The organism is Rhizobium sp. NFACC06-2, assembly GCF_900101425.1.
Classification (GTDB): domain Bacteria; phylum Pseudomonadota; class Alphaproteobacteria; order Rhizobiales; family Rhizobiaceae; genus Agrobacterium; species Agrobacterium leguminum.
Genome location: NZ_FMVA01000010.1, coordinates 57,076 through 114,746, shown reverse-complemented (window position 1 = coordinate 114,746; position 57,671 = coordinate 57,076). Strand labels below are relative to the sequence as shown.

The following is a 57,671-nucleotide window of genomic DNA, read 5'->3' as shown; positions in this document are numbered from 1 at the left end:
CGACCGCCGCGACGCCGAACTCGGTAAACTCGGCTTCCTGCCGCTCTGCCACTACAAGAACACGGATTATGCGGTGTTCTTCGGCGCCCAGACCGCGCACAAGCCGAAGCTTTACGACAAGCCGGAAGCCACAGCCAACGCCGCCGTTTCAGCCCGCCTGCCCTATATCATGGCCACGTCGCGCTTCGCGCATTACCTCAAAGTGATGGGCCGCGACAAAATCGGCTCCTTCATGGAAGCGTCCGACTGCGAAGTCTGGCTCAACCGCTGGATCGCCAACTACGTCAACGCCAATGACGAAGCGGGCGAAGAAAGCCGGGCGAAATATCCGCTGCGCGACGCCAAGGTGACCGTGCAGGAAGTGCCGGGCAAACCCGGCGCCTACAATGCGGTCGCATGGATGCGGCCCTGGTTGCAGATGGAAGAACTGACGACCTCGCTGCGCATGGTCGCCCGTATTCCGTCCAAGAACTGAGCCCGGACCGGGGTGGTCCGCCACCCCGGCCCCGTTCGTCACCCGGAGCCCGCTCATGGCGCATCAGTCCTTTCCGGACGCCCGCATTTTCGCCGACCAGCTCATCGCCCTCATCGACGATGCGCTGATCGGCCAGGTGAACGCCATTCTGCACCACCCTGATTTTCAGGCGATGGAAGCGAGATGGCGCGGGCTTGCCATGGTCGTTCGCGAGGCTGGCCGCGGCGCAGACGTCAAGGTGAAGCTGCTGAACGCCAGCTGGCGCGATCTTGCCCGCAACACCGAACGCGCCACCGACTTCGACCAGAGCCATCTTTTCGAGGTCGTCTATAATCGCGAATTCGGCATGCCGGGCGGCGAGCCGGTCGGCCTGTTGATCGGCGACTATGCGTTTTCCCCCGATGATCTTCAGGGCGCCGATTCCATCACCACGCTGTCGCAGATCGGCATGGTGGCTGCGGCCGCCTTCTGCCCCTTCGTCGCGGCGGCAGCTCCTTCCGCCGTCGGCCTGCAGGATTTTGCCGAACTCAGCCGGGTTCACGACTTTTCCTCGCTGAAGCAGGATAAATCGCGGCTGCGCTGGAATGCGCTGCGCGCACGCGACGATTCCCGCTTTGTCGGCCTTGTCGCGCCGCGCGTTTTGCTGCGCTCGCCCTACAGGCCCTATGCGCGCGGACGCGATGACGGATTTCCATTCCGCGAGCATGTGGCGGAAAGCGGCGAGACCCTGCTGTGGGGCAATGCCGCCTTCGCCTTTGCCACGGTGGTGGTACGCAATTTCGTCGATTCCGGCTGGTTTGCGGATCTGCGCGGTGTGACGCAGGATGCCGTGGATGGCGGCATGCTCTCTTCCCGGCAATTGCCGCCGCTCGATCTCGGCATCGAAAGCAACGGCCTTTCCGCGCAGCCGCCCGTCGAAGTGCAGCTGACGACCGGACAGGAGCAGCAATTTTCCGATCTCGGCATTGTGCCCGTCTCCACCACCTACCTGTCAGGCATGGCGATCTTCAACGCCAACCAGTCCCTGCATGCACCCGGCCATTATTCCAGCGAAGCAGCAAGGCAGAACGCCCGCCTCGCGGCCATGCTGCAATATGTGCTGTGCGCCTCCCGGTTCTCACATTACCTCAAGGTCATCATGCGCGACGATATCGGCCAGCTGAGCGATGCCTCAACGATAGAGCGCAAGCTGGAAGGCTGGCTTTCCTCCTACACGCTCGGCAATGACGATGCGGAAGCTGCGCTGCGCACGCGCTACCCGTTGCGGTCTGCCGGGATCAATGTCTTCGAGGTTCCCGGCAAGCCCGGAACATTCTCCTGCACCGTGCGCCTCCAGCCGCATTTCCAGCTCGATGACGTCTCCACGAGCTTCCACCTCATTGCCGAAACCATGATGCCGCCCGCCGCCGCATCCCGGTCTCCAGCCGAGCCGCAAAGGATACCCGCATGACGCTGCGCGACGATATTTCCCGCCTTCTCGACGATGACCGGTTGCAGGACGCAATCGGTCTTACGCGCGACCACGTCAAAGCAAAGCCCACCGACAAGGATGGCCGCCATTTCTATATCGATCTGCTGGTCCTTGCCGGCGACTATGAGAAGGCCGATGCGCAATGCAATCTGGCCGCAACATTCTCGCCTCAGGAAAGCGTCGGCTTTTCTCTCTTTCGCCATCAGCTGCGCGCCATGGCCGCACGCAATGCGTGGTTCGAAACCGGCGCGGTGCCGGATTTCCCCGGCGGTCCGTCCGAACTCGATCAATTGGCCATCCGGGCGAATATCGCCGCACGCAGCGGCGATGCGGATGCCGCCAGAACCGCACTGGCTGAACTCGATGAAAAACGTGGCAATGTACCAATCGGCCGCAACGGCAAGAGCGCCGGCGATATTCGCGATCTGGACGACCGAATTCCGCATGCGCTGGAGGTGCTGACCAATGGCGGCCGCTACCTCTGGATCGATTACGGTCGCATAGAAAGCCTCGCCATCGACCCGATGAGCCGCCCGCGCGACCTCGCTTTTCGCGGGGCTGAGTTGACATTGCGCGACGGCGCGGTCGCATCCGTGCTGCTTCCGGCCATCTATCACGGCGCGAAGGACGATGTCGGCCTCCTCCTCGGGCGGGAAACCCGATGGAGCGAGGAAGACCAGCCTCTGGCAACCGGGCGAGGCCAGCGCTGCCTGCTGATTGGCGACGATGTGGTGCCGTTCCACGAGATCGGTTCCCTTTCCGCCGCCTCCGACGATGAAAGGCAGATCGCCCGTGGTTGATCCGCTCGAGCAATATCGCGCGCGGCAGAGAACGCTGTCGCGCTCCGTTCTGGACCGGCTGCTCGATGACGCGCCGGATGCGGAAACGGATATGCTCGTGAGCCTGAAGGATCAGGCACGCGAGATGCGCGAGGTGATCCGCCGCGATCTCGAGGCATTGCTCAATACCCGCCGTAACCCCGCCGGCCCGCCGGCGGCGCTGAAGGAACTGTCCGATGCGCTGGTGAGCTATGGCGTGGACGGCATTCTTTCGGCCAATCTGGTGACGGATGCCTCCAAGGCGCGGCTCGCACGCAGCATCGAGCGGCGTATTTCCCTGTTCGAAACCCGCCTTGCGGACGTGCATGTGACGATCCTCAAAAACCGCACGGATGGCGACCGGGCGCTTCGCATGCGTATACAGGCAAGTTTCCGCCTTCAGGAAGGCATGCCGCCGATCAGCTTCGAATCCCGGATCGACCCGTCAACGCAGCGTTTCCTGGTGGAGGCGACGAATGGCTGACGGCTTTCTCGAAAAATACAATGACGAACTCTTCGCGCTCCGAAAACGCGCATCGCGTTTCGCGGCGGCGTTTCCGAAGATTGCCGGCAGGCTGCGCATGACGGGCGATGTCGCCGACGATCCGCATGTCGAGCGGCTGATCCAGAGTTTCGCCTATTCCGCTGCCCGTGTGCGCCAGAAGCTGGACGACGAATTTCCCGAACTGTCGGACAGCCTCTTGGAAACGCTCTACCCGCATTATCTTGCGCCGATCCCGTCCATGAGCGTGGTTCAGTTCACCCCAAGCACGGCGCTCGCAACCGTGCAGACACTTCCCCGGCACAGCGAAATCCTTGCCGAGCCTGTGGGTGGCGAAAGCTGCCGTTTTCGCACCACGCAGGCGGTGGAGATCGCGCCGCTGCAAATCGCAGCCGCAACGCTGTCCGGCCAGCCGATCGACGCGCCTTTTTCGGCCTCGTTTGCCGGCGCCGCTAGCTGCCTGCGGCTTTCGCTGCGCAGCACGGCGCCGCGCGGCGGCACCTTCCCGGAAATGGGCCTGACGAAGCTTCAGATTTTTCTGTCCGCCGCCTGGCAACAGGCCACGGCGCTTTACGAGCTTTTGACCAATCATTGCGTGGGCATGGCGCTTGCGCGGCACGCCGAGGACAAGGAAGCCGTTTTCCTGCCCGCCGGCAATCTCACGCCATCCGGTTACACGCGCGATCAGGCCATGCTGCCCTATCCGGCCAACAGCTTTAACGGATACCGGCTTCTCACCGAATTCTTCGCGCTGCCGCAGAAATTTCTCTTTCTCGATATCGACGGGCTGCACAAATGGAGCGGCGGCGACTGCGAACTTTACATCTATCTGGATGCGGCGGACACGCAGCTTGAGCGCATGGTATCGGTCCGGGATTTCGTGCTGAACGCCTCGCCGGTTATCAACCTGTTCAAGCAAAGCTGCGAACCGCTCAGCCTCGATGGCACGCGCACGGAATACCGCCTGCTGCCGGATGCGCGGCGGCAGCGGACCCGCGAAATCTATGCCGTCGAAAACGTCCAGCTGACCAGCCGTTCCGGGCAGACCGAAAAGACCTCCCCGTTCTTCGGCCGCACCCAGCGCAACAACGGTGCAAACGTTTTCTGGCAGATACAGCGCCGTTTCGATGACGACGGTTCTTCCGATACGGACATCGCTTTCGTGGATCAGAAGCGCGGACCGCTTGGACCGCTCGACATGGTGGCGAGCATCGATACGCTGTGCATCAATCGCGAGTTGCCAAGCCAGCTCCCCTTTGGCGGCGGTCACCCCTTCCTGCAGCTTTCGTCCGGCAACGAGGCTATAAAATCCATCCATGCGCTGATGCCGCCGACGGCGGCGATCCGCGTCAACGAGCGCTCGGCGCGTGAATGGCGGCTGATCTCGCATCTCCTCCTCAACCATCTCTCCCTCACCGACAGCGGCGGCGCGCCGCTGAAGGACATTCTTTCGCTCTATTCCTTCAGGGACAGCCCGGAGACCCGGCAGCTGGTGGAGGCGATCAGCAATGTCGAGGCACAGAATTCCCATGCCCGGATCGGCTCGGCCATGGTGCCGGGAACGGACATCACCGTGGAGTTCGATCCCGCGCTGATCGCGCGGCCCGCCGCATTTGTTTTCGCCAATGTCCTCAATCATTTCTTCGGGCTCTACACCTCGATCAACAGTTTCACGCGGCTGACGGCAACGATGCGCGGCCATTCCAAACCGATTGCCCGCTGGCCGGCCCGCGCGGCCGACCGGCCGCTGCTCTAGGAGACCGGGATGGAACAGCAGACGCCAACCATGAAAGACCGGCAGGCGGCGCTTCTCAGCGACGATCCCGGCCGTTTTGAGCCCGCCACCGCGTTTCGCGTCGCCCAGTTGGTTTCGGCGGATGACGGGATTGTCGTTGGCGCTCATGGCGGAACACAGCCGACCCCGCTGGCGATCAGCGGCTTCAACCACAAACGCGGCCAGGCGGAACTGAAATCCGCCTTCGCGCCCATTGTCGGGCCGCTCGGTTCGCTGCCGCCGGCCTATGGCGAGTTGTTGCAGCGGGAAGAACGCAATCGCTCCGGCGCGCTGGCGAGCTTCTTCAATCTGTTCGCCGCAAGGTTCAGCGAACTGTTCGTATCCGCGACGGAAAAATACCGCCTTGCAAGGGGATTGCGCTGGTCGGCCGAGCAGAGGGAGAACGGTTTTCGCAAAACCCTGCTTGCACTCACCGGGTTCCGCACGGCCGGTCTGGTGGAAAAGGCAGGCGTGAGCGAAGATGCGCTCCTGCGGTTCAGCGGTCTTCTGGCCGGCCGCAACCGCAATGTTTCGGCCCTGACCTCCATGCTTTGTGAATTCACGGGACTTCCGGTGCATGTCGAACAGTTTCGCCGGCGATGGGTGGCTTTGCCGCTTCACGAACAAAGCCAGCTCGGACAGGCATCCGGGCTGAGGCTCGGACAGAACACGACGGCGGGAAGCGCTGTCGAAGATATGAGCGGCGGCTTCCGGATCGTGATCGGTCCCGTCGCTTATGCGGATTATCTCGCCCTGACGCCCGGATCGAAACGGCTTGCGGAGATATTTTCGCTGACACGCCTGTTCGTCGGAAGCGCATTGCATTTCGATGTGCAGGTGATCCTGAAAAAGGAGGACATTCCCTTTTGCCGCCTCGGCCAGTCCGATGCCCCCGCCCGCCTCGGCTGGAATAGCTGGGCTCGCGTGGCGCCCGCAGAAAAAGACAGCGCCGATGCTGTGGTGACCGAGCGGGAAGGCTCGGCGATTTCCGCGTGAGGGCATGGATATGAAGCTTGCACTCAAGGACACACGAAATATCGGAGCCGCAAGAGCCAGTCAGTGGAGCTTCGAGCGCGGCCGCCGCGTCATCGGCCGGTCTCGCGATTGCGACTGGCAGATCGACGACAATGAGCGGCGCGTTTCCAAGCTGCACTGCACGCTCAGCCGCGATGGTGAAGGTTTTACGATCCTTGACCAGAGCGCGAACGGCACGCTGGTCGATGGCCGCCTGCTGCTGGAAGGCGAAAGCGCGCGTCTCCGCGACGGTTCGCAAATCAACATTGGCGGGCAGGTTTTTCAGGTCGCCATCAGCGACGATGCCGAGCTGGATTTTTCCGATCCCGATGCTTCCCTGCGCATGAGTGACGAGCCGCTGACCATTTCCGCGATCCTTGCCGATATCGCCCCGAATGGCCGTTCGGCCGGCGGCGTGATGGGCAACACCGCCTCCGCCGACGACTGGTCCGAAACATGGCGCGAGGGCGCGAACCGGAAGGCAAAATCCATTTCGCGAAATGTCGAGATCGGCTGGAGCGAACCGCCCGCAGCGCGCGGAATTGGCGCGGTTCTGCCTGATAACTGGGACGAGGAGCCGGTTGCGAGCAGCGAGCACGAACATACCGACGCACTGAACATGCCGGTGATGATCTCTCGTCCGGTTTCGGCCTCAGGTAACGAGGATTTCGACAGCGTTTTCCCGGAAGCAGACGAAGAGCTGACCCCAGAGGGCGCCTCGGCTGCGGGCTCTTCGACCGCGCAGGAGATCGGCGATCTTCTGACCGCACTGGAGCAGGAAAGCGCCGATTGTCTGGCCATTCTCGACATTGAAGGCGAGCGCGCCGGCCACGGTTCTTCAGCCTCCCTGAGCGAGCGGATGGAAACGCTCATCCGCCAGCAGCGGCGGCTCGCTGTCTCGCTTGAGACCCTGATCCACGGCTGCACGCAAAAACTCGAGCCGAGGCTGCTCGAAGCCTCCGTCGATGCCGGTAACGATCTTCGTGCCAAAATCGAGCGCCGCGACTGGCAGGGGCTGATCATGAAGACCGATTACTGGTCCACTTACAAAAAGCAATTTGAGGAAAACGGCCGTCCATTGCCGGTCAGGCAGTTCCTGCAGCGGGCAGCGCGCGGTGAAGCCGCGCCCACGCAGGAACCTGACGCGATAACGGCCGATGCAAAGGGGGTAAACAACCACGATGAGACATGAGAACCGCGTTGCCTGGAGCGAGGGCATGTTTCTTCGCGTCCAGCATTTTCAGCAATCCGACCGCTGGACCGAACGGCTGGTGCGCAACACCACGCGCAACCTCTCGCCTTACCCGTGGGGCATCGCCGAAATCGGCGTGGACCGCAGCGCGCTGTCGATAGGGCAATTCGCCCTGTCGAACCTGCGCGGCGTTCTTCCCGATGGAACGCCTTTCGAAGCGCCGGAGGATTCCGACCTGCCGCCGCCGCTCGATCTCGACGAAAGCGTCAAGAACGCCGTTATCTATCTCGCCCTGCCGGCCCGGCAGCCGGGCAAGGCCGACATGTCCGCCAGCGGCCGCAACGATGCGAACAATGTGCGCTTCACCGCTTCCAGCTATGAGGTCTCCGACACGAATATCGAGACGGATTTCGTGGCCCCCATCGATGTCGGCCGTCTCAGCCTGAAATTCCTGAAAACCGGCGACGATCTTTCCGGTTACGATCTCATCGGTCTTGCAAGGGTCATCGAGGTCCGCTCCGACCGTGCGGTCATTCTGGACCCGGATTTCATTCCTCCGAGCCTCAGCTGCGCGGCGGCGCCCCGCCTCAACGAATTGCTGACGGAGCTTCTGGGGATCGTGCGCCACCGCGCCCAGGCGATTGCCGAACGCATCGGCGACCCGACGATCAGGGGAACGGCGGAAGTGGGCGATTATTTCCTGCTGCAAATCCTCAACCGGGCCGATCCGCTGCTGGCGCATCGCTGCGCCAACGCCACGCGTTTTCACCCCATCCGTTTTTACGAAGACTGCATCCAGCTTGCCGGCGAGCTTGCAACCTTCACCACGGACAAAAAGCGGGCGACGGATTTCCCGCCCTATCGGCACGAGGACTTGAAAGCCACCTTCGGGGCGGTTTTCGACGATCTGCGCACATCGCTGTCAGCGGTTCTGGAACAGGCAGCCGTTGCGATCGAGCTGGTGGAGCGCCGCCACGGCGTCCGCGTCGGCACCATCCACGACCGCACGCTGCTGCGCGATGCCGGCTTCGTGCTTGCCGTGCGCGCGGATATGGCCGCCGAAGACATTCGCCGCCGCCTGCCGGCACAGATCAAGGTTGGGCCGGTGGAGCGGATTTCCGAACTGGTCAACGTGGCGCTGCCCGGCATTCCCGTGCGCTCCCTGCCGGTCCTGCCGCGGCAATTGCCCTATCGGTCCGGCACCGTCTATTTCGAGATCGACACGCAATCACCCCTCTGGAAGCAGCTTGAGACCTCTGGCGCGATTGCCCTGCATCTGGCGGGCGAGTTCCCCGGGCTTGAGATGGAAATGTGGGCGTTACGCGAATGAGCAAGGAAAACCCCTCTTCCTGGCAGGATTTGCCAACGGTGGTCGAAATCACCGAGGAAAGCCGCAGACGCAACCAGAACGCCCGCAACATGGCGGCGATCCTCGAAGACATTGTCGAGACCGACGGGCCGGCCGGGCGACCGAAGGCAAGCACGGCCGCCATGCCGGTCGATCAGCTGCTCTCCGGTTTCCATTTCGGCGGCGGCGATGTGCCGACGCTCGTGCAATCGGCCGCTCCCCTCCTCAACCTCGCGCATCTCCTGCGCTTCAGCGATGCGGAGCCGGATCCCGATCAGCTTCGCCGCGCCTGCATTGAGGCGATCACCCGCTACGAGCGCGACCTCGCTTCCGCCCGCATCAGCCCCGAGCGGGCAAGAGCGGCGCATTATGTCGTCTGCGCCACGGTGGATGATGTCGTTCTGAGCAAACCCTGGGGCGTGCGGGCAGGCTGGGCGCGCTCCGGCCTTGTCTCCACCTTCCACAACGATGTCACCGGCGGCGACCGGGTTTTCGACATTCTCGACCATTTCCATCAGTCGCCCGGCGCCAGCAAGGATCTGCTGCTGCTGATCTATCTGTGCCTGTCGCTGGCTTTCGAAGGGCGCACCCGCGTTTCGCCAAAGGGTGCGCTGGAGCTTTCGCGCATCCGCGACAGCCTCTACAAGACGCTGATAGGCCAATACGGCACCTTCGAACGGGAGCTTTCGCCGCACTGGAAAGGCGTGGAAGCCCGTCATACGCCATTGCGCACGATGGCCGCGCTGTGGACCCTGCTGTCCCTGATGGCGCTTGCCTTTGCGCTTGGTTATCTTTTCTTCACGCTGTCGCTCAACAACGCATCCGATGTCACTTTCGAGAGGCTCGCCCATCTGCCGCCGAACGAGACGCCGAGCGTGCTGATCGCAAGCCCGCCTCAGCCACCGGCGCAGGTCGAAACGCCCAAGGTCGTGGAACCGCCGAAGACGGTGGAGCCACGGCAACCCTCCCGGCTTGAAAAGCTGATGGCCTTCCTTCAGCCGGAAGTCGAAAAGAAGCTGGTCACGCTGGCGGATGTAAACGGGCGGCTGCGCATTCGCATTAACAATTCGGGCCTGTTCTCCACCGGCAGCGCCGATGTCAGCCCGCAGTTCCGCGATCTCATCCAGCGTATCGGCGGCGCGCTTGCGGCCGAGAAATTCCGCGCCGTCGTCATCGGCTATACCGATACCGTGCCGATCAAGACGGTGGAGTTTCCGTCCAACTGGCACCTTTCCGAAGCCCGCGCCAAGGCGGTCGGGGACATTCTTTCACAATTCACCGGCCCGGAAGCGATCCTGACGGAAGGCCGTGCCGACAGCGACCCGATCGCCGACAACAAAACGGAGGAAGGCCGCCAGATCAACCGCAGAACGGAAATCATGGTCCTGACTAATCCCGATGAAAAACTGAGCGACGCCGGCATTCTCTCGCCGACCATCCAGAACAGTTCGGGACAGCAGCCGCAAGAGGCACAGCCATGAATCCATTGAGCTATTTTTATACGATCCGATCCTATGTCGAGAGCTATGCCGCTCTCGTCGGCCGTCGTTTCCTGTCGCTGTTATGGGTAGTCGCGCTCTGCATCGTCATCTGGTTTTACGGCTATCTGGTCGCGCTGGGCGATTTTAAGCCCTTGGGAACGACGCAGGCCCGGCTCATCGCCATCGGCATCATTGTGGCGATATGGCTGGTCTATATCGCCGTCACGATTTATCGCGGGCGCAAGCAGGACAAGGAACTTGTCGACAGTATCGAGCGGGAAGCCCTGGCCAACCGCCAGGCCGAAGTCGGCGAAATCCAGATGCGTCTCAAGGAAGCGCTGGCGCTGCTGCGGCGGGTCACGAAAAAGCGTTTCGGTTATATTTACGACCTTCCCTGGTACGTGATCTTTGGCGCACCCGGCTCCGGCAAGACAACGGCGCTCACCAATTCCGGCCTGCAATTTCCGCTCGGCGATGCGCTTGGCGAAAACGCGGTGAAGGGCATTGGCGGCACGCGCAACTGCAACTGGTGGTTCGCCGATGAGGCGATATTGATCGACACCGCCGGCCGTTACACCACGCAGGACGATCTCGATGGATCATCCAAAGCCGGCTGGGAAGGTTTCCTCGGTCTCCTGAGACGCTATCGCCGGTCGCAGCCGATCAATGGCGCATTGGTGACATTGTCCATCCCCGATCTTCTCACCCGCGATCCCGAGGAACAACGGCAGGAACTGCGCTCCATCCGCCAGCGGCTTTCGGAACTGGACGAATATCTGCATGCACGCGTTCCGGTGTATATCGTGCTGACCAAGGCCGATCTGCTGCATGGTTTCGTCGAATTCTTCGACGGTTTCAACAAGACCGATCGCCAGCAGGTATGGGGCACGACCTTCAAGCTGGATGAGAGCTATACCGCCGAGAACCTGCCGCAACGCCTGACAGAAGAGTTCGAACTGCTGCAACAGCGGGTCGATGCGATGCTGATCGAGCGCCTGCAGCAGGAGCAGAATGCCGAGACGCGCGGCCGCATCTTCCGTTTCCCCGCCGAACTCGCGCGGCTGAAAGACCGGCTCCATGAGGCCCTGACCGAACTTTGCGCACGGTCTCCGCTGATCGAAGCCCCGCTTTTGCGGGGCGTTTATCTCGCTTCGGGAACGCAGCCGGAAACGGAAAGGTCTCCCGCAGCGGCCAGAACTCGCCGAAGCTACTTCCTGTCACGGCTGTTCAAGGATGTCATCTTCCCCGAAGCCGCGCTGGTGATGCGCGACAAGCGCCTTTCCGGCCGGCAATTGCTGGTGCGGCGCATCGCCTATGGTGTTTCGGCCGCCGCGGTCGCCATCGTCTTCACCGGCTGGATTTTCACCTATTTCGCCAATACGCAGGCGCTTGCCGAAGCGGATCGCAAACTTGGCGCCTATGAACAACTCGTTCAGGGCATTCCCGTGCGCGATGTTTCCGACGCCGATTTTCTCCGCATCCTTCCGGCGCTCGACAATCTGCGCGACGTCAATTCCGGCTTTGCCCGCGAGAGAGTGTGGAACGTCAGCTTCGGGCTCGATCAGGAAGACAAGATCGCGGGACGGCAGCGTGAAGCCTACCAGCGCGCGCTCAATGCCCTGCTCCTGCCGCGCATGATCGTGCAGCTCCAGAAACAGCTCAAGGATGAAAAGGATGTTACGCGCACCTTCAATTCGCTGAAGCTCTACGGAATGCTTGGCGGCATGGGTACGCTGGACCCCGATTTCCTGACCGTGCAGACGCACCAGATGTTCGCATCCCTCTATCCCGGCGATGGAAGGGCGGCGGCGAGACAAGCGCTCGACCAGCATGCGAAAGCGCTGGCGGACGGCGTGCTCGCCCCGATTGAGCTTGATGCACGGCTCATCGCCACTGCCCGTGAAACCATCCGCGACCAGGCCGCCGGCACGCGCGCCTATGATATTCTCGCCGGTCTTCCGCAGGCGCGGGAACTGATGGAATGGACACCAGCCACGGCCTTCGGCCCGCTGGGAGAGCGCGCCTTCGAGCGGCGCAGCAAAGCGCCGATGGCGGAAGGCATCGAAGGTCTTTTCACGGCGGAGGGATATCGCAGCGTCGTCATTCCGCAGGTCGCCCATGCGGCGCGTATCGCGCTTTCCGAAGGGTGGGTGCGCGGTTCCGATGATGCCATAAGGGGTGCCACGGTCGAGCAGGTGGCGCAGGCCGCACTGCAAATCTATTTCGACCGTTTCGAGAAAAAATGGGCCGATACGCTGGCCGACCTTCGGGTCAAGCCGTCCCAAACCCTTGGCGACGCGGTGGAAACAACCCGCGCGCTTGCCAATGAACGCAATATCGTGGCGGAGGCTGCCAGATCGATCGCGGAGGCAACCGATCTGCGCCCCGGAGCAAACCCCGCCGCCCTCGCCTCCGCCGCTGAAGGCGACGCGACCGCGGCCGTTCTGGCCGCCACGGTGAACGCGGCCGACCCCTATGCGAGACTGCGCGACATGCTGGTGGCGAAAGGCGCGGCCACAACGGCCGAGCAGGCCAATGGCGGCAAGGCCGGAGGCTCGCCATCGGAACAGTTGCTCGCGCATTTCAAGATGCTGAACGAGCAGCTTGCCCGCTCGGCAACCACCTCCGACGAAGTCGCCAAGGTGTTCGACGTGGACAGCCAGCTCACCAAGGCCAATCAGGATCTGTTGCAGCAGGCCCGTGAATTGCCGGCGCCCCTCGATGTGTGGGTGGCGGGCGTGGCGGCGGATGTCGGCTCGCTTGCGGTCAAATCCGCCCGCAGCCGCATTGCCGAACTCTGGGCGGCCGATGCGGCATCGCTCTGCTCTTCCATCGTGACCGGGCGTTATCCTTTCGACAGGTCGTCTTCCCGCGATGTCGCCATCGCGGATTTTACCCGTCTCTTCGGGCCAACCGGGGTTTTCCAGTCCTTCTTCAAACAGCGTATGGAAGCCTTTGTCGACAAGACCACCAACCCCTGGAGCTGGAAAGGCACTTTCGGCGCCGCCGGCATTCCAAGCAGCGCCGTCGCCCAGTTTGAAAATGCCGACAAGATTTCGCGTGCCTTTTTCCCGAATGGCAGCGAGACGCCGGCGGTGTCGATCAATGTCAAACCCGTTTCGCTCACCAATGCCTCCAGCGCGGTGATGCTGGAAATCGAAGGCGAGCGGGTGGTTTATTATCACGGCCCCATTCAGGCGAAATCGATCACCTGGCCCTCGCGTGAAAACACGGCGAGCCTCTCGCGCATCGCCTTCCAGCCGGGCGGCTGGCAGCAGGCGAAAACCGAAAACGGCGACTGGTCGCCATTCCGGCTGTTCGACGGCGCCGACATCGAAAACCAGTCTGGTGACCTGCTGCGGGTGCGATTTGCGAATGGCGCTCAGGCTGCCGAATTCGATATTCAGTTCGGCTCGGTTCTCAACCCGTTCAAGCTGGACGCCATCGCCGGCTTTGCCTGCCCCGCACAATTTTAGCGGCGGGGCGGCGCACCGTTTTTTCAAGGAGGGGATCTATGATGAAAGCAAAGACGAAAAGCACCGCGGTCAATAACGACTGATGGCCAATCAGGCATCGAGGCCCGCGGAGACCGCAGCGGAAAGTGATCGCATCGGTTTCTTCGGCAAGGTCCCCAGCCATGGCGACTTCATTTCCGACGGGCTTGAACGGGAGCTGATCGGGACATTTGACGACTGGATGCGATCCGGCCTGCACGCCTGCGCGGACCTGTTTTCAGGCCGATGGCCCGAAATATTCACGTCATCGCCGCCCATACGCTTCATCATCGAAAGCGGCATATGGGGAAACTGTGCCTATGCCGGTGTGCTGGTGCCCAGTGCAGACCGGGTGGGACGCAAATATCCGCTTGCCATCATTGCCCAGCTCAATAGCTTCCGGAAACATCCGAGAACGCTTTATCTCGACGACACCTGGTTCATGGCCGCCGAGGCGCTGGCCGAGACATCCATGACGGGCGATTTCGACATGTCCCGGTTTAACACCTCCGTTAAAAAACTGCGCCTGCCAAAACCACGGGAAGAGGATGACGCCCCGGAAATGGTGCGCGGCCGCGCACCGAGCAGCCTCTGGTGGCGCATCGATCCCGTCAGCCGCCGCGCCCGCGGCCTCAAATTCGACGGCAAACCGAAAGCTTCCGATTTCCTGCGCCTCTTCAGTGACATGGCGGGCAAGGGCGAAGAGGACGGCTCGACACCCGTACAGACGCGGGAAAGTGCGAGACAAAAAACTCCGCCCGTAATGACGCCTGCGCCCGCACCGCCAACGGAACAGCCGTCGTCGCTCATCTACAGCTATGCCACGCACCCGGGAACACGGTTTTCCCTGAATGCGGATTCGCTCTTCGTTTCCCAGAGCCCTGCCCTCTTTGCCATAGCAGATGGACAGGGAGACACGCACAGCGCCGTGGAAGCAGCGCGTCTGGCCACAAATATTCTTGCCGAGACCCCCGATGCCGAAAGCCCCGAGGTGATGGCGCAGCAGATCAGGGGAAAGCTCGGCACCGTCAACAGCCTGCTTCTTTCCCGGCAAACCATGGGCGCTGACGGCAGGCCGATGGCAAGCGTCATCATTGCCTCCATTATCGGCCGCAGGGTGAGTGTCCTGTGGTCCGGCGACGCGCGCGCCTATCTCCTGAAAAACGGAACCATGCACCAGCTTTCGCGCGATCACGTCGTTGTCGGCATGAAAAGGCAGCTCTCGCAATGTGTCGGCCTTTCCCAGCAGTTCCGCCCGGACATCGTCGGGGAAGACTGGGGTTCGCAGGACAGGCTGCTCCTGTGCAGCTATCCGCTGGTACAAATCCTGAAGGAGCGGGCCATTGCCGAGATTGTCGGCGACACCCCGATCAAGGATTGCGCCAGCGCCCTGATCCAGGAAGCATTGATCGAGGACGCACGCGAGAATGTCAGCGCCATCGTGATTGGAAACCGGCTTGAGCAAGGGTAAACAACCGGGCGACGGGTCAGTCTATCCGCAGGTTGCCGAGCGCTTCTCCGATCTGTGGCAAACCATCCGCCATGACGGCACGCGGGAAAGGCCAGCCGAAGAACAGAAAGACCTGATCGATCAGGTCAGAAATGCGCTGGACCGGAAAATCTCGCATTTTTCCGGTGCGAAACCCGGCTGGATCGCCGACAGTTTTGCCCTCGACCGGATTGCCTACGAAAGCGAAAACACGCTGCTGTTGCAGGTGCGGCACCGCGATCTCGGCTCTCTTCACGCCCTGAAAACCACGCCGCCGGCGTTGAGAAACGATGCGGCGCTGCTGCAAAGATTACGCGAGGAGGCGCAGCTCGGCCTGACATTGCGCCATCCTTGCCTGGTGGAAACATCGGCCCTGCTGAGACTGGCCGATGGCCGACCGGGCCTGTTGCAGCCATGGTTTCCGCAATCATTGGCGTCGCTTGCATCGCAGCGGCCGGTTAGCGCGCCACAGGCGATCACAATCCTTCGCCGCCTGCTGGAAGGACTGAGCGCCATACATGCACGGGGATATGTCCACTGCGATGTCACGCCAGCCAATATTCTCCTGGAGGACGGCGATTTTGAAACGGGCAGGCTTGGCGATTTCGGCATTGCGCTGGAGATCGGCCAAAAACACGCAGATCGGGGCATGAGCTTTGCCGCCTCGCGCGAATTTGCAGCGCCGGAACGGATGCGGGACGCAACCGCGAAGCCGGATCAGGATATATTCTCCGTGGGGCGGCTTGCCCGGCGGCTTATCGCTACGGATGAGATGCGAACAACGCAAAGGCTGGCGGATTTTGCGGACGCCTGTTGCCACGACGAACCCGCGTCGCGGCCGCAATCGGCGATGGAAGCGCTACAGCTTCTGTAGCGCTTCACTCGTCAGTTGCCGCTGCCGGGAAGCGGTGCTGCCGCCGTCGGCACGCTCTTCTGGAACACGGTCAGGAGCTTGGCCGAATCCACCAGCGGCGCGTTGCTGGCATAGAGCACATCGCCCTTCTGCATCTGGAAGAGCTGCATGAGGGCAATGCTGGAAGCATCGCGCATATTGACGTGATAAATCACCGGCCGCATGGTCGTGGCCGTCGCGACCGGGCCTTTCGCGCCCGATACGGTTGCCGACGGCACCTGAATGATCTCGTTGCGGAAGACATAGACATTGCGCGCGTCCGCACGGTCATCCAGCAATCCGCCGGCGCGGCCGACAGCCTGAGCGAGGGTCAGTTTTCCGGCTTCGAACTGGAATTCGCCGGCGCTCTTGAAAGCACCGAGCGCGGTGTAGCTCGCCGCATCGCCATCGATCATGATCTGATCGTCCGGCGACAGGCGGATATTCTGGCGGTCCTCCCGCATGACGCGGTCAAGCGGCGCGCTCGCCCTGTGCGAGCCGCGAACAACGGTAACCGTGGCAGCGCCCGGAGCGACGGTCGGGCCACCAGCCTGATTGAGCGCATCGAGCACCCGCTCCTGACGGGCGGTGAGCGTTATTTTTCCGGGATTTTTCACCGCACCGCTCAGCATGACGGCGCTTGTCGGCTTGTCGACGACGGTGACGACGGCCTGCGGGTTCACGGCCGATCCCTTGAGCCCGGCAACGACCTGCGATTGCAGCCCCTCGGGCGTCGAATCCACCACCCTCTGCTTGCCGACGAAGGGGATATTCACCGATCCGCTCTGGTCCACCGTAAAGCGTCCAAGATTGAGCGTCTTGCTTTGCGTCGGGGAGAAAAGCCCGTCTTCGCCGGTATCGAGCACGGTGATGTCGATCACGTCGCCGCGACGCAATCTCTGGGCGTTGTAACCGGTGTTGCGAAGTGCTGTGAGGCCGGGGCCGGAGGCATTCTGCAGGCTTCCGGCGGATACCGTCGCCGCCGGTGCATTCGCCAGCTCGATGACGGGGATTTTTTCGTTGGTTCGAGGGAAAGTCGCAGATCGGATATTGCCTGCGGTCGGTCCGTCAGATGGCTTTGCACATGCGCTCAAAAGAGCCACCAGCAAAACCGCCCCCAACTTTTTCATCCCTCATCCCCTTGATGATTCAACCTGACGCAGAGATAACATCCAGACACGTCATCGCAACAACTTTAGCGGTTGCAATTTAGCGAAAACTTGTCTTCCGGAGAAAAGGTGTGACCATTCCGCAACCTTTTCGGAACCGCCTGCCGCAAACCCCAACAATGTACCGATGAGAAATGACCGGTCCTCACCGACTGGCACCGGCCAGCGACATTCGATGGAACGGTTTTGCAGTCGGGGAGTTTGTTTTCTGCAAACCAAGACAGGAGCAAGAACAATGGATCACACCAATCACGTACGCCTGGTTGAAACCGAACTGACGCCGTCCGTTCTTGAAGGCGCCACCGTTTATGGTGCAGACGATCACAAGGTCGGCAAGGTGGATCATGTCCACGGCGTCGGGGCCGGCAGCACCGCCATCATCGATGTCGGCGGCTTTCTTGGTATCGGCGCAAAGCCGGTCGCAGTGCCGCTCAGCGATCTTGATTTCATGCGGGATGAGGACGGCGATGTCCACGCGGTCACTTCATGGACCAAGGACCAGCTGAAAGAAATGCCCGAGCATCGTCATTAACAGCATTGTCATTCATTAGGAGGAGCGCCCGGCTTTTTGCCGGGCGCTCTTTATTTTCGGGCAGGTGTTTGCGCATCAGCTCCCCGCAAATGTCAAACGGCGAGGAAACCGCCATCGACCGGCAATACTGCGCCGGAAATCATGCGGCTGTCATCCGAAAGGAGCAGCGCGATGCTCTGAGCCACCTCTTCCGCTTCGGCAAACCGGTTGAGCGGATGGCGAACCATCATCGGCTGGCTTTTCGCCGGATCGTTCCATGCTTCCGCGGCCAGTTCGGTGAGGGTGATGGTGGGCGCAACCGCGTTGACGCGGATGCCGTGCGGGCCAAGCTCCTTGGCAAGAACGCGGGTTGCCCCTTCCAGCCCGGCCTTGGACGCCGCGTAGCAGAGGTGATCCTGAAAGCCGCGGTGACCGGCGATGGAAGTGATGTTGACGATGGCGCCGCCGCCGCCCTTCGCAACGCGGGCGCGGGCAAATTCCTGACATGCGACCAAGGCCGCGCGCAGGTTGATACCGAGGACGGCTTCATAACCCGCATCGCTCATATCCAGCACGCTTTCGAGCACGTTGATGCCGGCGCTGTTGATCAGGAAATCGCAAGGGCCGGCTTCCTTCATGGCGGCGCGGGTGGCCGCGACATCGGCAAGATCGACGCGGATCGAACGGCCGCCGATTTCACTTTTCAGGCTGTCGAGATCGGACTGGGTGCGGCTGATCGCCACCACTTCCGCACCGCGCGCGGCCATCAGGCGAGCGCAGGCGCGGCCGATGCCTTTGCCTGCGCCAGTGATGATGACGGATTTTCCGGAAAACTGCATGGAATCCTCTTTATTTTGCGGCCATGACGGCCGGATGATCTAAACTTTTGACAGCGCTCAGGAATGGCTGGCAGAACGAATGGCGCGCGCCGCATTTTGCAGCGCCAGAAACGCGTCGTAACGCGCCTGATGAACCTTCTGAAAATCTGGATCTGGCGCAGCACAGCTGTCGATACGCGACATCGCGGGCATGGCGACCATCAGGTCCCGATAGGTTCCGGCGGCGACGGCACCCAGCATGGCCGAGCCGAGAAGCACAGGCTCCTCGCATTCAGTCAGTTCCACGGGAAGCCCCGTCGCGTCCGCCAGCAGCTGCCGGGCTAGCGGATGCGCACCCGCCCCGCCGCTGACGCTGATGGTTTCCACCGACGCACCATTGCGGGCCTGCGTTTCGATGATCTGGCGAAGTCCATAACCGAGGCCGAGAAGGCCGGCCACATAAAGCGCCACAAGGGAATCCACGCCGGTCTCGGTCCCGTAACCGGCGATGACGGCGCGGGCATGGGGATCGGCAAAGGGCGCGCGGTTACCGAGAAATTCCGGCACCACGTGAAAATCCTCGGCGATCTTTACGGTAGCGGAAGCGGATGCGGCAAGATTGAGCGCCCGGTCAGCGAGCCATACCGGCAAGGCTTTGCCTTCCCTGTCGGCAAGCGCCTTCGCCGCTGCATAGGCCGGGTGCAGCTGCACCAGGTAATCGATGGCAGCGCCGGCAGCGGACTGGCCGCCTTCATTGAGCCACGCGCCAGGAACCATGGCCGAATAATAGGGTCCCCAGACGCCGGGCACGAAGGCGGGTTCGGCGGTGGTCGTCATGGTGCAGGACGAAGTGCCGAAAACATAACCGAGGCATCGCGACGCATCGCCGCCCGCGGCCACCGTGCCGACGCCGCCGGCATGGGCGTCGATCAGACCTGCCGCAACCGCAGTGCCCACAACCAAACCCATGGCTTTTGCCGCGTCTTCCGTCAAACCGTTACCCAGCGCCGTGCCGGGATGGACGACGCTTTGACCGATGCGGCGAAAGCCCTGTTCGGCGAGATCGCCAAGCCCGATGCGGGTGAAATATTCCGCATCCCAACGGTTTTCATGGGCAAGATAAGTCCATTTGCAGGTCACCGTGCAGGCGGAGCGATCAAGCGCGCCGGAGGCCTTCCACGTCAAAAAGTCCGTGAGGTCGAAGAAGTGCTCTGCCCGGGCATAGATGTCCGGCCTGTTTTCGCTGAGCCACAGCAGTTTCGGCGTCTGCATTTCCGGGGAAATACGGCCGCCGACATATTTCAGCACGGCGTGTTCGCCGGCATTGATGCGCTCCGCCTGTTCGACGGCGCGGTGATCCATCCAGACGATGATGTCGCGCTCGGGATGATCGGGCGCGCCAACCGGCAGGGTCTCGTCTTCCGGTCCACGCACCACCAGCGAGCAAGTGGCATCGAAACCGATACCGGCGACCTCGGCGGGATCGATGCCGGCACGGGAAACGCTTTCCCGAACGCTGTCGCAAACGGCCTGCCATACTTCGCCGCTCGATTGTTCGGCAATGCCGCCATCCTCGCGATGCATGCTGATCGGGCGTTTGGCGGTGGCGAGAAGCTTGCCCGCGACATCGAAGACACCGGCCCGCGCCGAGCCGGTCCCGACATCGACGCCAATCAGATACGAAGCCATTTGCGATACTCCTCGGAGCGGATCATCCGGTGCTTGAACAGGGTTGAACGGCGGGACCATTTCCGGTCTTTCCGCCGCTCCAGAGATTTTTAAACGCGGTCGAAGTTGGTCGGCAAGACCAGCATGTCGCGGATGGTGACCGTGCGCTTGCGCGTCAGCATGTAGACAACGGCATCGGCCACTTCGCTCGCGTCGATAAGGCTGCCGGATTCCTTGGCTTTGCGGAGATTTTCCTCCGGCCAGTCCGCCAGAAGCGCGGAAACGACCGGGCCCGGCGAGACCTGCGCGACACGCACGCCGTGCGGGATCATCTGGCGGCGCATGCCCTGCACGAAGCTGGTGATCGCCCATTTCGAACCCGAATAGACCGGCTCCCAATAGGTCGGAAAGTGGCCGGCAATCGAGCAGGTGACGACGATATCGCCGGTCTTGCGCTCCGACATATGCGGCACGACGGCATGGACGTTCTTCATGACGGCGTTGACGTTGAGATTGAGCATCTTGTCGATGGCTTCCGGCGTCGTCTCGGTGAGATCGCCGCCGATATAGGTGCCGGCGTTGCAATAGAGAATGTCGATATGATCGACCTTCTTGAGGATCTCGGGGATCATGGCGTTGCAGCTGTCGGCATCCAGCAGATTGGTGACCTGCGGGATGGCGCGGTCGCCGAGCTTGGTAGCGAGTTCATTCAAGGCTTTCTCATTCCAGTCGACCATGACCACGGTTGCGCCCTGCTCCAGCAGCGCTTCGGTGGTGGCAAGCCCGATGCCGGATGCGGCGCCGGTGATGACCGCAATCTTGCCTTGCAGCGATTCAGACATTTAATTCTCCTGCGTTTATGAAGATGTTTCCGGGCCGGCTTAGCGCCATTCGCGCCCGATATAGATGGCCAGCAGAATGATGCCGCCCTTGATGACATCCTGCAGATAGGGGTTGATACCCATCAGATTGAGGCCGTTATTGAGGATGCCGAGCAACACCGCACCAATCAGCGTGCCGAGAATGAGACCCCTGCCGCCGGCAATCGCCGTGCCGCCGAGAACGACCGCTGCGATGGCGTCCAGTTCGAAGCCGACGCCGGCATTCGGCTGACCGCTCATCAGGCGACCCGTAAGGATAAGCGCGGCGAAAGCGGCCGTCACACCCGAAATGCCATAGACGGCGAGCTTGACGCGCTGGGTCTTCACGCCCGAAAGACGCGCCGCCAACTCGTTTCCGCCGAGAGCATAGACATGGCGGCCGAAAGCCGTGCGCTGCAACAGCACCCAGGCGATGGCATAGATCACCACCATGATGACGACCGGCACCGGAACGACACCGATACGGCCGACGCCGAACCAGGAGATCCAGCTCGGAATGCCGCTGACGGGGTAGCCGCCAGAATAGATGAGGCCAAGGCCACGGGCCATGCCCATGGTGGCGAGCGTGACGATGATGGCGGGCATCTTGCCCCAGGCGACGAGCGCCCCGTTGAAGATGCCGATGCCGAGACCGATGAACAGGCCGGCCGGCAAAGCAACCGCGGGAGACAGGCCGGTATTCACCATAAGCCCGGCCGACAGCGTGCCGACAAGCGCCATGACCGCACCGACCGACAGGTCGATGCCGCCGGTGAGGATGACGAAGGTCATGCCAACAGCGAGAATGCCGACGACGGAAACCTGCCGCAGCACGTTCATGATGTTGTTGAGGCTGAAGAAATTGTCGCTCGCAAGCCCCATCAGGATCGATACGACAATCAGGCCCGCCAGAGGCAGGGCAAGCGGCGAACGCAGCATGGCACTGAGACTAAAACCGCCCGTTTTCGCGGCAACGCCGGTGTTTGCATCAAGCAACATGTTCAACTCTCCCGGTGGTGGCGTTTGTCATTATTGTTTCTGAATTAATGTCTTCGCCCTCGACGGTGGCGACGATGCCGCCGGAACGGAAGACGCAGACCCTGTCGGACATGCCGATCACTTCCGGCAGCTCCGAGGAGATCATGATGATCGAATGGCCCCTGGCGGCGAATTCCCGCATCAGCGCATAGATTTCCGCCTTAGCGCCAACATCGATGCCGCGTGTCGGCTCATCGAAGATCAGCACGCGCATGTCATGGTTCAGCCAGCGGGCGATGACGATCTTCTGCTGGTTGCCGCCCGATAGCGTGTCGACGCGCGCATAAGGCCCCTGCGCCTTCACCTGCACCTGCGCCATGGCCTTTGTCGTGTGTTCCAGTTCCTTTTTGAGATCGAGGAACCAGTGGGCCTTGCGGTATTTGCGGTAATTGTTGAGTGAAATATTCTGCAGAATGGAGAAGCTGGTGATCAGCCCCTCCTCCTTGCGGCTTTCCGGCAGCAGGCCAATGCCGCGCATCAGCGCTTCATCAGGCCCGGAAAAACGCGTGTCCACGCCATCAACCCTGATCTTGCGGCGCGAGGCGGAATGCGCGCCGAGCATGGCGAGAACCGTTTCCGTGCGGCCCGAGCCGACAAGTCCGGCAAAGCCGAGAATTTCGCCCTTGCGCAGCGCAAAGCGCGACACCGGGCCGCCCTTCTTCAATTGCAGCTCCACCTCGATCACCTTTGCGGCGGAAGGATCGAGCTCTGGCTTCGGCGGGAAACTGGCTTCGATGCGCCGGCCGACCATCATCTCGACCAGACGGTCATTGTCGACCTCCGACGTCAGGCAGGAACCGATAAGCTCACCATCGCGCAGAACGGTGATGCGGTCGCAAATCTCGAATATTTCTTCGAGGTGGTGCGAAATGAAGATGATTGCCACGCCCTGACGGCGCAACTCACGCATGACCTTGAACAGATGTTCGGTCTCGGAAGGCGTCAGCGTGGCCGTCGGCTCGTCGAGCACGAGAATGCGGGCATCCAGTGACAGCGCCTTGGCGATTTCGACAAATTGCTGCTGGGCGACGGAGAGCCGATGCACTGGCACATCAAGCGGTACATCCACGGCCAGACGGCTCATGATCTCGGCCGCGCGCTTGCGCATCGCGCCCTTGTTCAAAAGGCGAAGCGGCCCGCGGATTTCGCGGGCAAGAAACATGTTTTCAACGGCATTAAGATAGGGGATCAGGCTGAATTCCTGAAACACGATGCCGACGCCGGCGGCAATCGCCTCATCGTAATTGGCAAAGCGGCGATCCTTGCCGTCAATGCGGATCGTTCCTTCGGATGGCTGCAAAATGCCGCACAGGATTTTCATCAGCGTCGACTTGCCAGCGCCGTTTTCTCCCAGAAGCGCATGCACCTCACCGGCGCGCGCCTCTAGGTCGACGCCGCGCAGGACTTCGATCTTGCCAAAGCTTTTTCTTATTCCATTCAGTTCCAGCATTTCACCCTCCTCAATGGTCGGGATTTAACCCCGCCCCCATACGAGATGGGGACGGGGCCTGGGAGGAGTTCTTACCAGCTGAACTCGCCGGCGTTCTTGCTATCGACGACCATAACGTCGATCGGGACTTCCTTCGGCACGACGCGAGCGCCCCACTTCTGGGCGAGCGCCATGGCAAGGCCAACGCGAACCTGGTCACGCGGGAACTGCGCGGTGGTTTCGATGAAAGGACCACCCTCGGCAATCGCCTTCACAGCTTCCGGAGCACCGTCGACCGAGGTCAGCTTGATGTCCTTGCCGGAACCCTGGATCGCAGCCAGAGCGCCCATCGCACCGCCATCATTCACAGAGAAGATACCGGCGAGGTTCGGACGCGACTGGATCATGTTTTCAACGACGCCGAGAGCAACGGAGCGGTCCTGACGGCCGTTCTGCGTATCGACGAGCTTGATCTCGGGGAATTCGGCGAGAGCCGCCTTGCAGCCTTCGACGCGCTGCAGGATCGGAACGACCGGAATACCGTCGAGAATGGCGACCTCACCCTTGCCGCCGAGCGCGTCACCGAGATGCTTGCACGACTTGTAGCCCGCGTCACGGTTCTTCGAGCCAACGAAGGTGTCGACCGGGCCGTTTGCGTTGGCGTCTACAGCAACGACGATTACACCGGCAGCCTTGGCAGCGTGAACGGCGGCTTCGATGCCGGCGCTGTCGGTCGGGTTGAGAAGCAGGATGTCGATCTTCTGCTGGAGCATGTCTTCAACGTCAGAAATCTGCTTGGCCACATCGTGGCCGGCATCGGTCACGACAACGTCAGCGCCGATACTTGCTGCGGCTTCCTTCAGCGCTTCCTGCATCGACACGAAATAGGGGTTGTTCAGCTCCTGGAAGGTCATGCCGATCTTCAGCTTTTCCTGCGCCAGCGCCGGAGCGGCCATCATTGCAATTGCGGCTGTCGCCATCAGAAACTTGGATTTCATTTTCATCTCACTCTTCCTCCCGGTTGGAAAATTGGGGCAACAAGACCCCGTTTCCGGACAGCCATCTGCCCGAATTCTTAGAAATTGGCGATGTGTCGCTGGTTTAATCCGCCATGACCGCTGCCTTCTGGGCTGCGAATATTGTGCGGAACCTCGACGGCGACATTCCCTTCAATTTCAGGAAATGCCGGTTGAAATTCGAAAGATTGGAGAAGCCCACATCGTAGCAGACCTCCGCCACCTTGACCTCCTGATCCGCCAGCAGCATCTGGCAGGCAAGATCGATGCGTAACTGATTGCGATACCGCACCAGCGTCGTTCCCGTGTGACGCTTGAAGGCGCGGGAAAAGGCGCTCTGGCTCTGGCCCACCATGTCGGCGAGGTCGATTTCCTCGACCTGTTCGGTCAGGTGCTGGCGCAGATGCGACAGCGCGCGGTTGATGCCGCTGTCGCCGATGCCGGTCAGGTCCAGCTCGTAGCTCAGGCTTGCAAGCACCTCGGAAGACGGCGCGTTGACCAGCAGATCGAGAATTTCCCAGAAAAGCGCGAGCCGCGTCAGCCCCTGCGCCTCGATCAGCCGAAGGATCAGCGGACGAACGCGATCGCTTGTCTCATCGTCGAACAGAATGCCGCGGCGGCTGCGGTCCAGCAGCGCACGCACCACCTCCATCTCCGACATGGAGGCGCAGGCATCCTCGATAAAAGCCTCCGGAAACTGGATCACGAGAGAGCGTGTCGGCACGATTTCGTCCGGCTCGATCTCGCTGATCCAGTTCTGGGGGAGATTGGGACCGGTCATGATGAGCTGACCGGGGCCGAAACGGCCGACGAAATCGCCGATATAAAACGTGCCTGACGTGGCGACGACCAGATGGATTTCGTATTCGGGATGATAATGCCAGCGCACGGTGCGGAACGGATAGCCATGCCGCCAGGCGGCGAAGGATTCGCCCTTGCGGATGTGCACCAGTTCCAGATCGGGCTGCATCATAGTTCCTCCCATCACTCGCGTCCGCCGTATTTGCGGACAGGAGCCATTTCCTCTTTATGGCTCGTCCCAGGCGTTGATGAGGAGCATATGGCGGGCGGCTGCGGTACATCCACATCACGCCGAAGAAATTGCCGATACTTTTTTGACTCTTTTTTGTCGAAAATTGAAGAGTGGCCCGAAAGGGCTGACCATAAACGCGGCGATGGGACCGATTTTTCCGCTCAATTTGGCGTGATGCGCTCAAACAATGCGCAACCAGAAGCGATTTTCGTTGAAATTTTGACGTGTAGCCTGCCGGATGCCGGCAGGCTACACTCATACTTTTCCGCAACGTCTTTGCCGCTCAATCATCAGCGGCTGGCTTCGTTACTGCGGCATCACGATCTGCAGTTTCACATCCGTTTCCCGTGCTTCAACCGCACGGTCGAAACCGGCAATGCTGTCTTCAAAGGGAATGGTCGCGGAAATCAACGGCTTCAGATCAACCTTGCCGGAGGCGATGAGCGCAACGGCCCGGTCGTAAACATTGGCATAACGGAAAACCGTTTCGACCCGCAGTTCCTTGGCCTGCAGGCCGACAATATCGACCGGAACCGGATCGACGGGCATGCCGACCAGCACGATCGCGCCGCCCGGCCGCGCCAGCTTTGCCATGCCAAGCACGGCGGGTGCTGCGCCGGAGCATTCGAAGACGATATCGCAGCCCCAGCCGTCGGTCGCCGCCGAGACGGCCTCGGCGAGATTGCGTTCGCGGATGTTGACGGTTTCGATGCCATCATATGCACCGATGATATCGAGCTTCGGCTGGGCGAGATCGGCAACGATGACCTTGGCGCAACCGCCGGCAAGCGCCGCCAGCGCCACCATCATGCCGATCGGACCTGCCCCCGTGACGACAGCAATATCGCCCGGCTGGATACGTGCCCTGAGCGCTGCCTGCATGCCGATGGCAAAGGGTTCGACCATGGCGCCTTCGGCAAAGGACACATTGTCGGGCAGCCTGTAAGTAAAGGCGGCGGGATGAATGACCTCAGGCGTCAGGCAGCCATGGATGGGCGGCGTCGCCCAGAAGCGGACAGCCGGATCGACATTGTAGATGCCGAGCTTGGAGGCGCGTGATGTGGGGTCGGGAATGCCGGGCTCCATGCAGACGCGGTCGCCCACCTTCAGATGCGTCACCTCGTCGCCGGTCTCGATCACCGTTCCCGAAGCTTCGTGGCCAAGCACCATGGGCGCGTTGACGACGAAATGGCCGATTTTGCCATGGGTATAATAATGAACGTCTGAGCCGCAGATGCCGACCGTATGGGTGCGGATGCGCACATCCTTCGGTCCGAGTTCACCGGATCCGGCTCCACCGGGAATATCAAAATCCCTGAGCGAGAGCTTGCCTTTTTCTTCCAGCACCAGTGCCTTCATCTCATCCTCCGTGGTTTGCGATACGCCTGGCAGCGAATTCAGTGAGCGTGATGGCGTGCAACCCCGGCAAAAGTAAACAGAAATCGGCCGGAGCGGCCGGTTTTTCTTCACTCCGGAAAAACTGTATCGGACAGCCCACGATTTCTCATCATCCGCGGCGCGACACGATCCTTAAGAGGCAGGAAAACCGGCATGATTCGTCCGCCCATTTCGCGATCATCGCGTGCTTGAAAGCCTCTGGGACCGGTAAACCCGTTCGCTCACATTTTTTCGCCGGGCAACACGCTTGCCTGTCTCACCCACTCCACGAACTGCGCTTCGTCAAACGCATCCTCGTGGATATCGAGGTAACGGACTTTCGGATGTTTGGAGGCGCCGGGCGGCAAGGGCTGCAAGGATGCGCCGTTAAGGAAGGTCACCTTGATATATTTCGTAAAGCAGTGAAGGCTGAGGAACCAGATATCGTCCTCCATGCCGTACAAGGGCGAATTCCACTTCACAGCCTTGCGCACACCGGGCACGGCACCTTCGATCAGCCTGTCGATACGGCCACCGACCGCGCTTTTCCAACCCGGCATGGCGGCGATATAGGCCTGCACCGGGGTGTCGCCATATCCTTTTGCAATCTGGGGATTGCCGCCCGACAAAAGCTTCGGCGTCGCAACCGATGGCTCGCTTCCGGAGACTTTGTCTGACTTCTTGCCGACCATCACCTTGGCCTCATGGGTGTCACAACAAATGCTACCAATAACATGATCTGTGTCTATTCCAGATCTTTCTACACATTTTCCGTGATGATCGCCTCGCCGACCCGGAATAACAGATCGGCAGCTGTGCGGGTCAGTCTTTCCTGACCCGCAATCCCTCCAGAAAGGTCCGGAAACTGCCGACAGCCCGTTTCGAGGTCGTTTCCGGGTCGTCGGAATTGGCTATCCATTGGGCGGCGCTGCTGCTCGCCGCATTGATGAAGCGGGCGCATGCCTCCGGATCGATGTCGCCGATGGTGCCTTCTTCCCGGAGCGCATCCAGGCTTCGGGCGACAGCCGAGATACAGCCATTGGCATTCGGCCAGCGCGACGGATCGCCGAGCACGGCCGGTCCGTCACGAAACATGATCCGCTGGATTTCCGGTTCGAGGGCCATGCGCACATAACCCACATTCTCCTCGACGAAACCCTCCCATCGGGTCGCGGCCCTTGAGGAGATGTCGCAGAGCCTCTTCGTCATCTCCGCATCGATCTCGGCCACGACCGCCAGCAACAGGCCTTTCTTGTCGCCGAAATGGTGATAGAGCGCGCCACGGGTGAGACCGGCTTCGGCGGTGAAGTCGTCCATCGACGCTTCCGCATAACCGATGCTGCCAAAGGCCTTGCGGCCGGCAGCCAGAAGCTTCGCCCGCGTCTCGGCAATCATTTCACTGCGAGGTTTGCGCATTTCTTCTCCATTCTCCACATACGACGCGTATATTAGTTGACATACGCGTCGTATGCAATTATCTCATTCACATACGCCACGTATGTATGTGGTGGACACCCTTAGAACAAGGTGCATCCCGATGTCTAATCCATACAGAGAAATTTTCCGGGCTCCAGGCGCAAAAGGCTTTTCCGCCGCCGGTTTTTTCGCTCGCCTTCCCATTGCCATGGCGCCGATCGGCATCGTCGCCATGCTTTCCCAGACTCACGGTGAATATTGGCTGGCCGGCGCCGTCTCAGCAACCTTCGCATTGACCAACGCCGCCCTCTCCCCGCAAATCTCCCGTCTGGTGGACCGCAAAGGACAGAGCAAGGTCCTCATCCCCGCCACCATCGTCTCGGTCATCGCCTTTGCGGCGCTGATTATCGCGACAAATCAGAGATGGCCGGCCTGGACGCTGTTCCTTTCCGCCTTCCTCGCCGCCGCCATGCCGAGCATTCCCGCCATGATGCGCGCCCGCTGGACGGAAATCTTCCGCGACCGGCCGGAGCTGAACACTGCCTTCGCCTTTGAATCCGCCGCCGACGAACTTGTGTACATCTCCGGCGCGTCGCTTTCCGTTGGCCTTGCGGTTTCGCTCTTTCCGGAAGCGGGCATGATGATCAGCACCACCTTCCTGGCGCTCGGCACCTTTGCTTTCCTCCTGCAACGCTCGACCGAGCCCAAGGTGCGGCCGGTTGAAAGCGGCCGCCGGCAGCGTTCGGCCATCTTCCTGCGGCCGGTCCAGATCATCACGCTTGCGCTGATCTTCGTCGGCTCCACTTTCGCCACGGCCGAGGTGAGCGCCGTCGCAATCACCAAGGCGCTCGGCCAACCGGAAGCCGCCAGCCTCGTCATCGGCGTCTATGCCATCGGCTCCTTCGTGGTCGGCCTCATTCTCGGCGCGCTCAACCCCAAAATGCCGCTGCAACGGCAATTGCTCATCGCCGTCAGCGTGCTTGCACTCACCGCCCTGCCGCTGCTTGTCGCCAACATCTCGGTAGCACTCCTCGCTTTCGCCGTTTTCCTCAGCGGCGTTGCAATCTCGCCGATTTTCATCACCTCATTCGGCCTGATCGAACGCCGCGTGCCGGAATCGATGCTGACGGAAGGCGTGACCTGGGTGATGACCGGAATCGGTATCGGCATGGCGCTCGGCGCCTTCGTCTCCGGCTGGGTGATCGACAATTTCGGCCCGGATAACGGTTTCTGGGTCTCCGTCGCCGCAAGCCTTTCGACAGTCGCCATCATCGCGCTCGGCCAGCGCAGCCTCTCCGGAGATCGCGGACGGTCCGGCCCGGTAGCTGCAATGCAGCAGCCCGCGGAGTAAGAACAGAGGATCAAGGTCATCCCGGGCGAGAAGCCGCTCGGGATAAACCCGAATTTTCATGGGCTGGAACTGCGCATTCAGCCCATGCGTTCGGATACATGTTCTCCGGGAGACGCGGGAAAAACGACCGTCCTGTTTCCGTTCAGGAAGACCCGGTGATGAATGTGGGCGTGGATGGCCCGTGCAAGCACCTGGCTTTCCACATCCCGGCCGAGGCTGACATAATCCATCGCGCTCTGGGCATGGGTCACGCGGATCGTATCCTGCTCGATGATCGGTCCTTCGTCGAGATCGGCGGTCACGTAGTGGGCGGTAGCGCCGATCAGCCGCACGCCGCGCTCATAGGCTTGTTTATAGGGATTGGCGCCCTTGAAAGACGGCAGGAAAGAATGGTGGATGTTGATGATACGGCCAGACATTTCCTGACATAGCCGGTCCGACAGGACCTGCATGTAGCGTGCCAGCACCACGAGCTCCGCTCCGGTATCCTGCATCACCTGCAGGATCGCGGCTTCCGCCTCGGGCTTCGTTTCCGGCGTGACACGAATGTGGTGAAACGGAATATCCTCATTCACCACCTGCTTCTGGTAATCCAGATGATTGGAAATTACGGCGACGATCTCGACCGGCAGCGCACCGATGCGGGAGCGATACAGCAAATCGTTCAGGCAATGACCGAAGCGCGAGACCATGATCACGACCTTCGTCTTTCGCGAAAGGTCATGAATGTCATAATCCATATCGAAATCGGCCGCGACGGGCCCGAACCCGTCAAGCAGCGTATTGCGTCCCGATCCCTGTTCGGAAACGAAGCTCAGCCGCATGAAGAAGCGGTCGGTCTCCTGGTCGGTGAATTGCGAACTGTCGTTGATGTTGCAGCCGGACCGGGCAAGATAACCGGAGACGGCGGCGACGATGCCGCTGCGCGCCGGGCATGCGACTTTCATGATATAGGTGGTCAAATCCTGCTCCCCTGGGTCTTTGCCGCGCGGACGGATCGCCCGCGCTTTCGCGCCGATTGCCGATGAACCGCCGGCCGTGGCCAGGACGGCGATTGAGACTTGCCGAAGCCCGGCAGGGCCGCTTACGAACCGTAGATCGGGAAGGCGTCGCAAAGCGCTGCAACTTGCGCCCGCACGTCGGCCTCGACTGCGGCGTCACCCTCGGCATTCGCCGCCAGCGCATCGATGACACGCAGAATCAGCGCACCGATCTGTTCGAATTCGGCGACGCCAAAGCCGCGCGTGGTGCCGGCGGAGCTGCCGAGCCGGATACCCGAGGTGACGAAGGGCTTTTCCGGGTCGTTGGGAATGGCGTTCTTGTTGCAGGTGAGCCCCGCCCGCTCCAGCGCGATTTCGGCGATCTTGCCGGTCACGCCTTTCGGGCGCAGATCGACCAGCACCATATGGCTGTCGGTTCCGCCAGAGACGATCCCCAGCCCACCATCGGTCAGTACCTTCGCCAGCGCCTGTGCGTTGGCGATGACCTGGCCGGCGTAATCGGAAAATTCCGGGCGCAGTGCCTCGCCGAAAGCCACGGCCTTGGCGGCGATGACATGCATCAGCGGGCCACCCTGATTGCCGGGGAAGACCGCCGAATTCAGCTTCTTGGCGAGATCGGCATCGTTGGTGAGGATCACGCCGCCGCGTGGGCCGCGCAACGTCTTGTGGGTGGTGGAGGTGACGACATGGGCGTGCGGCACGGGGTTCGGATATTTGCCGCCGGCGATCAGACCGGCATAATGGGCCATATCGACCATAAGGTAGGCGCCGACTTCGTCGGCTATTTTGCGGAAGCCGGCAAAATCGATCTGGCGTGGATAGGCAGATGCGCCCGCCACGATCAGCTTCGGCCTCGTTTCCAACGCTCGCGCGCGCACCTTCTCCATGTCGATCAGATGCGTCTCGGCATCGACCTCATAAGAAACGACATCGAACCACTTGCCAGACATCGTCACCGGCGAACCGTGGGTCAGATGACCGCCATGGGCGAGCGACATGCCCATGATCCGGTCGCCCGGCTGCAGCAACGCCAGGAACACCGCCTGATTGGCCTGCGCGCCGGAATGCGGCTGCACATTGGCGAATTCCGCGCCGAAGAGCTGCTTCAGCCGGTCGATGGCGACCGCCTCGACCTTATCGACGAATTCGCAGCCACCGTAATAACGCTTGCCGGGATAACCCTCGGCATATTTGTTGGTCAGCACCGAGCCTTGCGCCGCCAGAACATCGGCGGAGACGATGTTTTCCGAAGCGATCAGCTCGATCTGCGTCTTCTGGCGATCGAGTTCCTCGGCGATGGCGTCGGCGATCACCGTGTCCGAAACGGTATTATGTGACAGTCGGTTGAGCATTTTTTCTCCTCCGGATCAGGCGATGTCCGCCGCAAGTTCCTTGCAGCCGGTTTCAAGCAAATGGCCAAGATGCCACACGAAACTGTTCCAGACATCCATGCGGAAACGGTTCTCCGCATCGCGCCACAGCACCACGGTCACGCCGTCGAAAATCGTCCGGCGGCCCTCGCCGACGGCAATCGTCTCGATGTCGCGGGGGCAGCCCAGCGTCAGCAGTTCGGAAGCCCGCGGACCCTCGATCAGCAGCGTCACCTCGCGCCCGGAAATATCGACGAGGCTGTGCGGATGGCTGGCATAAATGCCCGCGCAGGCGGCGATCAGCCGGCCGGTTTCGGTGATCGGCGCAAGGATGGTCCATTCATCCGGGCCAAGCCGCAGCGTCTCGGTTTCGCCGGAAGCGGCGCGAGCGCCGATCCGCTCGGGCAAGGTCACGCCAAGGGCGGCGTTGAGCGGGGCCAGATCGCCGCGCGCCCTGAGCGACAGCCGCGCCGGCGCGGCCAGGACGCTGACCTTGGCAGCTTTGCTCTCGGCCAGTACGCCTGGAACGGGGGAGGAAACGCGCATGTTCATTGTCATCTCCAACTTCAGATTTTCAGGCGGGTGTTTTCGGGATCGACAAAGACCATCCCGGTGATTTTCGCGGCGATGGTGCGGTCCAGCATCGGAATATAGACGGTCTCGCCCATCCGCTCATGCCCGCCTTCGACCAGGGCGAGCGCGATCGGCTGGCCAACGGCGTCCGAATGATAGGACGAGGTCACATGCCCCACCATTTTCATCGGGATCGGTTGTTTGGGATCGAAGACGATCTGCGCGCCCTCTTCCAGCTTCGAGCGGTCTTCCGTCAGAAGGCCGACGAGGTGGCGGCGGCCCTTGGCGGCGAGATCGGGGCGGGCAAGCCCGCGCTTGCCGACGAAATCGGGCTTGTTCTTGCCCACGGCCCAGCCCATCGCCGCATCGTAGGGCGTGACCGTGCCATCGGTATCCTGGCCGACGATGATGTAACCCTTTTCGGCGCGCAGCACATGCATGGTTTCCGTGCCGTAAGGCGTGATGCCATATTGCTGGCCGGCCTCCCACAGGATTTCCCACAGCTTGCGGCCGAGCGGCGCCGGCACATTGACCTCGAAGCCGATTTCGCCGGTAAACGACACCCGGAATAGCCGCGCCGGCATGCCGGCCACGGTGCATTCCACGCAGGACATATGCGGGAACGCCTCTTCCGTCAGTTCGACACCTTCCACCAGAGGCGCGAGCAGCTTTGCCGCATTCGGGCCGTTCAGCGCAATGGTCGACCACTGTTCGGTGGTCGAGGTCAGCCAGACATTGAGATCGGGCCATTCGGTCTGGAGGTAATCCTCCATCATGTTCAGCACGCGGGCGGCGCCGCCGGTCGTGGTGGTGACATGGAAACGGTCCTCGGTCATGCGGCCGATAACGCCATCGTCGCGAATGAAGCCGTCATCGCCGAGCAGCAGGCCATAACGGCAGCGGCCGGCGGCAAGCTTCGTCCACGGGTTGGTATACATGCGGTTCATGAACTCGACCGCATCGGGACCGACAACCTCGATCTTGCCGAGCGTCGAGGCATCGAAAATACCAACGCTCTGGCGCACCGCCCGGCATTCACGGCTGACCGCGGCATCCATGTCTTCGCCCGGCTTCGGGAAATACCAGGCGCGACGCCATTGCCCGACCGGCTCGTAAACCGCGCCGTGCTCCTCAGCCCAACCGTCGATCTGCGTCTTGCGCGTTACTTCGAAATGCGCACCGCGGTGATAACCCGCAAAAGCGCCGAAGGTCGTTGGCGTATAAGGCGGACGGAAGGTGGTCAGTCCCACCTGCGGCTGGCGCTTGCCCAGCGCTTCCGCCGCGATGTTGAGACCGTTGATGTTGGACATCTTGCCCTGATCGGTCGCCATGCCGTTGGTGGTGTAGCGCTTGACATGCTCGATGGAACGCATGCCCTCACGCACGGCGAGCCGCAGATCCTTGGCGGTCACGTCGTTCTGGTAATCCACGAAGGCCTTGGCCTTGCCGGCATCGCGGTCGCTCGGCAGTTCCGTGTGCGAGACGCCGCTGCCGGTACGGTCATGTTCCACCGCATGGCTGGAACTATTGGCGACCTTGCCGAGTGCGGCGGCGACTTCGCGACCCCGTTCCGCACCGTCCTTCAGCGCGGCCTCGATGCCCCACAGCCCTCGCCCGGCCCCGGCAATCACGCAATCCTCGTTAGTGAGGGCAGGAAGGAACGTAGTCCGCTCGTCGTCCCAGGCGATCTTGCCCTGCGTATGGGAAAAGAGATGCAGCGACGGCGTCCAGCCGCCCGACATCAGCACGGCATCACAGGCAATCTCCTGTCCCGCACCGACCGACGCGCCACTAACCGCATTGACCCGGACGGACTTGACCCGCAGCCGGCCCGAGGTCGCCGTGACCGTATGCGACAGCTTGACCGGAATGCCGAGCGCGCGCGCTTCGTTCACCAGTTCCTCGCGCACCTTGGCGCGGGTATCGACAATGGCCTGAACACGCGCGCCCGCACCGTGAAGATCGAAGGCCGCATACCAGGCGCTGTCATGGCTCGTCACCACCACCGGCCGGTTGCCGACCTTGACGCCGTAACGGTTGAGATAAGTCTGGGCGGCGCCCGCCAGCATCACGCCCGGCCGGTCGTTGCCGTGGAAGATCAGCGGCTTTTCCAGCGCGCCCTGCGCCAGCACCACCTGGCGTGCCCGAACGCGCCACAGGCGTTCGCGCGGCACATCCTTCGGTACGGTCTCGAGATGGTCGGTCAGCTTTTCGCAGAGGCCGATCATGTTCTGGTGGTAATAGGCAATCGCCGTCGTGCGGGTCATGACCCTGACGCCGCGCTCCTTCAGCGCCTTCAACTCATCCGCCAGCCAGTTCCATGCGGGCTTGCCGTCGATCTTCGCCTGCGGCTCCGACAGCAGCGTGCCACCGGCTTCGGCATTTTCATCGACCAGCACGACCTTGAGACCATCGACCGCCGCCGCACGCGCCGCCGCAAGACCGGCAGGACCGGCGCCGACGATCAGCACATCGCAATGCAGGTTGCGCGAGGCATAGGTGTCGGGGTCCTCCTCCGTCGGCGAAACGCCGAGACCCGCGGCCGCGCGGATGAAGGGCTCATAGACCTTGTTCCAGAAGCTCTTCGGCCACATGAAGGTCTTGTAGTAGAAGCCCGCCGAAAACAGCATATAGGCCATGTCGTTGACCGCGCCGATATCGAATTTCAGGCTCGGATATTTGTTCTGCGAGGTGGTTTCCAGCCCGTTCCAGATTTCCTGCACCGTGGCGCGGGTGTTCGGCTCGAAACGTTCGGCGCTGCGGCGGGTGCCGATCAGCGCATTCGGCTCTTCGGAACCCGCCGCCACCGGGCCGCGCGGGCGGTGGTATTTGAACGAGCGGCCCATCAGATGCACACCATTGGCGAGAAGCGCGGAGGCGACCGTATCGCCCTTCACGCCGCGATAGGTCTTGCCGTCGAAGGTGAAGCTCACGGAGCGGACGGCATCCACACGGCCACGGCCGGAAACGCGATAGGAGTTCATTTCGACACCTCGGAACTGGCTGGTGCACGGGTCAGGGAAGAAAGTTCAGGACGCGGCTCGCCCGCCCGATAGGTCGTGAGGAAACGGTCGCTCACCGTGTCGCGCACGGCGTTGAAGAAGCGGCCGCATCCATGCAGGTGCCGCCAGCGCTCGAAATGCGGACCTTTCACGTTTTCGCGGATGAACAGGAATTCCTCCCATTGTTCATCGGTCTGCGACGAGGGATCGGCGGCGCGGCTAATATGGGCCTGCCCGGCATAGGTGAATTCGGCTTCGGGCAGTGTTTCGTTGCAATAGGGGCAGCGGATCAGCAGCATGGTTCTATCCTCAGTGCGCCACGGCGGCGGCGGCCGCTTCATCGATCAGGCGGCCGGAACGGAAGCGTTCCAGCGTGAAGGGCGCGTTGATCGGGTGCGGTTCGTTCTTGGCGATGGTCCAGGCGAAGGTATGCGCAGCGCCGGGCGTGGCCTTGAAACCGCCCGTACCCCAGCCGCAATTGACGTAAAGCCCGGCAACCGGCGTCTTGCCGAGAATGGCCGAGCGATCCGGCGTCACATCGACGATGCCGCCCCATTTACGCAGCATCCGCATGCGGTTGAAGATCGGGAAGATTTCCACGATGGCGGCGATGGTGTGCTCGATCAGCGGCAGGCCGCCGCGCTGCGAATAGGAGGTATATTGGTCCGTGCCTGAACCGATCACCAGTTCGCCCTTGTCGGACTGGCTGATATAGGCGTGAACCGCGTTCGACATGACCACGCAGGGGAAGATCGGCTTGATCGGCTCCGACACCAGCGCCTGCAACGGATAGCTTTCCAGCGGCAGACGCACGCCAGCCGTGTCCATGACGACCGAAGTGTGACCGGCGGCCGAAACCGCGACCTTCTTAGCCTTGATAAAGCCCCTCGCCGTCTCGACGCCCGCGACGGAGCCGTCCGCATTGCGGCGAATGGCCGTGACCGGGCAGTTCTGGATGATATCGACGCCTCGGGCGGCGGCGCCGCGGGCATAACCCCAGGCGACGGCATCATGGCGGGCCGTGCCGGCCCGTTCCTGAAGCGCGCCGCCCATGACCGGATAGCGGGCATTCGGCGCAATGCTGAGCGGCGGGCAATAGTCCTTGCATTCTTCCGGGGTGAGCCAGCGATTGTCGACGCCATTCAAACGGTTGGAATGGATATGGCGCTTGAAGCTCTGCACGTCATGGACGTTATGCGCCAGCATCAGCACGCCGCGCCTTGAATACATGACGTTGTAATTCAGCTCCTGGCTCAAGTTCTCCCAGAGATCGACGGCGTGATCGTAAAGACGGGCGCTCTCGTCATAGAGATAGTTCGAGCGGATGATCGTGGTGTTGCGGCCGGTATTGCCGCCGCCGAGCCAGCCCTTGTCGATGACCGCGACATTGGTGATGCCGTGCTGGCTGGCCAGATAATAGGCAGCGCCCAGACCATGGCCGCCGGCGCCGACGATGACCACGTCATATTCGGCTTTCGGCTGACTGTCGGGCCATTGCTCGTCCCAGTTCTTGTGGCCGGTCAGGGCATTCCGCAAAAGATTGAAGGCATTGAAACGCGTCATGAGCGGACCCGATGGTTGGAAAATCTCGTGTCGCAAAGGCTAGGAGCATTTGCCGCGCCCCGGCTGGACAATCGCGTCTGTTTGCATGAATATTTGCGTCATGACCTCACACCGCGCCAGAAAACGCCTCAGCGTCGCCTTCCTGCTTGCCGACCGCTTCACGCTGTCAGCCTTCGCGAATTTCGTCGATGTGCTGCGCCTTGCGGCCGATGAGGCGGACCGTTCCCGGCCTATCCTGTGCGAATGGTCGGTGCTCTCGGCAAGTTTGAGCAGCGTTCAGTCGAGCTGCGGCGTGAAGGTGCAGCCGGATACGCGGCTGATGGACGCCGGGCACTACGACTATATCGTCGTTGTCGGTGGCTTGATCAGCGATCACAGCGCCCTGCCGCATGAAGCGCTGCGCTTCCTGAAAGAGCGGGCGGCGGTGGGCGTTCCCATCGTCGGGCTATGCACCGGCGTTTTCATCCTGCACGAGGCCGGCCTGCTCGACGGTTATCGCTGCTGCGTAAGCTGGTTCCACCGCCAGGATTTTCTCGACCGTTTCGATACCGTCCAGATGATCTCCGACCAGATCTTCGTCATCGACCGCGACCGGCTGACCTGTTCCGGCGGCCACGGCGCCGCGCATCTGGCAGCCTTCCTCGTCGAGCGTCATGTCGGCCAGTCCGCCGCCATCAAAAGCCTCAACATCATGATGATCGACAGCGCGCTGAGCGGCGAAAAGCCTCAACCCGGCCAGCAGAGCGCGCGCAAAGCCAACGATTCCCTCGTCAAAAAAGCAATCCTGCGGATGCAGCAGAATATCGAGGTTCCGAGAACCGTGCTGGAACTGGCGAATGATCTCGGCCTTGGCCGCCGCAGCCTCGAACGGCGTTTCCTCGCCGACCTGGGCGCAACGCCTTCGAAGGTCTATCTCGAGCTTCGGCTGGATCGCGCTCTGTCGCTGCTGCGCACGACGCGTGACAGCATCACCCAGATTTCGCTCGCCACCGGTTTTTGCGATGCGCCGCACCTTTCCCGCACGCTACGAGCCGAGCGCGGTTTCACCCCCAGCGAATATCGCAAGACTCAGGCCGGCCACGTCGCAACCGAAGAGGAATTCGCCGTCGGCGTGCTGCTTCCACAATCCTGAAAATCTTGCCTCTGTTCTAGGAACCCGCACCCATGAAGGTCACCCGGGTAAGAGCCGTGTAGTTGGATTCCGAGGCCATCAGGGCTGCGAAGACGAGCACAAGAACCGGCGGAAGCAGGATGACGTAGATCAGGACCAGCCGTTCCCACGCCATGTGCATGAAAATCGCCATGATCAGCCCCGCCTTCAGGATCATGAACAGGATGATGAGAGACCATCTCGGATAGCTCTGAATGCCAAGATAATCGACCATATAGGAGAAGGCGCTGAGGACGAAAAGCAGTCCCCAGACCACCATGTAAAGTCTTATCGGATGCTGCTGTCCCTGTTGTGACTGTTGCTGTGCCATGATGCCATCCTCACTCACCACAGATAGAAGAATGCGAAGATAAAGACCCACACCAGATCCACGAAGTGCCAGTAAAGCCCGGTTATCTCGACGATCTCGTATTGGCCCTTGCGGCTGGTGAAGAACCCCCGCCTTTCCTCATCGAAATCTCCCCGCCACACCTTGCGCGCGACGATGAGAAGAAACAGGACGCCGATGGAAACATGGGTGCCGTGAAAGCCCGTGATCATGAAGAAAGCCGAACCGAACTGCGCCGCACCCCACGGGTTTTCCCAGGGGCGAACGCCCTCTGCGATCAGCTTGCTCCATTCGAATGCCTGCATTCCCACGAATGTCGCGCCAAGCGCTGCCGTCGCCACCATCAGCGCGGCGGTTTTGCGACGGTCGCGGCGATAGGCGAAGTTGACGGCCATGGCCATTGTGCCGCTGCTGCTGATGAGAACAAAGGTCATTATGGCAATCAGGATCAGCGGAATGTGCCTGCCGGCAATCGTGAGCGCGAAAACCTCGCTAGGATTGGGCCAGGCCGCGGTGGCCGACATGCGCGCCGCCATATAGGCCAGCAGGAAACAGCCGAAAATGAAGATATCGCTCAGGATGAATATCCACATCATCGCCTTGCCCCAGGAGACGTTCTTGAACGCCCGCTGGTCCGATGACAGATCGGCGGCGACACCGCGCAGTCCCGCCGGCCGCAGATGCGGATCACTTACCGGTCTTTCCTCCATGGATGCGGCCATGATCGACACTCCTCAGGTGACCAATTGACGGCAGAGATCGACGAAACTGTTCGCCCAGCCGGCGAAAAGCGCAAAAAGGACCAGCCAGACGACCAGCATGAAATGCCAGTAGATGGCGCACAGCTCCACACTCAGGCGCATCCTTGCCGACAAGGGCTCGCTCCGGGCACGGATTGCGGTGCGTCCAAGCACGAAGAGCCCGCCCAATATATGCAGGCCGTGCAGGCCGGTGATCATGTAGAAGAAGCTGTTCGATGGGTTATCCGCCAGAATATAGCCTGCGGAGATGAGTTGCTGCCACGCCAGGAATTGACCGGCGACAAAGAAAACAGCCGTCGCAAAGGCTGTCACAAGAGCCGCATTCAGCCTGTCGCGATGATCTGGACGGGTTTCGGTTTTCGCCCATTGCAGCGCCAGACTGCTGGCGGCGAGCGCCGCGGTGTTCACCCATAACAGTCCGGGGATCGGGATACCCCACCAGTCGGCGCCGCCCATGCGGCCGAGATAGGCGCTGATGAGCAAGGTGAACAAGGCACCGACAACCGCCAGAAATATCCCAAGTCCGACTTTCGCGATTGTCGCCGACGATCCCTGCATCTGCGGCGCATCGCCTGCCAGACCGACTTCCAGCCAGGGCTTCGAGGCCAGCCGCTGCCGCGCCATCCACCAGCCGATGATGCCGGCGATCCCGGCCATGAAGACGAGGATGGCGCTCATGACAGGGCCCTTTCGGACGGCCCGGCCGCAGCCGGCTGGTTTTGCGGCAGGAAATCCTCAGCCGCGCCGGGCACGCTGTAATCATACGGCCAGCGATAAACGACCGGCAGTTCCTTGCCCCAATTGCCATGAACCGGCGGGGTCTGCGGCGTCTGCCATTCCAGTGTCGTGGCCCGCCACGGATTGCCGACCGCCTTTTTGCCCCAGCGCAGGCTCCACTCGAGATTGAACACGAACAGCAGTTGAGCAGCACCGACAATGAGCGCGGCCACGGTGATGAATATGTTCAACGTGTGCGCCGAATCTGGAATGAAAGCGGTTTCGCCCAGCTCGTAATAGCGGCGCGGCACGCCCATCAGCCCAAGATAATGCATCGGGAAGAAGATGGCATAGGCACCGAGAAAGGTGATCCAGAAATGGACGTGCCCCATTGCCTCGTTCAGCATCCGGCCCGTGACTTTCGGATACCAGTGATGAATCGCACCGAAGATCACCATGATCGGCGCGACCCCCATCACCATATGAAAATGGGCGACCACGAACATCGTATCCGAAAGCGGCACATCGACGACGACATTGCCGAGGAAGAGGCCCGTCAATCCGCCATTGATGAATGTGACGATGAAGGCGAGCGCAAACAGCATCGGCAGGGTGAGATGGATATCGCCGCGCCAGAGCGTCAGCACCCAGTTATAGACCTTGATCGCCGTCGGCACGGCGATGATCAGCGTCGTGGTTGCGAAAAAGAACCCGAAATTCGGGTTCATGCCACTGACATACATATGATGCGCCCAGACGACGAAGCTCAGCGCCGCGATGATGACAATCGCCCAGACCATCATGCGGTAGCCGAAGATATTCTTGCGCGCATGGGTGCTGATCAGATCCGAGACGATGCCGAAGGCGGGAAGTGCAACGATATAGACTTCCGGATGGCCGAAGAACCAGAACAGGTGCTGGAACAGGATGGGACTGCCGCCCTCCTGCTTCAATTGTTCGCCCATCTCCACGATGGCCGGCATGAAGAAGCTCGTGCCGAGCAGCCGGTCGAACAACATCATGACGGCGGCGACGAAGAGCGCCGGGAAAGCGAGCAGCGCCATGGCGGTCGCCGTGAATATGCCCCATATCGTCAATGGCATGCGCATCAGCGTCATGCCCCGCGTGCGTCCCTGCAGCACGGTGACGACGTAATTCAGCCCGCCCAAAGTAAAGCCGATGATGAACAGGATCAGCGATGACAGCATCAGGATGATGCCCCAGTCGCGCCCGCCCGGCGTTCCCGAAAGAAGCGCCTGCGGCGGATAGAGCGTCCAGCCGGCGCCCGTCGGCCCGCCGGGTGCGAAGAAACCGGCCACCAGCACAAGGACGGCGGAGAGGTAGAGCCAGTAGCTCAGCATATTGGCATAGGGGAACACCATGTCGCGCGCGCCGAGCATCAGTGGGATCAGGTAGTTGCCGAAACCGCCGAGAAACAGCGCGGTGAGCAGGTAGATCACCATGATCATGCCATGCATGGTGATGAACTGATAATAATGTTCCGCATCGATGAAGGAGAAATAGCCGGGAAAACCGAGCTGCAGGCGCATCAGCCAGGAAAGCACCAGCGCCACCATGCCGATTGCGATGGCTGTCAGGAAATATTGAATGGCAATGATCTTGGCATCCTGGCTGAAGACATATTTCGTCCACCAGCTTTTCGGGTGATAAAGCTCGACGTCCTCGACTTCGGCGGGCTGAATGACCTGCCCGGCGCCGGATCCAATCTCGACCATGTTCCATCCTCCCTGTTCCCCCGATGCGGTCTTCCCTTCCGATATGCGCGGCGCTTATCTGGCCGCCGACGTTTCCGCCGAAGCCAGCAATTTCGAGAAAGTCGGCTGCTGCTGCAGCCAGGCTTGATAATCGGTCTCGGTATCGACGACGACGGTGCCGCGCATCTGCGGATGGCCCACACCGCACAGTTCCGCGCAGAGAACCTCGAAGGTTCCCGTCCGGGTCGGCGTGAACCAGTAATAAGTGACCGAGCCGGGGATCATGTCCATCTTGGCCCGGAACTCCGGCACATAGAAATCATGCACGACATCGACCGCGCGCAGCAGCATTTTCACCGGCCTGCCGGCGGGCAGATGCAACTCGCCGCCTTCAACGATGACATCGTCCATTCCGGCGGGATCGTTCCTGTTCAGGCCGAGCGGATTGTCGGGTCCAATAGCGCGCGTATCCGCCCGCCCAAGCCTTCCGTCCGCTCCCGGCAGGCGGAAACTCCATTGCCATTGCTGACCGACGACTTCCACTTCGCTCGCACCGTCCGGAACGGTTACGAACTGGTTCCATACGAAGAGACCCGGCAGAAGCATCGCAGCCACCCCAACCCCGGTTCCACCCGCCAGCCACCATTCCAGGCGCTTGTTTTCGGGCTGGTATGCCGCCCGGTTTCCGGCGCGGTGCCTGAAGCGGAACACGCAATAGGCGACGAACAGCACGACGGCCGAGAAAACGAAGCCGGTGATCCAGAAAGTGATGATGATCGTATTGTCGATATAGCTCCAGTTCGAGGCTATCGGCGTCCACCACCACGGGCTCAGCAGGTGGAATACGATCGATCCCACCACCAGCAGAACGAGAATCACAACGACAGCCATCGTCTCCTCCCGTGACCCGGCCACGAATACTTCTACAACCCCATCGCGAAGTATATTAGAATTATCTCATAAATTGATCAGGCGGGCAATTACGGTGGCGCCTGCGGCAGTATCCTCTTCCTGTGCTACGGCCTCAATCGGGAAGGCAATCGCGAAAAGCAGACAGATCGGAAGAAAACGATACCACATGGCATCCCCGCACTCTCCATGGCAATCCCACCCGCCGCGGCTCCCCTCAGCGGGCCGCAACGGCAGGGAGGATGATCTACGGATAGATTTCCTTTACGAATTCAGGGCGTACGGCTTGGATAATCGGACACGATCAGTTTCCGATAGAGGTGCCAGGTCGAGTGGCCGAGGATGGGCATGACGACCGCGAGGCCGATAAATACTGGGATCGTGCCGACGACGAGCAAGGCCGCGACGATCAATCCCCAAAGCGCCACGGGAACCGGGTTGGCAAGCGTGGCGCGGATGCTCGCATCCACCGCCGCGACTGCGCCGACATCCCGGTCGAGCAGCAGCGGGAACGCCACCACCGTTGTCGCCAGCACGACGACCGCGAAAACGAAGCCGGCCAGATTGCCCCAGACGATGAGGGAGAGACCTTGCGAGGTCGTCAATACGTCCGACAGAAAGGTGGAGAGCGAAACCGGACCGGTCGCATCGAAAGTCGCAGTGTAGATGCTCTGCGCAACAATCAACCAGACGACGAAAAGCACGAACAGCATGACGGCGACCGCGATGATCGACGGCAGGGCCGGAGAGTGACGAACCTCCAGTGCATGCCGCCAGGAGCTATCCAACCCCTGCTCGCGTCGTCGACTGATTTCATAAAGCCCGATGGCCGCGATCGGACCAATCAGTGCAAAACCCGACATCAGCGGATAAATAACCGGCAGCAGATTGGCGCCGGAACTCCACATCACCAGAAAAACACCGGCGATCGGATACATAAGACAGAGAAAAACATAGTGGGACGGCTTTTCTTTAAAGTCCTCAAGTCCCAGCTTCAACGCATCCACAATATCCGGGATGCCAATCTTGCGGACTTCCGGGCGGGCAAATTCACCACTCGCACCGGCCATGACATGGAATGCCGTCATAGCACTTCTCCTCCTGCGCCATGATCCGGCTGGCGGTACAGGAACGCTCGGTGACTTCTATCGACGCGTCAAACCGCAACCGGCTGTTTTGTAATTTATCAAATTCTGTCGCCTTTGTCGCCTGTTCTTTAAATTGGAGAAATCAGATGCCCGCTGCCGGCACGGTCGACGGAACCGTACTTGTGCAGGTTTTGGATCGTTGCCAGCTCCGCGCACTGTCTATGGCGCGTGCGAAGCGGGCATGGTCTTCGGCATCGACCGATCCGTCGGGCGCGAATATCTCGGCATCGCCTCGCAGGGCCGCGACATCGACGCCGCACAGTTCCGCCAGACCGAGCGCCGTCAACTCGCGCATGGCAGGCACGCAAATGGTTCGACCGCTGGCGGCGGCCAGAAAGCGGGCGAAATAGCGGCTGTTCGACAAACCGCCATCGATGGAGATCGTGTCGCCTATGGGGGCGACAGCCGATGCCGCCTCGATCAACCGCGCCGTCAGCAGGGCAATACCTTCCAGCACGGCGCGCACCATGTCACGCCGCTCGGTCGCGTGGTCCATGCCGATGAACAACGGCACGGCCTGCCTGTCCCAATAGGGCGCGGCAAGGCCCGAAAGAGCGGGCACGAAGACAAGGCCTCGGCGAATGGCCGACGGCCCCTCGAAACCGTCGAGTTCGGCATTTTCAGCATAGAGGCCGATCTTTTTCGCCCATTCGAGCGCCGCGCCGGCATCATAGATTCCGCCTTCGATGGCGAAAACCGCAGGGCCGCCCTGCATTTGCCAGCCAACGGTCGGCAGAAGCTCTCCCGTCAAAGGCCTCCCGTTACCGGCAACGGCCAGCAGAAAGGCCCCGGTTCCGAAGGTTATCTTGCAATCGCCGGCCTTGCGGCAGCCATGCCCATAAAGCGCTGCCTGCTGATCGACGATGGAAACGCGGATGGGCGTTCCCTCGACCGCGCCGAAGCCGCCATCGACAGGGCCGATTTTGGGCAGGCAATCCAGCGGCACGCCGTGAAGCGCGCAGAGTTCCGGGCTCCAGTCTCCGGTTGAAAGGTCGAGCAGACCCGTGCGCGACGCCGTTGCAAGGTCGGTGCGGAAACTGCCCGTCAGCCGGTCCAGAAAAAACGCATCGGTGGTGCCCAGCCGCAAACGGCCTGCGGCGCGTGCCTGTGCCACTGCCGGATTGTGCCTGACCAGCCAGGCCAGTTTGCTGGCCGAAAAATAGGGATCGAGCGGCAACCCGCAAATCTCTTTCGAACGATCCGTTGCCGAAGGCGGCAGGGCGGAGAGCGCTTCGGCGGTGCGGGCATCCTGCCAGACGATGACCGGCGACAGCGCCTCGCCGCTCACGGCATCCCACGCCAGGCAACTCTCGCCCTGATTGGCGATGGCGATGGCATCCACCGGCCCGGCGGCAGCCAGCACTGCGCGGATGTTGCCCAGCAGTTCATCCGGATCATGTTCCACATGGCCGGCGGCCGGATAAAATTGTGCGTGACGCCGGCTGGCCACGACCTCCGCCGTGCCGCCATCGCTCACCACAAGGCACCGGGTCGATGTCGTTCCCTGATCGATTGCGGCAATGCGCATCAATTGGCCTCCTGAAAGTGAAAAGCAATCTGCCCCGCTTCAAACGCCGCGCCGGGAATGGGCACCAGCACACGGCGTTCAGGACGCCAACGGCCGGTCTTGCTCCACACGTCCGTTCCGTCGAGATGCAGCGAAAGCCGGCCTTGAATACGTCTGGTGAAACGAAGCTGAAAGTCACGAAATGCGGCTCTGTCGAGCCCACCCGGCCGCAACATGGCTGGAACCGCCAGCTTGAGCGGGTCGGCGAAGGTGACCGGCACCCCCGGCGCGCCGCATGGTTCCCGGGCGAGATCGTCGGCCACCGCCGCGCCAACCCGACGCCCTTCGCGAAACGCCCAGCCGCCCGTTTCCACGGCCCGCAAGACATTCCCGCCGGCGAAGAAGATCGGATTGGCCATTCGCCCGTCCTGGTCGATCAGCGGCCCGGCGCTGCCTGCCGCAACCTCGACGGGGGATGCATTGAGAAGCGCTGCCTCCGGCGTGAACCGCCCGGTGAGCAGGATACCGTCGCATTGAACTGTCAGGATGCGACCATCCGCCAAACGGATATCGGCCTCCTCGACCCGGCCGCATCCGCGAATATCTGTGAGTACCGCGCCACAATGAAAGGGCACCCCGGCCAATCGCGGAAACCAATGGAAAGGCGACCGCGCCTGCGGATGCGGTTCCGGCTCGATCATCGCCACCGGCCGGGCGCGATGCGTCAGGCAGGTCAGAAGCGCGGAAAAGGAAACCAGTTCCGAACCGACGATAAGCGGCCGGCGAAAGGGTATGATGCCGTGGAAGGCGACATAGGATTGCAGCGTGCCGGTGGTGACCACACCCACCGGCCGGTCGCCGGGTAATAGCCGCGCGGAGCGCGGTTTTTCCCGAGCGCCGGTGGCAAGCACGATACGCCGGGCCTTCAGTGTCTCGACGCCGCGCGCCGACGTCACCAGCAGCGCGCCATCCTGCCCGAGTTCCACCACGGAATGACCGGTGCGGATATCGACACCCGCATTCTGCGCCTGCCGCTGCAGGCGTTGCGCATAGGCCGGGCCGAAATAGACGCGTCCGAACTCACGCATGCCGAAGGGCGAATGCACGCAATGCCGGGTTGCACCACCAAGGGCCGGCTCGCGCTCGAGGATCATCACGCGGGCGATACCGCGCGCTTTCAGCTCCAGCGCCGCCGCCACACCCGCCGGGCCGCCGCCGACCACGATGACATCCGCACTCATCGGTCGCCTCCCTCGCGAACGGCAAGCGGGATCGCCAGGCGGTCGCCCGTCATCGCGGCCAGCCGGGCGTTGCAATAAAAGCCTTGGCAGCGCCCCATGCCGGCACGGGTGCGCCGCCTCAGCCCGCCGAAATCGCCCGGCGGCACCGGGCTTAAAAAGGTCGCCTCGATCTCGCGCCGCGTGACGAGTTCGCAATGACAGACGATTTCGCCGTGATCGGCACGCTGCCAGTCCCGCTCGCAGGTTTCCGTCAGGTTGGGCATCGTCACGTCAGGAGCCGAGGGCGGTGGGACAAAATGCGTGCCGAAACCTTCATGAAGTCTCAGCGCATATTGCGCCAGACCAAGTGCGGCGCTAAGGCCCGTGGAGCGAATGCCGCCGAGCGTGATCGCCCGCCGGTCCGGCCGGGCGGAAATGCGGTAATGCTTCTTTTCAGACGCGGGGCGCAGACCGGCATAAACGGCGGTTACGGAAACGGAGGCCAGCGCCGAAACGATCTCCGCACCGCGCTCCAGCAGTGCTTCCAGCGTCGCCGTCTCGACCGTCGCGCGCTCCCGGTTTTCCTGCTCTTCCGCCGTCGGGCCGACGAGAACATTACCGAAGGCGGTGGGGCACACCACGATGCCCTTGGTGATTTCGGTCGGAACCGGCAGGACGATACGGGGCACATGCCGGCGGGCGGCCTTGTCCAGCACCACGAACTGCCCCTTGCGGGGCTTGATGGCGAAGTCGGGCGGAAGCCCGAGACGGGCATCGACGATATCGCCGAACAGCCCGGCGGCATTGACAACGCTCGCGGCAAGGATGACACCCGCCGTCGTCTCGATCCGCCAAACGCCGTCGAAGACACCGGACAGGACTTCTGCGTTGCGCACCAGCTTTGCGCCCAGCGCCACCGCCTGCGTGAGATAACCCAGCGGTGCGGACCAGGGATCGATGATATGTTCACCCGGAACGTCGAGCGCAGCGACAAGGCGTTCGGACAGGCCCGGCATGGTTTCACGGGCCTGCACGGCCGTAAGGAACTCAAGCCCGGCAATGCCGTTGCGCCGGCCCTGATCGGCGATCGCTTGCAGTTTTTCCGCCTCGTGCGGATTCCAGGCGCAGACCAGCGCGCCGGTTTCGACGAGGCTGAGGCCCATCTGCCCATGAATGGAGAGATATTCCTCCCGGCCCGCCTTCACCAGTTCCAGTTCCAGACTGCCTTCCGGCGCATCGAAACCGGTATGGAGGATGGCGCTATTGGCCTTGGAGGCTCCGGAGAGAATATCAGGGCCTTTTTCAACAACCACCACCTTCGCACCGGCCAGTGCGAAACGGCGGGCAACCGCACAACCGACGACGCCGGCGCCGATGACGGCGACATCAAATTCCGTGGAGGGGATCTGAGCCATGGGCTTCCCTTTGCTTTCGTCGTTCAACGCGAAATCAGCAGGCGCGACGGATCGCGCCGATGCAGCAGCGGCGTTCATAAACGGGAGTGAAATTCGCGCCTGTGCCAGTAGGGGCAGCCAGCGCCAGCCGGCGGCCCCGCGACTTTATTTCACGAAAGTCTTGGTCAGGCCCGCCGTGCGGTCGACGATGAGGACGACGGCAAGGGTGAGCACGATCAAGAGAACGGAAATGGCCGCAACGAGCGGATCAGCCTGCGTTTCCACATGCTGATACATGGCGACGGGAAGCGTGGTGATGCGCGGGCCGGTGAGGAACAGCGAAATTACCGCTTCGTCGAACGACACCAGAAAGGAAAGCGCCGCCGTCGCCACGACACCCGGCGCGATCATCGGCATGGTCACGCGTCGGAAGACGGTGAGCGGCGATGCCCCGAGTGTCGAAGCAGCCTCCTCGAAGATCAGCGGCAGGCCGGCAAGCGAGGTGGTGAGAACACGCAGCGCATAGGGCAGCACGATGATGAGATGGGCGATCACCAGACCGGTGAAGGTGCCGAGCAGGCCGGCACCGGCAAAGACGATCAGGATCGCGAGGCCGAGAACGATGGTCGGCAGCAGCAGCGGCGCGGTGAAGAAGGCGAGAAGCGCATCCGCCCCAATCACCCGCATGCGCACGATGGCATAGGAGGCCGGCAGCGCTATCAGCATGGAGAGCGCGGTGACGATGATGGCGAGAAGGGTGCTGGTGCCCAGCGCTCCCATCATCTTGGAATTATGCATGAGATCGACATACCAGCGCAGGCTCCACCCGGAGGGCGGAAAGGTCATGTAGCTATCGGCTGAAAATGAGATCGGCACGACGAGAACCACGGGTGCCAGCAGGAAAAGGAACATGACGAAGGCGACGATTTTCAGCGCCAGCGGAGCGGGACGTTCTTCCATCTTCGATCTCCTTTAAAGAATGGCCCGCAGAAGCCGGGAATAGAGCACCAGGGCAGCGCCGAAAATCACGAGGATGATCATCGACAGCGTCGCGGCGAGCGGCCAGTTGAGCGTCACGATGGCCTGATCGTAGATTTCCGTCGCGAGAAGGAAGACGCGCCCGCCGCCAAGCAGCTTGGGGGTGATGAACGAACTGACGGCGAGAACAAAGGAAAGCAGGCAACCAAGCGCGACGCCGGGCATGGTAAGCGGCACGATGATCAGCCAGAATACCTTCCATGGCGATGCGCCGAGCGTTTCCGCCGCCTCTTCGACACGCGGATCGAGCCTGCCGAAACCGGCGAGCAGCGCCAGAATCATATAGGGCATCAGGATTTCCGTAAGACCGATGACGACGCCGACCTTGTTGAACAGCAGCCGCACACCGCTTTCGGCACCGAGCGCTAAGAGGATGTTGTTGATGAGGCCGTCATCGGCAAGGATCGCGATCCAGCCATAGGTGCGCACCACGGCCGATGTGAGCAACGGCGAAATGACGAGTACCAGCAGCAGCGTCTTCCAGCGGCCCTGCGCCCGGTGAAGATAAAGCGCGATGGGATAGGAGGCTATGAGTGTGAGAACCGTAATCAGAAGGCTGGTCAGGATGCTCTGGCCGATCAGTTCAATATAAAAACCGTCGGTCAGGGTGGACGACCAGTTGTCGAGCGTGTGGGCTTCGCCGAGGCCGCCGCCGCCAAGGCTTTCACGGAAGGAAAGCAGGAGCAGGTTGAAGACGGGCATGACGAAGGCCAGCCCATTGACCGCAATGATCGGCCCGAGAAGAAGCGTTGCGAGAAACACCATGGAGGATGTGCGGCTGCCGGGAGCCGTGATCATGACCGCCGCTGTCATTGTCCTGCTCCGAAGACCAGCGTGTCCTCCACCCGCCAGATGAGACTGACCGCGCTGCCCGCCGCCACAGGTGTTTCCCCGCCGGAAGTCGCGCGCTCCACCGACAATGTCTGTCCGCCCGCGGCGATCTCGTAGTGAAGGATATCGCCTGCATAATAGACATCGCGAACCTCACCGGCGATGCGATTGACCGGCGCTCCGTCGAAATCGGGTGCGGCGTCACCGGCAACCGTCATGGCCATACGGTGCGGCCGTACCATAAGGTCGATCGTGCCACTGTGCGAGCCGGGCGCACGCAATACCGCATCCCCGACCGTGATGTGATCGCCGACGGCATTGCCGACCAGCCTGTTGGTGCGGCCGACGAAAGAGGCGACGAAAGCCGTCGCCGGGCGCTCGTAAAGATCGTGCGGCGTGCCGAGCTGTTCCAGACGCCCGCCATTGAGCACGGCGACCTTGTCGCACATGCTGAGCGCCTCCACCTGATCATGGGTGACGAAGATGGAGGTGATGCCGAGCTGTTTCTGGATGCGGCGGATTTCAGAGCGCATCTCATCGCGCAGCTTGGCGTCGAGATTGGAAAGAGGTTCGTCAAACAAAAGGATAGAGGGCTGGATGACCAGTGCACGCGCCAGTGCGACGCGCTGCTGCTGGCCACCGGAAAGCTGGGCGGGCCGGCGATCCTCGCGCCCTTCCAGCCGCACCATGGCAATCGCTTCGCGCGCACGCCGTTCCGCTTCGGCAGCCGGCACCTTGCGCATTTCAAGACCGAACATGACGTTCTTGAGAACCGTCATATGCGGGAAAAGCGCGTAGCTCTGAAAAACGAGGCCAATATCGCGCTTGTAGGGCGCAAGCTGCGTCACATCCTTGCCGTCGATCAGGATCGAACCTGACGTCACGGGGGCAAGGCCGGCAATCATGCGCAGCGACGTCGACTTGCCGCAGCCGGATGGACCGAGGAAGGCAACCAGTTCGCCCTTGGGAATCTCGAGATTGAGATTATCCACGGCGACCATGGTTTCGTAGCGCTTGGTCAATGAACGAATCGAGAGAAATCCTGGCTGCATGATGTCTGAAGTTCCCATTCTGGCTTTTTGCCTTTCTCCAGAACATGTCCCCATCCCGGCGGGGTCGCGGACATGCCCTGTCCCTTGATCTATGCAATCGCGGCGGAAATTCACCTGCACTCTGCGCGGCGTTTTCCCTATGCAGGCCTTCGGGCCACCCTCCATCGATCCCAACACCGACGGAGGAAATGAGCCGGGGGCCATGCCGTTTCCGCATCCGCCCGAAGGGGATGCGGAAGTCTTGCCATTTTTCACACCGGGCGTGAAAGCCTTAGCGGCTGAGCGGGATGACCTTGCGGCGCCAGTCCTGCGTGATCTGGTCACGAACCTTCGAGAGGCCGATCCAGTCGACCGGGATAACCTTGTCCATCGCCTTGACGACCGTGCGATCGCTGACATCGGGAGCCACCGTGGCCTTGGCGTTGGTCGGCGCATAATACATGGCGGCGGTGAAGGCGGCCTGGGCTTCCGGGCTCAGCGCGTAATCGATGAACTTGCGGGCCGCCTCGGACGACGGGCCGCCCTTGACGAGGTTGAGCGTATTGATCTGCAGGATCGTGCCTTCCTTCGGAAGAACGACCTTCATCTTACCCTTGGAACCATCGGCATTCACCTGGCTGCGGGCGTTCCAGCCCACGCCCAGCGACACCTGGCCATTGACCACAGTCGGATAGACTTCCGGCTTCGGTTCCCAGGTTTGGACGTTCGGCGCGACTTCCGCCATCGCATTGATGCCAGCGTCGATATTCTTGATGAAGTCGGTGCCGCCATTCATGTGGTCCATGATGATGGTCGTGCCGATACCGACGATGTCAGGAGCGCTCAGCATGGCGATCTTGCCCTTGAAGGCGCTGTCTTTCAGGGCATTCCAGCTGTCCGGCGCGGTCTTGATTGCATCGGTGTTATAGATGAGAACGAGGTTGTCGAAGGTCACGCCGACACCGGCGACGCCTTCGAAGCGGGCGTTCGGATAGAGGTCGGCAACGTTCTTGGTAACGCTTTCATCGACCTTGTCGAACAGGCCTTCATCCGTGCCGGTCTTGGCGACGGAGACGTCCATCAGCGCGATATCGGATTGCGGAGCAGCTTTCTGGGCGCGCAGCGAGCCGAGCATGGCGGCGGAACCCTGCTGCGGGAAATAGTCGACCTTGATATCCGGGTTGGCGGCCATGAAAGGCTCGATGACGGCCTTGGTGTAACGTTCCTGGAAAAGGCCGCTATAGCCAAGGAACGTCACGGTCTGCTGGGCGTGCGCCGGCATGGCGGCCGCGCCGAGCATGAGAATCCCACTCAGAAGTATCGATTTCTTCATTGTCCTGTTCTCCTCTATTGTTATTGGGAGTGGCGAACGGATCCGCCACCCGAAAGATTGTGTCAGGCGCTCAGCTTCGCCTGGACGAATTTGTTGGCGCCGGAAATATCCGGCAGCTTCTCGCCGTTGCGCAGGCGTTCCAGAAGCACGATCTCGGCTTCCTGCATGCCGATGGCGCGTTCCGCCATGGCACGGGCCTGGCTCGGATGAAGGGCGACAACGCCGCTTTCGTCGCACAGGATCGCATCGCCCGGATTGATCATCTGGCCGCCGACGCTGATCGGAACGTTGATCGCGCCTTCCAGACCAAGGATCTTGGTGGTGATCGGCGACGGGCCGCGGCACCACATGGGCATGTCGACCTTGGTGAACTCCGAGAAATCGGTCGCCGGGCCATCGACGACACCGGCTTTGACGCCGGCCATCTTCATGGTGTTGGTGATGACACCGCCCCAGCAGGCGTGGCGCGTATCACCACAACGGTCGATGAGAACGATATCGCCCGGACGCACGAGTTGCGTCAGGTAGTGGAGCATGGTCGAATCCGCATTCGGGATGCGCAGCGTGACGGCGGTGCCCGCCACGCGCTTGCCCGGAAGAACGGCCCGGATTTCAGGATCGACGAAACCGGAATGAAGCACATGGCCGATCGTAGCGACTTCGACCTTTTCAAGAAGCTCGATGATGTCGGCGCCGATCTGTTCCGGCATGGGGTTGACGATAAACATTGGGTCTTTCTCCGATCAGAGAACGTGGTGGTTCGCCACCGGCACGTTGGCGCGCACCTTGGCCGAATAGTCGAAGTCGAGAGCGGCGCCCGCAGTCCCGACGGTGTCGGAGCATTGCGCGACGATGTGACCCCACGGATCGATGACCATGGAATGACCCCAGCAGGCCTTCTTGCCGCCCGCATGGGTGCCGATCTGGCCGACAGCGAGGAAATAGGTCTGGGTTTCGACAGCGCGGGCGCGGGCCAGCACTTCCCAATGGTCCTTGCCGGTCATCAGCGTGAAAGCGGCCGGCAGAACGATGACATCTGCACCCTTGTCCCGCAGGGCGCGGAACAGTTCCGGGAAGCGGATATCGTAGCAGATGCCGCAGCCGACCGTCCTGTCGCCAACCTTGTAGGTCACGACCTCTTCGCCACGGGCAACGGAATCGGATTCACGGTAGCTAATGCCGTTCGGCGTATCGACGTCGAACAGGTGAATTTTACGGTAACGGGCGACCTGTTTGCCGTCCGTGCCGAAAACGAGCGTCGAATTGTAAAAGCGGTTGCCTTCCTTCTCGACGATGGAACCGGCATGCAGCGTGATCGCGTGTTTTCTGGCCAGATCCGAAAGCAGCGAGTAAATCTCGCCGCCGGGAAATTCTTCCCCGCTCTCATGCATTTCCTGAGGATTATCTCCAAGAAATGCGAAGTATTCTGGAAGAACAACAAGGTCAGGACTATCCGCCTTGACTGCCTTCTCAATTAAATCGGCAGCAACCTTGAGGTTTTCTGCCTTGTCGTTCTGGGTATTCATTTGAACAAGTGAGACTTTCACGTTGCTCTCCTCTCATGTTGCGAGGAGAATTAAGAACGGGAACTGTTTTCCTGACAAACGGAAAAACTCTATCGAAACCCATAAGGTAAGCTTATAGATTAATCATTTTGCGTTGCAGCATAAAATTTAAGCTGCGGCCGTCATCCATTGCGTGGTGGTTTCACTGACGATTTCCGTCGCCATGTCGGCAATGGCACGGGCAAGCGCATTGTCGCCGCGCTCCTGATAAACCGTGTGGAAGGTAAGAGGCGGCACCGCCGGTGTGATGTCGAGAATACGCGCTTCGCCCGATTTGATGATGCCGTCCACCAAAACGCGCGGCAAGGCGCCCACCCCGACAGCCGTGGCCACAAGGCGCGTCATGATCGACAGCGAATTGGAATTGTAGATGCGGCTGTCGGACAGTCCGTGGGAATCGAGAAGCGCCCGCAACGCCTGATGCGGCTGCGAGCCGGTCGAGAAGGTAAGCAGCGGAAAATGCGCTATATCTTCAAGCGTCACACCGGTTTCCGGCAGCGGCAATTCCACCGCACCGACCCAACAGGATTCGAAGGTGCAGAGCGGTGAATTATAAATATCCGCAGCCATGATCGGCCCCATGATGAAACCGACATCCACCTCGCCGTTCTGAATGCGCTGCGAGAGTTTCAGACTGGTATCGATGGTCAGATCGAGGCTGACACCGGGATATTGTTCGTTCACACGGCGGATGAGCAGCGGGAGCCAGGCATAGACGATGGTATCGGCGGCACCGATCCGCACCGTACCCCTCAGCGCCTCGCGGTTACTGACGATCTGCCGGAACTCGCCGGTGAGGTTGACGATCTTTTCGGCATGTTGCAGCGCCAGACGGCCGGCGGGCGTGAGGTTGACGCAGCGCACATCGCGCGTGAACAGCACGACACCAAGCTCCCGCTCCAATGCGGCAATCCGGTTGGATACCGATGCTTGCGTTGTGTGCAAACGTTCCGCGGCTGCCGAAAAGCTGCTCAATCGGGCAGCCCAGAGAAAAGTTTCGAGGAATCGCGTATTCATGGGCTCAATCTTCTCGCATGGCTCCGCGATCCAGCTCCAAGTCTCTGGCTTCGTCTTGCCCTTGGCCTTTGTGGTTCAAGGGGCAGTATGTCCGATGCGCGCGCCCATAGGCAAGCGATCAAAGCCGACGCCTCCCTTTCTGAAGTGATTGCGCCGGCCTCGTTTCCAGGGCGGGAGAATAGTCTTGAGGCGACGGGATGACGGGAGCCCACAGACGCCCGCCATCCCTGCCCGGTTCTTAGTGACCGCCCTGTGTGCCTGCTCGACATACTGATCGAGTGTTTTGACCACGGCCCGGCGACGGCCTCCCGTACCAATGCCGGGGGAAGCCCCCCCGGCCGCCACCTGACCGGCACGTTTTCAGAGCCGCACGCGCTCTATCCGTCACTCAGCAATGGGCTTCGGGAGAACAAGGTCGCCGACGGTGTATGTGTGAAACTCGCTGCTGGAGACGGTGTCCAGTTTCCGGAATTTTTCGACGAATTGCGGATCGGAAAAGAACTCGTCGACATTGCCGGTTCCCTGAATGGCCTCGACATTGACGACCGTTTCTCCGTCGGTGCTTTTCGCAAGGCTGCTCCAGAGAAACCCTTCTTTTCGTTCCGCAACATAGTGAACGACATCCTGAATAATGGCGAAGGCTTCGTCCTGCTTTCCCGGATGGGCATGAATGACGTTGACAACGAAGGTCGTGGGAGCGGGAGAGCCCGCAAAAGCTGCGCTGGGTTTCGTTTCCATGAGTTGTCTCCATTTGAAGCTCGGGCCATTTCGGCGGCGGCGACATCTGGATATCGGAAGCAAAATAGCGGATAAACGAGCTGCTATTCTTAACATACCGGACGAAAATTCCTTAATTGCGGCATCATGGACAAGCTTGGAACACTCGGCATATTCATTCAGGTGACGGAAGCGGGAAGCTTCGTGGCCGCCGGGCATCGCCTCGGCATCTCGGGATCCGCCGTCGGAAAAGCTATTGCGCGTCTGGAGGAGGAGCTGGGCGTAAGGCTGTTCAATCGCTCGACGCGCAGCATGGCCCTGACGGAGGACGGAAGTTTTTTCCTCGATACATGCCGACGCATCCAGTCCGAATATGAGACCGTGCAGGCACAGCTATCGAGATCGCAGGCGGTCCCGCGCGGACAGCTTCGCGTGAGCCTGCCGCTGGCAGGCATGCTTCTGATGCCGACGATATCCGCCTTCATGGAGGCATATCCCGAAATCAGCCTCGACCTCGATTTTACCGATCGTCTGGTTGATGTCATCGAGGAGGGATTCGACGCCGTCATCCGAACGGGAGAGATCAGGGACACACGGCTGATGAGCCGCAAGCTCGGCACGTTCAGACACAGTATCGTGGCGGCGCCTGATTACCTCGAGGCCCATGGACGCCCTGAGATTCCGGAAGATCTTGTCCGGCACCGCTGCCTTCACCATCGCTTCGCCAATTCCGGAAAGCTCGAGCCTTGGCCACTGGTTCGCGAAGGGCGGGAAATCAGGATCGATCTGCCGGTCGCTACCGTTGCGAGCACGCTGGAACCCCTGATCTACCTTGCAGAACGATCATTCGGAATAACATGCCTGCCCTCATTCGCCGTGGCGTCCGAAGTTGCTCAGGGGAAACTGGCATCGCTGCTGGACGACTATATGGCAGATACAGGCACCTTCCGTGTCCTCTGGCCGACCAATCGATATCTTTCTCCAAAAGTCAGAGCATTTGTAGACTACATGGCCGCCAATCTTTTCGCCCGGTGATCTTACCGACGGCAAAGGGCATGGAGAACCACACGAGCTCCCCATGCGATTTTGAATTGCAGGACGATGATCGGGTTGATCCGGCGCTGCCGCGCCAGACCGGGAGCATCGTTCAGCGTGCCGCGACCTTTTCCTGCAAAAGCCGGATGGCAAGATGCTGGAGCAGAATGATCGTCTTGGCATCGCGAATATCGCCCTGGCCGATCATCCGCATCGCCTCGGGCAAGGCGATTTCCAGCACGTCGATATCTTCGCCCTCGTCCGCTGAACCACCACCTGCCCCGACCTTATGTTTCTCGGCATATTCGCCGGAGAAAAAGGCCAGATATTCCGTGACCGATCCGGGACTCATATAGATATCGAACAAATGCGTAAGTTCGGAAACCTCATAACCGGTTTCCTCCATCAATTCCGCACGCATCCGCGTTGCCGGGTCAGCACCCTCCAGCAGCCCCGCCGGTGTCTCGATCAACGATTCCAGACCGCCATTCAAAAGCACCGGCAACCGGAACTGACGGGTCAGAAGGACAGTGTCGCTTGCCGGATTGTACAGCAGGCATGTTGCACCGTTACCACGATCATATGCCTCCCGGGTCTGCCTTTGCCAGCTTCCATCCCTCAGCCTGAGCTCATACTCATACTTGGTCAGCCGCCCCCAATCATCTGCCAATACGCGTTCGGAAATAGGGCGGTACACATTACCATTCATCAAGTCACCTCGTTTTCATCTGTCTTTTCAAAGGCCGTGCAACCGGCCTTCGACATGCGTGCGCGTTTCGCCGCCAACCCATATCTGGCCGGCATCATCGCGCGTCAGGTATATGCGGCCCCGGCGGCCAAGACTCGTCCCCTGCGCCGCGACATAGTCTTCACCAGCCACACCCGTCGCGAACAACCATTGCGCCAAAGACGCGTTGAGGCTTCCGGTAACGGGATCTTCGACGATGACGCCGAGATGATCGCTGAAGAAGGCGCGAACTTCAAATGCGGTTTCGCCGCCTTCCGCGTGAGGACCAACCACACCGATATCGATGTGGCGGGACCAACTGCGGGCCGGCTTGATGCCAAGCACCTTTTCGGCCGATGCGA

Annotated in this window: 52 protein-coding genes (2 of these 52 only partly in view); 16 read left to right on the top strand and 36 right to left on the bottom strand. The window is 61.3% G+C overall.

Annotation, left to right across the window (positions count from 1 at the left end):
• The 12 genes from tssC (F3H58_RS17710) to F3H58_RS17655 all read left to right on the top strand — a co-directional run.
• Positions 1–475, top strand: the final stretch of a protein-coding gene (tssC, locus tag F3H58_RS17710) for a type VI secretion system contractile sheath large subunit (protein WP_035263814.1). 1,007 nt of this gene lie to the left of the window's left edge; the window shows 475 of its 1,482 coding nt (coding positions 1,008–1,482); the start codon falls outside the window, past its left edge; its stop codon occupies positions 473–475.
• 55 nt (positions 476–530) lie between these two features.
• Positions 531–1,925, top strand: coding sequence for a type VI secretion system contractile sheath large subunit (gene tssC / locus F3H58_RS17705; protein ID WP_149743097.1), 1,395 nt, complete (start codon positions 531–533; stop codon positions 1,923–1,925).
• Entirely contained in the window at positions 1,922–2,746 is an 825-nt protein-coding gene (locus tag F3H58_RS17700) for a type VI secretion system accessory protein TagJ (protein ID WP_149743096.1), read from the top strand. The genes tssC (F3H58_RS17705) and F3H58_RS17700 overlap by 4 nt, the downstream gene beginning before the upstream one ends.
• Positions 2,739–3,248, top strand: a complete 510-nt coding sequence (gene tssE, locus F3H58_RS17695) for a type VI secretion system baseplate subunit TssE (RefSeq protein ID WP_065654952.1) — start codon at positions 2,739–2,741, stop codon at positions 3,246–3,248. Before F3H58_RS17700 ends, tssE begins: the two co-directional genes overlap by 8 nt.
• The gene (tssF, locus tag F3H58_RS17690) at positions 3,241–5,022 is read left to right on the top strand and encodes a type VI secretion system baseplate subunit TssF (RefSeq protein ID WP_149743095.1); all 1,782 of its coding nucleotides are present in this window, start codon (positions 3,241–3,243) and stop codon (positions 5,020–5,022) included. Before tssE ends, tssF begins: the two co-directional genes overlap by 8 nt.
• 9 nt (positions 5,023–5,031) lie before the next feature.
• Positions 5,032–6,036 (top strand): type VI secretion system baseplate subunit TssG, encoded by a 1,005-nt coding sequence (gene tssG / locus F3H58_RS17685; protein ID WP_149743094.1) that lies wholly within the window; start codon positions 5,032–5,034, stop codon positions 6,034–6,036.
• Positions 6,037–6,040: 4 nt separating this feature from the next.
• Positions 6,041–7,246, top strand: a complete 1,206-nt coding sequence (locus tag F3H58_RS17680) for a type VI secretion system-associated FHA domain protein (protein WP_188128973.1) — start codon at positions 6,041–6,043, stop codon at positions 7,244–7,246.
• Positions 7,236–8,576, top strand: coding sequence for a type VI secretion system baseplate subunit TssK (tssK, locus tag F3H58_RS17675; protein ID WP_059761087.1), 1,341 nt, complete (start codon positions 7,236–7,238; stop codon positions 8,574–8,576). The genes F3H58_RS17680 and tssK overlap by 11 nt, the downstream gene beginning before the upstream one ends.
• Positions 8,573–10,075, top strand: a complete 1,503-nt coding sequence (gene tssL, locus F3H58_RS17670) for a type VI secretion system protein TssL, long form (protein ID WP_149743092.1) — start codon at positions 8,573–8,575, stop codon at positions 10,073–10,075. Before tssK ends, tssL begins: the two co-directional genes overlap by 4 nt.
• Complete coding sequence (gene tssM, locus F3H58_RS17665) at positions 10,072–13,551, top strand: type VI secretion system membrane subunit TssM (protein ID WP_149743091.1); 3,480 nt, start codon at positions 10,072–10,074, stop codon at positions 13,549–13,551. The genes tssL and tssM overlap by 4 nt, the downstream gene beginning before the upstream one ends.
• Positions 13,552–13,633: 82 nt before the next feature.
• Positions 13,634–15,040, top strand: a complete 1,407-nt coding sequence (tagF, locus tag F3H58_RS17660; protein ID WP_149743090.1) for a type VI secretion system-associated protein TagF — start codon at positions 13,634–13,636, stop codon at positions 15,038–15,040.
• Positions 15,027–15,932: a protein kinase domain-containing protein gene (locus F3H58_RS17655; RefSeq protein WP_149743089.1), complete on the top strand. Its 906-nt coding sequence runs from the start codon at positions 15,027–15,029 to the stop codon at positions 15,930–15,932. Before tagF ends, F3H58_RS17655 begins: the two co-directional genes overlap by 14 nt.
• Before the next feature lie 11 nt (positions 15,933–15,943).
• Here F3H58_RS17655 and F3H58_RS17650 read toward each other — a convergent pair whose 3' ends face one another.
• Positions 15,944–17,080: a polysaccharide biosynthesis/export family protein gene (locus F3H58_RS17650; RefSeq protein ID WP_125146534.1), complete on the bottom strand. Its 1,137-nt coding sequence runs from the start codon at positions 17,078–17,080 to the stop codon at positions 15,944–15,946.
• A 274-nt stretch (positions 17,081–17,354) separates the two neighbouring features.
• On the opposite strand from F3H58_RS17650, the gene F3H58_RS17645 reads away from it, so the two are divergent.
• Positions 17,355–17,651 carry a PRC-barrel domain-containing protein gene (locus tag F3H58_RS17645; RefSeq protein ID WP_078052845.1) on the top strand — a complete coding sequence of 99 codons (297 nt, stop codon included), beginning with the start codon at positions 17,355–17,357 and terminating at the stop codon, positions 17,649–17,651.
• 92 nt (positions 17,652–17,743) lie between these two features.
• Here the strand turns inward: F3H58_RS17645 and F3H58_RS17640 are convergent, their stop codons facing one another.
• The 10 genes from F3H58_RS17640 to F3H58_RS17595 form a co-directional block, all read right to left on the bottom strand.
• Positions 17,744–18,469: an SDR family oxidoreductase gene (locus F3H58_RS17640; protein ID WP_020812313.1), complete on the bottom strand. Its 726-nt coding sequence runs from the start codon at positions 18,467–18,469 to the stop codon at positions 17,744–17,746.
• 57 nt (positions 18,470–18,526) lie between these two features.
• A complete protein-coding gene (locus tag F3H58_RS17635) occupies positions 18,527–20,137 on the bottom strand; it encodes an FGGY-family carbohydrate kinase (RefSeq protein ID WP_149743088.1) in 1,611 nt (536 codons plus the stop codon).
• An 89-nt stretch (positions 20,138–20,226) separates the two neighbouring features.
• Positions 20,227–20,958, bottom strand: coding sequence for an SDR family oxidoreductase (locus F3H58_RS17630; RefSeq protein WP_149743087.1), 732 nt, complete (start codon positions 20,956–20,958; stop codon positions 20,227–20,229).
• Positions 20,959–20,997: 39 nt separating this feature from the next.
• On the bottom strand, positions 20,998–21,975 hold the full coding sequence (locus F3H58_RS17625) for an ABC transporter permease (protein WP_149743086.1): 978 nt from the start codon (positions 21,973–21,975) through the stop codon (positions 20,998–21,000).
• Complete coding sequence (locus F3H58_RS17620) at positions 21,965–23,464, bottom strand: sugar ABC transporter ATP-binding protein (RefSeq protein WP_149743085.1); 1,500 nt, start codon at positions 23,462–23,464, stop codon at positions 21,965–21,967. Before F3H58_RS17620 ends, F3H58_RS17625 begins: the two co-directional genes overlap by 11 nt.
• A gap of 71 nt (positions 23,465–23,535) precedes the next feature.
• Positions 23,536–24,447 carry an ABC transporter substrate-binding protein gene (locus F3H58_RS17615; RefSeq protein WP_003522008.1) on the bottom strand — a complete coding sequence of 304 codons (912 nt, stop codon included), beginning with the start codon at positions 24,445–24,447 and terminating at the stop codon, positions 23,536–23,538.
• Positions 24,448–24,544: 97 nt separating this feature from the next.
• The gene (locus F3H58_RS17610) at positions 24,545–25,429 is read right to left on the bottom strand and encodes an AraC family transcriptional regulator (protein ID WP_080858199.1); all 885 of its coding nucleotides are present in this window, start codon (positions 25,427–25,429) and stop codon (positions 24,545–24,547) included.
• A 369-nt stretch (positions 25,430–25,798) separates the two neighbouring features.
• Positions 25,799–26,851 (bottom strand): NAD(P)-dependent alcohol dehydrogenase, encoded by a 1,053-nt coding sequence (locus F3H58_RS17605; RefSeq protein WP_149743084.1) that lies wholly within the window; start codon positions 26,849–26,851, stop codon positions 25,799–25,801.
• 260 nt (positions 26,852–27,111) lie between these two features.
• Positions 27,112–27,561: a DUF1801 domain-containing protein gene (locus tag F3H58_RS17600; protein WP_149743083.1), complete on the bottom strand. Its 450-nt coding sequence runs from the start codon at positions 27,559–27,561 to the stop codon at positions 27,112–27,114.
• A 130-nt stretch (positions 27,562–27,691) separates the two neighbouring features.
• Complete coding sequence (locus F3H58_RS17595) at positions 27,692–28,285, bottom strand: TetR/AcrR family transcriptional regulator (RefSeq protein ID WP_020812322.1); 594 nt, start codon at positions 28,283–28,285, stop codon at positions 27,692–27,694.
• A gap of 121 nt (positions 28,286–28,406) precedes the next feature.
• Between F3H58_RS17595 and F3H58_RS17590 the strand changes: the two genes are divergently transcribed.
• A complete protein-coding gene (locus F3H58_RS17590; RefSeq protein WP_149743082.1) occupies positions 28,407–29,636 on the top strand; it encodes an MFS transporter in 1,230 nt (409 codons plus the stop codon).
• A gap of 77 nt (positions 29,637–29,713) precedes the next feature.
• Here the strand turns inward: F3H58_RS17590 and purU are convergent, their stop codons facing one another.
• The 6 genes from purU to F3H58_RS17560 all read right to left on the bottom strand — a co-directional run bounded on the left by purU (position 29,714) and on the right by F3H58_RS17560 (position 37,145).
• Positions 29,714–30,598: a formyltetrahydrofolate deformylase gene (purU, locus tag F3H58_RS17585; RefSeq protein WP_149743081.1), complete on the bottom strand. Its 885-nt coding sequence runs from the start codon at positions 30,596–30,598 to the stop codon at positions 29,714–29,716.
• 122 nt (positions 30,599–30,720) lie between these two features.
• A complete protein-coding gene (gene glyA / locus F3H58_RS17580) occupies positions 30,721–31,989 on the bottom strand; it encodes a serine hydroxymethyltransferase (RefSeq protein ID WP_149743080.1) in 1,269 nt (422 codons plus the stop codon).
• Between the two features lie 15 nt (positions 31,990–32,004).
• On the bottom strand, positions 32,005–32,559 hold the full coding sequence (locus tag F3H58_RS17575) for a sarcosine oxidase subunit gamma (RefSeq protein WP_188128972.1): 555 nt from the start codon (positions 32,557–32,559) through the stop codon (positions 32,005–32,007).
• Positions 32,560–32,573: 14 nt separating this feature from the next.
• Positions 32,574–35,564 carry a sarcosine oxidase subunit alpha gene (locus tag F3H58_RS17570; protein WP_149743078.1) on the bottom strand — a complete coding sequence of 997 codons (2,991 nt, stop codon included), beginning with the start codon at positions 35,562–35,564 and terminating at the stop codon, positions 32,574–32,576.
• Complete coding sequence (locus F3H58_RS17565) at positions 35,561–35,881, bottom strand: sarcosine oxidase subunit delta (protein WP_080853706.1); 321 nt, start codon at positions 35,879–35,881, stop codon at positions 35,561–35,563. Before F3H58_RS17565 ends, F3H58_RS17570 begins: the two co-directional genes overlap by 4 nt.
• A gap of 10 nt (positions 35,882–35,891) precedes the next feature.
• A complete protein-coding gene (locus tag F3H58_RS17560) occupies positions 35,892–37,145 on the bottom strand; it encodes a sarcosine oxidase subunit beta family protein (RefSeq protein WP_003521992.1) in 1,254 nt (417 codons plus the stop codon).
• Positions 37,146–37,230: 85 nt separating this feature from the next.
• On the opposite strand from F3H58_RS17560, the gene F3H58_RS17555 reads away from it, so the two are divergent.
• The gene (locus F3H58_RS17555) at positions 37,231–38,277 is read left to right on the top strand and encodes a GlxA family transcriptional regulator (RefSeq protein ID WP_188128971.1); all 1,047 of its coding nucleotides are present in this window, start codon (positions 37,231–37,233) and stop codon (positions 38,275–38,277) included.
• 16 nt (positions 38,278–38,293) lie between these two features.
• On the opposite strand, the gene F3H58_RS17550 is transcribed toward F3H58_RS17555, so the two are convergent.
• From F3H58_RS17550 to F3H58_RS17465, 17 genes are all read right to left on the bottom strand, one after another.
• Positions 38,294–38,626, bottom strand: coding sequence for a cytochrome C oxidase subunit IV family protein (locus F3H58_RS17550; protein WP_149743076.1), 333 nt, complete (start codon positions 38,624–38,626; stop codon positions 38,294–38,296).
• Positions 38,627–38,640: 14 nt separating this feature from the next.
• Positions 38,641–39,366 (bottom strand): heme-copper oxidase subunit III family protein, encoded by a 726-nt coding sequence (locus F3H58_RS17545; RefSeq protein ID WP_003521989.1) that lies wholly within the window; start codon positions 39,364–39,366, stop codon positions 38,641–38,643.
• Positions 39,367–39,378: 12 nt separating this feature from the next.
• A complete protein-coding gene (locus F3H58_RS17540) occupies positions 39,379–40,083 on the bottom strand; it encodes a cytochrome c oxidase subunit 3 (protein WP_149743075.1) in 705 nt (234 codons plus the stop codon).
• Entirely contained in the window at positions 40,080–41,858 is a 1,779-nt protein-coding gene (locus F3H58_RS17535; RefSeq protein ID WP_149743074.1) for a cytochrome c oxidase subunit I, read from the bottom strand. Before F3H58_RS17535 ends, F3H58_RS17540 begins: the two co-directional genes overlap by 4 nt.
• 54 nt (positions 41,859–41,912) lie before the next feature.
• A complete protein-coding gene (locus F3H58_RS17530) occupies positions 41,913–42,728 on the bottom strand; it encodes a cytochrome c oxidase subunit II (protein ID WP_149743073.1) in 816 nt (271 codons plus the stop codon).
• A 290-nt stretch (positions 42,729–43,018) separates the two neighbouring features.
• On the bottom strand, positions 43,019–43,834 hold the full coding sequence (locus tag F3H58_RS17520; RefSeq protein ID WP_059761155.1) for a DUF2189 domain-containing protein: 816 nt from the start codon (positions 43,832–43,834) through the stop codon (positions 43,019–43,021).
• Positions 43,835–43,976: 142 nt separating this feature from the next.
• Positions 43,977–45,422, bottom strand: a complete 1,446-nt coding sequence (locus F3H58_RS17515; RefSeq protein ID WP_149743072.1) for an FGGY family carbohydrate kinase — start codon at positions 45,420–45,422, stop codon at positions 43,977–43,979.
• On the bottom strand, positions 45,422–46,642 hold the full coding sequence (locus F3H58_RS17510; RefSeq protein ID WP_149743071.1) for an NAD(P)/FAD-dependent oxidoreductase: 1,221 nt from the start codon (positions 46,640–46,642) through the stop codon (positions 45,422–45,424). The genes F3H58_RS17515 and F3H58_RS17510 overlap by 1 nt, the downstream gene beginning before the upstream one ends.
• Positions 46,639–48,036, bottom strand: coding sequence for an NAD(P)/FAD-dependent oxidoreductase (locus F3H58_RS17505; RefSeq protein ID WP_149743070.1), 1,398 nt, complete (start codon positions 48,034–48,036; stop codon positions 46,639–46,641). Before F3H58_RS17505 ends, F3H58_RS17510 begins: the two co-directional genes overlap by 4 nt.
• 144 nt (positions 48,037–48,180) lie before the next feature.
• Positions 48,181–48,975, bottom strand: coding sequence for an ABC transporter permease (locus tag F3H58_RS17500; protein ID WP_149743069.1), 795 nt, complete (start codon positions 48,973–48,975; stop codon positions 48,181–48,183).
• 12 nt (positions 48,976–48,987) lie between these two features.
• Entirely contained in the window at positions 48,988–49,866 is an 879-nt protein-coding gene (locus F3H58_RS17495) for an ABC transporter permease (RefSeq protein ID WP_149743068.1), read from the bottom strand.
• Positions 49,863–50,936 (bottom strand): ABC transporter ATP-binding protein, encoded by a 1,074-nt coding sequence (locus F3H58_RS17490; protein ID WP_149743067.1) that lies wholly within the window; start codon positions 50,934–50,936, stop codon positions 49,863–49,865. The genes F3H58_RS17495 and F3H58_RS17490 overlap by 4 nt, the downstream gene beginning before the upstream one ends.
• A 271-nt stretch (positions 50,937–51,207) precedes the next feature.
• Positions 51,208–52,248: an ABC transporter substrate-binding protein gene (locus F3H58_RS17485; RefSeq protein ID WP_142845637.1), complete on the bottom strand. Its 1,041-nt coding sequence runs from the start codon at positions 52,246–52,248 to the stop codon at positions 51,208–51,210.
• Between the two features lie 62 nt (positions 52,249–52,310).
• On the bottom strand, positions 52,311–52,976 hold the full coding sequence (locus tag F3H58_RS17480; protein WP_003521976.1) for an RraA family protein: 666 nt from the start codon (positions 52,974–52,976) through the stop codon (positions 52,311–52,313).
• A gap of 15 nt (positions 52,977–52,991) precedes the next feature.
• Positions 52,992–53,774: a carbon-nitrogen hydrolase family protein gene (locus tag F3H58_RS17475; RefSeq protein ID WP_286169727.1), complete on the bottom strand. Its 783-nt coding sequence runs from the start codon at positions 53,772–53,774 to the stop codon at positions 52,992–52,994.
• Positions 53,775–53,921: 147 nt separating this feature from the next.
• Entirely contained in the window at positions 53,922–54,830 is a 909-nt protein-coding gene (locus tag F3H58_RS17470) for a LysR family transcriptional regulator (protein WP_142845638.1), read from the bottom strand.
• 384 nt (positions 54,831–55,214) lie between these two features.
• Complete coding sequence (locus F3H58_RS17465; protein ID WP_149743065.1) at positions 55,215–55,568, bottom strand: antibiotic biosynthesis monooxygenase; 354 nt, start codon at positions 55,566–55,568, stop codon at positions 55,215–55,217.
• A 126-nt stretch (positions 55,569–55,694) separates the two neighbouring features.
• On the opposite strand from F3H58_RS17465, the gene F3H58_RS17460 reads away from it, so the two are divergent.
• Positions 55,695–56,582 (top strand): LysR family transcriptional regulator, encoded by an 888-nt coding sequence (locus F3H58_RS17460; RefSeq protein WP_149743064.1) that lies wholly within the window; start codon positions 55,695–55,697, stop codon positions 56,580–56,582.
• Positions 56,583–56,694: 112 nt separating this feature from the next.
• Here the strand turns inward: F3H58_RS17460 and F3H58_RS17455 are convergent, their stop codons facing one another.
• Both F3H58_RS17455 and F3H58_RS17450 read right to left on the bottom strand, forming a co-directional pair.
• On the bottom strand, positions 56,695–57,291 hold the full coding sequence (locus F3H58_RS17455; protein ID WP_149743063.1) for an NUDIX domain-containing protein: 597 nt from the start codon (positions 57,289–57,291) through the stop codon (positions 56,695–56,697).
• Between the two features lie 27 nt (positions 57,292–57,318).
• Positions 57,319–57,671: the 3' portion of a PhzF family phenazine biosynthesis protein gene (locus F3H58_RS17450; RefSeq protein WP_149743062.1), read on the bottom strand. 493 nt of this gene lie beyond the right edge of the window; the window shows 353 of its 846 coding nt (coding positions 494–846); the start codon falls outside the window, past its right edge; the stop codon is at positions 57,319–57,321.

Coding starts and splice junctions, on each gene's coding strand:
- F3H58_RS17515 (WP_149743072.1), bottom strand. CDS start 45,422: ATGCGCATTGCCGCAATCGATCAGGGAACGACATCGACCCGGTGCCTT.
- F3H58_RS17570 (WP_149743078.1), bottom strand. CDS start 35,564: ATGAACTCCTATCGCGTTTCCGGCCGTGGCCGTGTGGATGCCGTCCGC.
- F3H58_RS17640 (WP_020812313.1), bottom strand. CDS start 18,469: ATGCAGTTTTCCGGAAAATCCGTCATCATCACTGGCGCAGGCAAAGGC.
- F3H58_RS17470 (WP_142845638.1), bottom strand. CDS start 54,830: ATGAATACGCGATTCCTCGAAACTTTTCTCTGGGCTGCCCGATTGAGC.
- tssM (WP_149743091.1), top strand. CDS start 10,072: ATGAATCCATTGAGCTATTTTTATACGATCCGATCCTATGTCGAGAGC.
- F3H58_RS17610 (WP_080858199.1), bottom strand. CDS start 25,429: ATGCAGCCCGATCTGGAACTGGTGCACATCCGCAAGGGCGAATCCTTC.
- F3H58_RS17560 (WP_003521992.1), bottom strand. CDS start 37,145: ATGACGCGTTTCAATGCCTTCAATCTTTTGCGGAATGCCCTGACCGGC.
- F3H58_RS17465 (WP_149743065.1), bottom strand. CDS start 55,568: ATGGAAACGAAACCCAGCGCAGCTTTTGCGGGCTCTCCCGCTCCCACG.
- tssK (WP_059761087.1), top strand. CDS start 7,236: ATGAGACATGAGAACCGCGTTGCCTGGAGCGAGGGCATGTTTCTTCGC.
- F3H58_RS17500 (WP_149743069.1), bottom strand. CDS start 48,975: ATGGAAGAACGTCCCGCTCCGCTGGCGCTGAAAATCGTCGCCTTCGTC.
- F3H58_RS17455 (WP_149743063.1), bottom strand. CDS start 57,291: ATGAATGGTAATGTGTACCGCCCTATTTCCGAACGCGTATTGGCAGAT.
- tssL (WP_149743092.1), top strand. CDS start 8,573: ATGAGCAAGGAAAACCCCTCTTCCTGGCAGGATTTGCCAACGGTGGTC.
- F3H58_RS17475 (WP_286169727.1), bottom strand. CDS start 53,774: ATGAATACCCAGAACGACAAGGCAGAAAACCTCAAGGTTGCTGCCGAT.
- F3H58_RS17545 (WP_003521989.1), bottom strand. CDS start 39,366: ATGGCCGCATCCATGGAGGAAAGACCGGTAAGTGATCCGCATCTGCGG.
- F3H58_RS17505 (WP_149743070.1), bottom strand. CDS start 48,036: ATGGCTCAGATCCCCTCCACGGAATTTGATGTCGCCGTCATCGGCGCC.
- tssF (WP_149743095.1), top strand. CDS start 3,241: ATGGCTGACGGCTTTCTCGAAAAATACAATGACGAACTCTTCGCGCTC.
- F3H58_RS17590 (WP_149743082.1), top strand. CDS start 28,407: ATGTCTAATCCATACAGAGAAATTTTCCGGGCTCCAGGCGCAAAAGGC.
- F3H58_RS17520 (WP_059761155.1), bottom strand. CDS start 43,834: ATGACGGCATTCCATGTCATGGCCGGTGCGAGTGGTGAATTTGCCCGC.
- F3H58_RS17535 (WP_149743074.1), bottom strand. CDS start 41,858: ATGGTCGAGATTGGATCCGGCGCCGGGCAGGTCATTCAGCCCGCCGAA.
- F3H58_RS17485 (WP_142845637.1), bottom strand. CDS start 52,248: ATGAAGAAATCGATACTTCTGAGTGGGATTCTCATGCTCGGCGCGGCC.
- F3H58_RS17490 (WP_149743067.1), bottom strand. CDS start 50,936: ATGCAGCCAGGATTTCTCTCGATTCGTTCATTGACCAAGCGCTACGAA.
- F3H58_RS17625 (WP_149743086.1), bottom strand. CDS start 21,975: ATGTTGCTTGATGCAAACACCGGCGTTGCCGCGAAAACGGGCGGTTTT.
- F3H58_RS17540 (WP_149743075.1), bottom strand. CDS start 40,083: ATGAGCGCCATCCTCGTCTTCATGGCCGGGATCGCCGGCATCATCGGC.
- glyA (WP_149743080.1), bottom strand. CDS start 31,989: ATGCTCAACCGACTGTCACATAATACCGTTTCGGACACGGTGATCGCC.
- F3H58_RS17495 (WP_149743068.1), bottom strand. CDS start 49,866: ATGACAGCGGCGGTCATGATCACGGCTCCCGGCAGCCGCACATCCTCC.
- F3H58_RS17480 (WP_003521976.1), bottom strand. CDS start 52,976: ATGTTTATCGTCAACCCCATGCCGGAACAGATCGGCGCCGACATCATC.
- tssC (WP_149743097.1), top strand. CDS start 531: ATGGCGCATCAGTCCTTTCCGGACGCCCGCATTTTCGCCGACCAGCTC.
- F3H58_RS17550 (WP_149743076.1), bottom strand. CDS start 38,626: ATGGCACAGCAACAGTCACAACAGGGACAGCAGCATCCGATAAGACTT.
- F3H58_RS17555 (WP_188128971.1), top strand. CDS start 37,231: ATGAATATTTGCGTCATGACCTCACACCGCGCCAGAAAACGCCTCAGC.
- F3H58_RS17615 (WP_003522008.1), bottom strand. CDS start 24,447: ATGAAAATGAAATCCAAGTTTCTGATGGCGACAGCCGCAATTGCAATG.
- F3H58_RS17510 (WP_149743071.1), bottom strand. CDS start 46,642: ATGAGTGCGGATGTCATCGTGGTCGGCGGCGGCCCGGCGGGTGTGGCG.
- F3H58_RS17600 (WP_149743083.1), bottom strand. CDS start 27,561: ATGGTCGGCAAGAAGTCAGACAAAGTCTCCGGAAGCGAGCCATCGGTT.
- F3H58_RS17635 (WP_149743088.1), bottom strand. CDS start 20,137: ATGGCTTCGTATCTGATTGGCGTCGATGTCGGGACCGGCTCGGCGCGG.
- F3H58_RS17645 (WP_078052845.1), top strand. CDS start 17,355: ATGGATCACACCAATCACGTACGCCTGGTTGAAACCGAACTGACGCCG.
- F3H58_RS17605 (WP_149743084.1), bottom strand. CDS start 26,851: ATGAAGGCACTGGTGCTGGAAGAAAAAGGCAAGCTCTCGCTCAGGGAT.
- F3H58_RS17595 (WP_020812322.1), bottom strand. CDS start 28,285: ATGCGCAAACCTCGCAGTGAAATGATTGCCGAGACGCGGGCGAAGCTT.
- F3H58_RS17620 (WP_149743085.1), bottom strand. CDS start 23,464: ATGCTGGAACTGAATGGAATAAGAAAAAGCTTTGGCAAGATCGAAGTC.
- F3H58_RS17630 (WP_149743087.1), bottom strand. CDS start 20,958: ATGTCTGAATCGCTGCAAGGCAAGATTGCGGTCATCACCGGCGCCGCA.
- tagF (WP_149743090.1), top strand. CDS start 13,634: ATGGCCAATCAGGCATCGAGGCCCGCGGAGACCGCAGCGGAAAGTGAT.
- tssG (WP_149743094.1), top strand. CDS start 5,032: ATGGAACAGCAGACGCCAACCATGAAAGACCGGCAGGCGGCGCTTCTC.
- F3H58_RS17530 (WP_149743073.1), bottom strand. CDS start 42,728: ATGGCTGTCGTTGTGATTCTCGTTCTGCTGGTGGTGGGATCGATCGTA.
- F3H58_RS17650 (WP_125146534.1), bottom strand. CDS start 17,080: ATGAAAAAGTTGGGGGCGGTTTTGCTGGTGGCTCTTTTGAGCGCATGT.
- F3H58_RS17565 (WP_080853706.1), bottom strand. CDS start 35,881: ATGCTGCTGATCCGCTGCCCCTATTGCAACGAAACACTGCCCGAAGCC.
- F3H58_RS17680 (WP_188128973.1), top strand. CDS start 6,041: ATGGATATGAAGCTTGCACTCAAGGACACACGAAATATCGGAGCCGCA.
- F3H58_RS17575 (WP_188128972.1), bottom strand. CDS start 32,559: ATGAACATGCGCGTTTCCTCCCCCGTTCCAGGCGTACTGGCCGAGAGC.
- F3H58_RS17460 (WP_149743064.1), top strand. CDS start 55,695: ATGGACAAGCTTGGAACACTCGGCATATTCATTCAGGTGACGGAAGCG.
- F3H58_RS17700 (WP_149743096.1), top strand. CDS start 1,922: ATGACGCTGCGCGACGATATTTCCCGCCTTCTCGACGATGACCGGTTG.